This window comes from Ornithinibacillus californiensis, from assembly GCF_001038485.1.
GTDB classification, from domain to species: Bacteria; Bacillota; Bacilli; order Bacillales; family Amphibacillaceae; genus Ornithinibacillus; species Ornithinibacillus californiensis.
This window is the reverse complement of the sequence record NZ_LDUE01000014.1, coordinates 1-57,671: the sequence shown is the minus strand read 5'-3', so window position 1 is coordinate 57,671 and position 57,671 is coordinate 1. Positions and strand designations below refer to the sequence as shown.

Sequence of the window (57,671 nt, the reverse complement as noted above, 5' to 3'; positions counted from 1 at the left end):
ATCAAGCTGTTTTCTTAAGTATAGAAGATAATGGAAAAGGCATGGATATAGAGCAGATTAAAGCGATTCAGAACGAGGAAATGAACGATTTGATTTCTTCACAAGGAAATGGTATCAGCTTAATGAACGTGTATATGAGATTGAAAAATAGATATGATGTGAAGTTGAACTTTGATACAACTGGTAGTGGAACGAAAGTGCATTGTACGATTCCAATACAGGAGCGCTATGATAAGGAGGAGGACCATGATTAAGGCAGTGTTAGTCGATGATGAAATTCTAGCATTGGATTTATTGAACAAAGTTCTTAGCGAAAGGCAAGATATACAAATCATTGCAATGTTTACAGACCCTGAAGAGGCCTTGGTTGAAATTCCAATCCTTCAGCCAAATGTCTTATTTTTAGATGTCGATTTGCCTGTATTAAATGGGATTGAGCTTGGTACAAGGTTAATAGAGTTAGATGGTAACGATAATATGTCGATTGTCTTTGTTACAGCTTATGAACAGTATGCCATCCATGCGTTTAAGCTTAATGCAATTCATTATATTTTAAAACCTGTTACCCCCCATTCTGTCGATGAAGTCATGAGTCGGATACACCTGAAAAGGGGAGTGGAGGAAAAAGCGAGCAGTGACGGTGGAGAGATTTGTCTATTTGGTCCAATGCATTTAAAAGTGAATGGTGGCAAGGTTGATTTTTTGACAGCAAAAATGGAAGAGCTTTTAGCACTATTAATCATGCATAGAGAAAAAGGGATTAGCAAGTGGCGAATTATCGATGTATTATGGGAGGATTCCACCCCGGATAAATCACAGCAGAACTTATATACGATGATTTTTCGACTAAAAAAGAAGTTGAAAAGTGCAGGGGTAAATGCCAAAATCATTTACAAAAATAGTATGTACACAATGGATCTTAAGGAAGTTTATTGTGATATAGTCGAATTCGATCAACTTATGGAGCAAGAGTTATCTGTAAGTGAACAAAATATTGCTGAGTTCGAAAAGATTATTTCATTGTATAAAGGAGATTTACTAGAAGAAAAAGACTATTTATGGTGTGTGCATGATAGAGAAAAGTATTATCAGCATTTTGTGGATGTTTTAATGTCTATGGTGAACTATTATGTGAAGGGAAATCAGCGAAACCGTCTAGAAAAGCTATATCATCATGCTCAACCTATCCTTATAGAAGAGGATTATAGTCTATTAAAGTCTGTTAATCCCATTTAATAAATTCTTATTCTTAAACTTAAATTATATATACTATTTTAATAAGCGCGTTTTATACTTGAATTTGTAAAAACGTGCTTATTTTGTGTCGAAATATGTAAGAAAAATGTAATATCACTCTAGTATACTAGGAGATGCGTGTTTTGAAAGGATTAAAACAAGACGACTTAACATAATGACAAAGGGTTTCTATCTCACCTTCTAGGTCATATTACTTCCACACACGCAAATTATTATTACCCATATAGATTATAAATGGACAAACGGAGGGCATGTATGCAGAAGCGACGTAAATGGCAACTGTTTTTCATCGGAATATTAATTGCTTTTTTAGTTGTCAGGTTGTTTATTGAAACAAATCAAGAGCAATCCAAACGTGCAATTTTTTCGTGGTCAAGTGAGGAAGTAATAAACAATCGTACACAATTACTAAATGATTTAAACAATTATAATTTTGACCGTGTTTTTCAATCATTTTCGAGTGACTTAACCAATGAGGAAGTCAGCTTATTTGTTGAGGATATAACCAATCAGAACATTGACGTATACGGCTTGTCTGGAACGCCAGAATGGGCGCTTGATCCAACGGGTAAAGGTATGCTAGAACAATTGGATCAAATTGTAGAAGTTAATCATCTGTTACCTGAAGATCAGCAGATTAAAGGATTGGTTATCGATGTTGAACCGTATTTATTGGATGATTTTAATTGGGAGGATCAGTCTGTTCAACAATCGTATATCTCAGGTATCAAACAGTTGTATCAAGCGGCCGAACGTGAAGGTTTAGAATTGCTTGTCGTCGTGCCATATTTTTATGATACGAAAGGCTATCAGGAGGTTGTACGGACAATTATTCGTGAAGCGTCAAGTGAAGTGGTAGTGATGAATTATTATCGTGATCATGAAATTGAACATCTCACGTTTGAAGCACAAGAAGCCAGAAATGCTAATAAACCGTTAACAACGATATACGAGTTTAAACGTCCAGGTGACTATGATTTGACGGAGAAAAATACATACTATTATGAAGGACTATCTGCGGCGCGTGAAAATGCGGATCGGTTAAAGCAACATTATAAAGATCAGAACATTCATATTGCATACCATGATTATCATGCATTTCGAGAGGTGATAGAAAATGAATAATGTATATCGTGAGGAAAAGAAGTATGTCATCACAAAAGATACTTTTTATAGATTGCGTCACTATATTGCACAAGTAATGCACCGAGATTATCATAGTGAGAAAAATCATTATCGTTATCGTAAGGGGGATGGATATACCATTCGCTCGCTTTACTTTGACTCATTAGACGATCGCGACTTTCATGAAAAATTGGATGGTATTGAGCTGCGCCGTAAATGCCGTTTACGCACGTATATGCATGATCCGAATTTTTGCCTGCTTGAATTAAAGAAGAAACAAGGTCATATTCAAAAGAAATCATCCTATCGATTAACAAGAGAACAAGGGGAGCGATTAATTCGTGGTGATTATCAGCTCTTGTTAGAGTTAAATCATCCGTTTTTACTCGAGTGCTATTATATGATGATGCAACATGTGTATCGACCCAGGTCAGTTGTGACCTATGAACGGGATGCGTTTGTCGCAAAAGAAAATAAAATTCGTGTGACATTTGATCAGGCGATTCGTGGAACGGAGAGCAACTTTGATATATTTTCGGAGCGATTACAAGAAAATGAATTTATGGATGCAAATCATGTCGTACTAGAAGTGAAATATAACGGTTTTCTCCTTCAATATATTAAGGATTTATTAGATGAGGTAGAGAAGGAACAACTATCTGTAAGTAAGTATTGTTTAAGTAGAAAAATTAGTAAGCATTATGTACTTTAAGGGGGATATACGATGCGTGAGTTATTAAATCAACTATCTGAACAATCACCTAACCTGACGTTGCCTGATATTTTAACCAATCTCTTAGCAGCTACTGTCATTGCTTTTGCCATCTTTATTTCTTATTGGTATACCCATGTTGGCACTGCTTATAGTCGCAAATTTAATGTATCACTTATTACACTAACGATTTTAACCGCAACGGTCATGATGGTTATTGGTAATAATATTGCATTATCACTTGGGATGGTCGGGGCCTTGTCAATTGTGCGTTTTCGTACTGCGATTAAAGATTCTCGGGATACAACATATATTTTCTGGACGATTATCGCTGGAATTGGTTGTGGTGCGGGGTTTTACCTTGTCGCTACAGTAGGTACGATTGTTGTATTTATTATTTTATTATTCCTAGGTCGAGTATCTAATAATCAACGGTTAATCATAGTCATTAAAGCCAAGCGGACAATCGAGATGGATATCGAAAGTACGGTTTTTCAACATTTTAATAAGCGGGCGTTATTAAGGGTGAAAAACACAACAGAAGAAAGCATTGAATGGATTTATGAGTTATCGCGAAAAGCTTATGAAATAGGAGAGAAAAAAGATCAAACCATTACGGAGGCCCTCTATCTAGTAGGAGGTATTGATTATGTCAATATTGTTACACAAAGCGATGAAATTAGTGGATAGACGATGAAAGGACGGTTGCTTTTTATTTTAACTATCTTTGGCATGATTGGTTTTGTTTTGGTCGTAACAGTAACTGACAAAGCCGACTTTAAAAAACGCTATCATCAACACGAAGAATGGAATTCAGAGGTTCAGATAGAACTTGAAATTTCAGATATTAAGACACATTTACCTGTCATTCAGATTGATACAGCAGGACAGCAGATTCCAGGTGAACGGATCATAGGGACAGATGCTTATCAATTAACGGAAGACGGTGAAAGTGAAATTGAAACCACTTTTAAACTTTACCAAGATGAATCAGCACCATTAACACTGGTCTCAACGATACATTACCGCGGAAACTCTTCCCGGTTATTTAGAAAAAAGTCGTATTCTCTGGGATTTATTGATCAGAACAAAAATGAAAAAGCTGTCTCTTTACTTGGGATGGAGGCGGATAATAATTGGGCGCTTCATGGACCTTATTTAGATCGTAGTCTAATACGTAATTACTTGGCGATGAATGTTGCGGGCGAAATTATGCCTTATGCACCAGATGTACGATTTGTCGAAGTGTTTATCGATGAAAACTATGAAGGACTGTATCTGTTAATGGAAAAGGTAACAAAAGGAGATGGACGCGTTTCGCTTACAACTCCTGAAAACAATAGTCGGCAAACGAGTTACATCGTAGTAGTCGATCGTCTTAATAAAATGAATTTTAGTTTGAATGAATTTTTAAGATATACAGATAAATCCTATCCTTCAGGTACGGAGTTAATATATCCAACCGGGAGAAAGTATACGGAGGAAAGGCAGCAATATGTTGAACGTGACTTTTCTTATATTGCTCATTCCATTTATCAAATTCCGTATGGCCAAGAAGATGATCACTATCAGGACCTGCTAGATGTACAAGCTTTCTATGATTATTTTATATTAAATGAACTCTTTCGTAATGTTGATGCAGGGCGTTATTCCACTTACTTTTATCGTGATATGAGAGGTAAATTAACACCAGTTGTTTGGGATTTTAACAATTCATTAAATAACTATCAATCAACCACATTTGATGAGACAGGTTTTTCAATGACGCAAAGCATTTTTTACGAACAGCTCTTAAAGGATGATGATTTTGTTGACGGCTTAATCCAACGTTATTATGAGTTGCGCAAGACAAAATTAAAGACTCAACGTCTTCATCAATATATTGATGAAACGGTCAATTTTTTGGGCGACTCAATTACACGTAATAATGAGCGTTGGAGTGATATGTATGATTTAACGCAGTATGATACCGATAATTATCTTCAGCCGATTGAACGTAATGTTACTAGTTACCATGAAGCGATCCAGCAACTAAAGCAGTATCTTGAGAAACGTGCGGAATGGCTTGATGACTATATCGAAACGCTCCATCAGTATGACCATCCATCTCGTCATAGTCATGAGTCCATTAAATGAAGAATGATTGAATGTTTAGTTACGATTGGGTGTTAGCATTGATCAGGTATAATTGAAATTGAAACGAAAGGTGGGGTGAGATGAAGCGGTTTTTAATCACCATGGTAGCTTTATTATTGAGTATTGTGGCGGGATATTATCTTTATTACGTAGAAGGCTATTACATTAACTTCGATAATCATGCCACGGTTTCAACCCCTTTCTATATTGAAAACGACACAATCTACCACAAGAATGGTGAAGATGTTACCCCTTTTATCATCAAAGGGGTTGAAGTAGATGGCGCATATGGTCCGAAGAGAGGAACCGACTTTACCGTTGATGAGCAAACGTGGCTGCGATGGTTTAATATGATTCAAGAAATGGGAGCAAATACGATTCGTGTTTCAACCATATTAGATGACCAATTTTATAATGCCTTTTATCAATATAATAAGGATCGTGAAAACCCGCTTTATCTGCTTCAAGGCATGCGTGCCGCTACAGATGAGTGGAAAACAAATAAAGTGAAGGAAAATCTACCATTCTATCAAACATTAAGAAAAGACGGAAGAGAGCTCGTTGATATTATTCATGGTAGAAAGGTGATGCTTGTTAATGATCATCAAGGCACTGGAATTTATCGCCATGATATATCCCAATGGGTGATAGGTTTTTTAATTGGAGATCATTGGAATCAAGATATGGTTGCCTATATCAACCAAACGTTAAATACAGAGGAAGACTTTATTGGGGACTATGTAACAACATCACAAGAGGCGACGGCGTTTGAAGTAATGATGGCTAAAACGATAGAGTATATCGTGAGTTACGAATCAGAGAAATACGATAGCCAACATCTTGTATCAGTTAACAGCTCATTTATCATGGATCCTTTTCAATATAAAGAAGAGTATGCTTTACAGTTTGGTAAATATAATACTTTTTTGATCGATCATATCAATCCAACAAAGAAAATGAAATCAGGTTTGTTTGCTAGTTACGCATATGAAGATCAGACAGATCCGATTTTGACAATGATTGAGGATGAAGAAATTGCACAGTATCCGAATGCCTCAAGCTATCTTGACTTGATACAACAGACGCACGATGTACCTGTTGTAATCAGTAGTTTTGGCTATCCAAGTGCTAGTTACCTTAATCACACAGGACAACAAGAAAGTGAGATTATAGACGATCTGAAAAGCTTTAATACAAACGGATTTAACGGAGCAATCATCCGTTCTTGGCAAGATGTGTGGGATCGCCGTGTAATTGAAACATCGTATGCGGTGGATCTTCAGCAAGTTAGCAAATGGCATGACCCTCTGACATGGACACAACACTTTGGGTTACTTGGATTTAAACCTTATCGTGATGATGTGCTAATGAAGGTAGATGGCAAAAGTGACGATTGGCAGGATGTACCTGTTAATTATCAAGATGGAGCGACAAAGGTAACGATGACTCGAGATCATGCGTATTTATATTTTTGGATAGAGGATCCAAGTATTACTGTTGAGAAACCATTTTATTTAGGATTGGATTTACATCCTGAGTTAGGAAGTCAAACACCAGATACTGTAGCTACAACATTTGATCGGGAAGTTGAGTTTTTAATTGAAGTGAGCCCTGAAGAGGGTGCACTCGTCTATGTCCAAGATCGTTATCAAAGTGTGAGACAAAATTTTTTAGAACTAGTAACTGGTGAAAATCCATATGTGTCTTATCCAGAGCAAAGTTCGAATACATTTGAAGTTGTTAAGTACTTGCAAAAAGAAAAAAAGGTCTTAACAAAAGAGGAAATAGAGCAAGAAACAAAAGTCTATCACTATACGTTTGCAGAGATGAATCCATTGAGGATGTTAAATGGAAAAAATGTAAAAGAAGCGGATGTTGCGATTGAAGATGGGCGTTTGGAGATTCGATTGCCATATCAATTGCTTCATGTATATGATCCTTTGAAATTTACGATACATGATGATTATTACCAGCATTATGGGGTCGTACCTCTTAAAATAGACGCTTTTTATGTGAGTCTTGTCCGCGATGAAAACAGACCATCACAAAGTGTGGAAATTCCAATACAACAGCTGGAGTCATTAAATCGTGTTAAAGAATATGTGAAACCATCTTATGAAAAGGTTAAAGCGTATTGGAGAGGAGAGGATTAGCAATGTATATGATAATCATTATTGTCTATTTTATCATTTGCTTGTTGATTCTCTTCTATACGATTAGTTATATTTTCTATCAATCGTACTATGACTTTCGTGAAGCACACCATATCCGGAAATTTACCAGTATGATTTCGGATCAACATCGGTTAGTTCGGGACAGTGGTTATATTGATCGTAATCATCGCAACTTACTTAGTAAGCGGCTCAAGAAAACCAATCAATTAATTGCTTTTGAGAAAGCGTTGAATCAATTAGAAAAGGGAGACACTACCACAAATACGCTTTATTTAAAACAACTAGAACCCGTCATACTTGAATTAGTAATCCATTATCGATTTCATGATCAAATGATACGGGCGTATCTTGCCTATTTTATCGCAACGTATGCCAAGGATAATTGGCGTGATCCGTTTATTTTTCGTACACTTTTTTCCTATATGGATGACGCGACAATATATCTTCGACAAAATGTATTATTGGCGATGTATCAACAACCTGATCCGAAGTTGATTAGCAAAGCATTTCATTACTTAACAGAAAATAATCTGTTTCATCATGCTAAACTCATCCAAGACGGATTGCTAAAGTATCCCTACGACTATGAGACGTTGATAGACACATTATGGAAAGAGAGCAAGACATTTCATCTTTCCATTGTTTTAGGCTTGATTGGTTTTATCACGTATCGGAGTGATCGCTATAAAGATACTTTTTATCGCATGTTACAAGAGAAACAGGTAGATCTAGAGATTAAAACACGGCTAATGCGTTATTTTAAAAAACATCACGATGTAAGAGTGGAGCCCTTATTAGTATCTATGGCATCAGATATTAATCCCCCCATCAGAATTGTGGCAGTCAATGTGTTAAGTGAGTATCCTTCTGAAAAGGTTATTGCCACTTTAAATGAAGCACTGACAGATGACGATTGGTATGTACGACGTAATGCCAGTCAGTCATTGTTAGCAATGAACGTTTCTAATCTCGACGATTCAGACGTTTTAGTAAGCCGCGTTAACGATTTGGAAGAGGTTCCTCATTACCATCTTTCCGTAGAAGGGGGAGTGAACCGATGAACCTATTAATTGAGAGATTAATGGAAATCATAGCCCTTTTCTTTGTTGGGTATATGATCATGTATACTACCTTTTTGTTTTTCTCGGTGTTATTTGGTGCTATCCGAACTTATGAAAAGGATCGGATGATGAGGTTAAGTAATGAAATAAAACATGACTATTATATGCCAATATCTATTTTAATGCCTGCTTTTAATGAAGAAGTAACCATTGTTGAGAACGTCAGACGATTACTGCACTTAGACTATAACTTATATGAGGTTATTATTATTGATGACGGTTCAACAGACGAGACAATCGAACGATTAATGGAAGCCTTTCCTTTTCAATCAACAAGTAGCCCGATTCATCGTAGACTTCCTTGTGAAGAGGAAGAGGCAATCTATGAAGCTATGATGAACAATGTTAATTTAACGTTGATTCGAAAGGCAAGAGGAGGAAAAGGTGATGCGTTAAATATGGGCATAAATGCATCCCAATATCCTTATTTTGTTACCTTAGATGCCGACTCACTTCTGCAAAGCAATGCATTAGAAAAAATCATCCAGCCTGTGTTTGCGGATGAACAAGTTATTGCTGTTGGTGGAATGGTTCAAGTGTCACAATGTGTTGAATTGAAGGCCGGGTACGTGCGTAAATATCGGATACCTTGGCAGCCCATTGTCGGCATGCAAGTGATGGAATATGACCGTTCCTTTCTAGCGTCACGCATTTTACTTGATCAATTTAGTGGGAACTTGATTATTTCAGGTGCTTTTGGTTTATACAAAAAAGATATTGTGATTGCTGCCGGTGGGTATAAAACGGATACAATTGGGGAAGATATGGAGCTTGTGATGCGACTTCATTCCTTTATGTTGAATAGTAAAGGTTCCTATAAGATTCGTTATCAACCAGAAGCGGTTTGTTGGAGTCAAGCCCCAGAGACGCTTCGTGATATTGTTAAACAAAGAAGGCGCTGGCATATCGGATTATTTCAATCGTTAATTGGTTATCCAGAGATGCTCCTGCGTTTTCGCTATAAACCTGTGGGCTTTATTTCATATTTGTATTATTGGGTGTTTGAATTACTAGGGCCGTTCATCGAAGTCTTTGGTATCTTTACCATTCTACTATCCTTACAATTTAATATACTGAATGTCCCATTTATGATTAATTTATTTTTAATATACATAGGTTACGGCATTTTATTATCCTTAACCGCATTTTTCCAACGGGTCTATTTTCAAGGTATAAAGTTGAATATTATAGATATGATAAAAGCGATTCTTTTTGTTGTATTAGAAAATACTATCTTTCGCTACTTTCTATCATTTGTACGAGTCACGTCTTTTATTGGGTACAAAAAGAAACGTAACAGCTGGGGCTCCATTAAACGGTGGAAACATAATAATGGTTCTCGTGCATGATGGTTCAAAAAAAACGTATTCTAAAACCTCGATTCGTTGTTCAATAGATTGTCGCAAGTCTACACCAAATAAAAGGGGCAGTTCCCATCCTTCACCTACAATCGTGAACCAGGAGAACTGCCCCTTTTTATCATTAGTGATTAACTTGTGGTTCAGGAGATTTATCTACCATTTTAGATACTATTAAGACCTTGTAATACAAAATCAAGTATACGGTTCAAGCTTCAAAGATATGGAAATTAGAACCGTCATTGTGACTCCTAATACATGACTCTGGCGGGGTCTACAGCTAAAACATCTTGTCCATCCAGTTCAACCCAGATATAAAAATGATCTACTTCTAATCCTGTTAGTCCTGTTAATCTATTATGTATACCTTCTTGTAGATTATAAGTTAGTTTAGCTGTTTTAAACGGAATAGATAAATTCAGCCCTGTATTAAGCGAAATTTTCTTGTCCGCCTCTTTTACATGTTCTGCACCTACTATGCCTGCGTTCATGGAGAAAAATAATAATGTAAGTGTAAGAATGATTACTAGTTTTTTCATGGAATCACCTCCTTTCTTCTACTTTACTTCTTAATGAAATAAAAGTATCTACTACTTTTGGGTGGAACATGGTCCCTTTACATGCATTTAATTCAGCGAATGCATCGTCAATATCCATTCCTTTTCGATATACTCGATCAGTAGTCATTGCATCAAAAGCATCAACGACAGTGATTATAGCTGCTTCAATTCGGATTTCATCTGCCTTTAAATGAGAAGGATATCCTTTACCATCATATCTTTCATGGTGTTGTTCTATAATTTCACCAGCTTTAATTAAATCTACTAATCCAGTTTTCTCTAAGGTTTCTTTTCCCCATGTAGTATGTTTTTTCATTAATTCAAATTCACTATCAGTCAGTTTACCTGGTTTGTTTAAGATCTCACGAGGTACTTTAACCTTTCCAATGTCATGAAGGAAAGCAGCTAAATTTAAGATATATTTTTCATCAGAGGCTAATCCCATTTTTTCGCCAACCATCATTGCAAATTCTTTGATTCTATCGCAATGTTCAGCTGTATACCCATCCTTTTGTTCTACCTGAATGGCAAGTTCCATCATATCTTTTACTGCATTACTATAGTAGTGGAATTGTGGTTGAGAGGTAACATATAAAAATTCAACTTCTGTTTTTGCTAAAAATATGGCATGTTCATCTACGGGGCATGCACTAACAGAGTCGCCTGGCAATAATAAAGTTTCTCCACTTGGTGAATTATAGATTAGTTCGCCGGATAATATTGTAATATGCTCTAGTGCTGTCCAAGCATCTTCAGGTACCATTGCCCATCTAGAGCCTTTATATAATTTGTGATGAATAACTTCTGTCCCATCACCGGAGGCAACTAATGAAACTTCTGTGTTTTTCATCATAATTTTATTAGTATGATCGCCTTTTAATATATCCATATTTCCCTCCCTTTAGAGCTTATGTATAAAAGGTTCTATTATAATATTTATACACTAAAAGGGTAGATAGGTAAATAGTATTAGGACCTGGATATACATTTTTTTGTAACTTGCCTGTCCCTTCCTGAATTTTTTCGACATTCGACATATATCGGTGAGGGACAGGCATCTTTAAACAATCTTATGCAAATGTTCCATTTCGGGTATATTATTATCATAGCATCAAGAAAACTCTAGAAGGAGTAACAGTTATGAGACCAACTAAATTAACCATTTATATTCTAATTATCTTAGGTATTATAGGAGTTATTCTATTAGCTAATTCTCTCTTAAAGTATGATGATAGCAACTCTTCTAATGATGGAGACGATAGTAGTAAAGATGTGGGTCAGTCTGCATACCCTGGTGTGGATATTATTACCGAAGTAACAGACGAGGCGACTTACATTATGGCTATCCATTACCCGGAATTTAAAAATTCGTCGATCAATAAGGAAATTGAGGAATATGTATCTAAATCCAAACAGGAATTCTTAGATGAGGTAGAGGTAAATAAGGAGCAACTACAGGAGATGCCTGCTTCGTTGTATATTTTGTTAGATATCTACCCTGTGGGTGAAGATGTATATTCATTTGTTCTTAATAGGGAAAGTTATATTGTAGGAGCAAATGGTTATCAAAGTTCAACTATTCTTATGGTCGATATTGATAAGGAAAGATTTATTCCGCAAACAGGGATATTATAATATATCCGGGTTTTATCCTCTCTTTTCTCTATTAATTTGAAAGATCTTCACTTATTCATTTCGATTCCAATTTCCTACACGAGCTCCATGGCCCCAACATACTTAAACCTGATTCAAAAATGAAAGTGAAGAAGCTCGGTTTTTGATACGGATTCATTGATCCCTGAGATTGGTCGAGCTTTCTTTCACTTCTCACTATAACTTTAAAAAGAAAAATAGTGGGTTTTTAATATGCTACGTCTTTTGATTTCTACCACTTCGAATTAGCCATTGGTGTTGAACAAGTTCCGTTATCGTTAAAAGTATTCCTGTAAGAATGGCACCAAGAACAGTTACTGTTGCATCTTGGAAAAGTGAAACAACATATACAATTAATGCTGCGGCAATAAAATCAACTATGGTGCTAATCCAAAATCTACCTTCTTTTAATAAAACCACTTCCATCATATGAGCGGATATAGCGAGTATGAAACCTACTATTATAGGTTGATAAAAAACCGTATAATTTACATTTGGAAAAATTACAGAAGCAAGAAATACGGTAAGCGGACACACTATAAGTTTGACTATCAAACCCATCATAAAATGACCCCTCCTTTTTTATTAGTTTTTACCAAGGAAGTCACATTATGAAAAAATATAGTTTAATATCTTGACCATCATAAAGTAATAAGCCCCTTTAGAGTAATATTTCAGCAAAAGAAGTATGCGACACCTATAGGGTCATCTTTATAATCGGAAAGATAAAACGAAAAGAAGAAAACAAAGAATCATCTGCCACCTGATCCTCCTTTACATCGATTATATAGGTGAAAGGAGGTAATAAGCATGGCAGTAGCAGATATGATAAGCTCACAGCTTCGTCTAATTCTTTTTGATGGAAATGATCCCGTCTCTGGTGACCCAGTCTATAAAGCGAAAAGCTTTAATAACGTGAAGACGGATGCAACGGCAGATCAGCTGTATGCAATTGCAAATGCTTTTGCGGGATTGCAAGAGCGCTCATTATTTAACATCGAGCGAAAAGACAGTTCTGACATTCGTTCAGGACAGTAGGTTTTTTAAAAATTGGTGAAAGGAGGTCCGTTTATGAAAACGTTAGAGTTGAAGTTCGAAAACGCCGATGGCAAAACCGTAACGTATTCACTGGAGAAACCAATTGAACCTGTTGACCCAGCTGCTGTAGCTGCAGCGATGGATACAATCATTGAGCAAAATACTTTTACGTCAAGCGGTGGTAATTTAGTCGCTAAGAAAAGTGCTCGTATCGTTGAGCGTAATGTCCAGGATGTAGAACTAGTTTAATTATTAATGGAGGAAGTTGCCTCGGGGAGTTCCCCTTGGTGACTTCCTTTTTTATAACTAGGATCACGCGCCACGCGAAGGAAACTTCAAAATGAGGAGGTGAATGAAGTTGGACAATTGGGTATCGCTCATAACAGAAGTTGGATTTCCGATAGCGGTGACATTTTACTTATTGCACCGGATTGAAGGTAAGCTCAATATGTTGATTGAGACGATTCATGCGCTACCGGAGAGGATGAAGTAGGAAAGCAGGCCCCGTGGGGACAGGAAACCTGGTCCAAAATTGATTCTGATAAGGAAGCAATTGATTGTTGAATAACCTTCCGAAGCTCTTCCTCTGAGAAGTCACGAATATTGACCATCCCTTTTTTATGTATTGGATAGTCCTTTTCTTCAATCATTTCTGAGAACGATACGTGGAATGTATACGCAGGGGAATAACTCGATACCTCCCACGCAACATACAATGCTGCCGTTGACTACCTTCAACAAGAAGGCTTCAAACAATCTGAATAATAAGGGTTCCTGGCAGAGAGAATTGGTACAAGTCTTAAATCCGAAAAGCTATCAACTTTTTAAAGGAATTTTCATACTCTAATTTAGAGGTGATGATCGTGACACGAGTCAAACATACGGACAAAGACATCGATTTGATCGCTCGAATGATTAGGGCAGAGGCCGAGGGTGAAGGAAAACTAGGCATGCTTATGGTTGGGAATGTCATCGTCAATCGTGCGGTAGCTGATTGTTTAGATTTTAAGGATGTAAGGACGATACGAGATGTAATTTTCCAAGTTCAAGGTGGAAATTATTCGTTTGAAGCCGTACAAAAAGGGAATATGTTTTATATGCCAGCAAGAGAAGCAGAGAGGAAATTAGCACGAGACGTTGTGAAATTTTGGAGGCAACATCCAGCGAAGTTTTCGCTTTGGTACTTTAATCCATATGCGCCATGTCCTCCTACATGGTATGGTCAACCCTTTGCCGGACAATTTAAACAGCATTGTTATTATGAACCACAGGCGAATACATGTGATAGTGCGTATCGATAGATAAAGTCTATAGTGGTAGGTTAGCTTGATAGCTGGTATCTAGGCAAAAAACTAGGGACGGTAGCTTCATTTATCATGAGCAACCGTCCCTTTATTTCATGATGACGCGTCGCACTTTCCTTGATTTCTAAATAACTCCTTCGTTAGAATGATTGTATGAACGGGAGAGGTGACCAAAGTGAATACAGTAATCGATACTATTTTATCGCATCGGTCCGTTAGAAAATTTGAGGATAAAAAACTATCACAGGAACAAATTGAAACGATTGTCAGAAGCGCTCAAGCAGCTTCAACATCCAGTTATATCCAAGCATATTCCATCATTGGCGTGACCGATCAAACGAAGAAAGAACAGCTAGCGGAAGTTGCTGCCAATCAGGAATATGTTGCCAAGAATGGCCATTTATTCGTATTTTGTGCAGATCTTCACCGGCATGAAGTGATCGGTGAAATGGAGAATGCAGATGTCCTTTCTTCCATCGAATCCACGGAAAAATTTATGGTAGCAACCATTGACGCAAGCTTGGCCGCTCAGAATGCGAGTATTGCTGCAGAATCCATGGGGCTCGGGATATGTTATATCGGTGGTCTACGGAATGACCTGGTAAAGGTGAGTGAAATCTTAGGTACACCAGATCGCGTCATCCCGCTATTTGGACTAGTTGTCGGCCATCCAGCGAAAATCAATGACCTGAAGCCACGACTTCCATTAGAACATGTTTATCATGAGAACCAATATAATACGGACGAAGTATCTTACAAAGAGCAACTGGAATCCTATAACCAGACAGTCCAAGAGTATTATCAAGACCGAACAAAAGGGACTCGGACAGATACTTGGACGGGGCAGTTGGCGAAGATGTTAGGAAATAAAGCCCGTATGTATATGAAGGATTTTGTGAATGGGAAGGGTATGAATCGGAGATAGTTAAACTATAATTATTCTTTTGGCTAAAAAAGGTTGCTAATCACATTGATTAGCAACCTTTAATTATCTCCTTCTAATCTGATTCAAGACGTCTGAAAAGTTATATTACTTTCCGATTTCCAATATACCATTTTAAAAACAGGATACTTCCTGTAATAAATAGCATAGTGACTAGGACGGCAAGGTAAGGTCCAATAACTACTCATCGTGAAGCGGGAAAAGCGTCCCTGCGCATTATTTCTGTATAAAAACTCATTAACACTGAAAGCGTTTTAATTCCTTGGTTTTAGATTATTTGTTGATTCTATTAGCTTTTTCTGATAATATTAAATTGTTATTTACTTTTTATGGGAGTAATTTTTATACAATACAATTTATAATTATACATTCTCTTTAAATCAAATTTATTAGAGGAGCTAAAATATATGACTTATTATACAGATTTAAATGTCCCACTTCGAACCATTATGACGCCTGGGCCGGTCGAAGTTGATCCTCGAGTATTAAGAGCGATGTCGACCCCCATTCTTGGACAATTTGATCCTGCATTTACGAATATCATGAATGAAACGATGGAAATGCTACGAGCGGTATTTCAAACAGATAATCAATGGGCATTCCCGATTGATGGATCTTCCAGAGCAGGTCTCGAGGCAGTTCTGTGCAGTATTATTGAACCTGGTGATAAGGTTCTCGTTCCGATATACGGTCGGTTCGGATATCTGTTAACGGAAATCTGCCAGCGCTATGGAGCAGAGGTTACAACCATGGAGGTTCCTTGGGGAGAGGTTTTTGACCCGGAAGTCATCATTAATAAGATTCATGAGATCTCTCCAAAAATGGTTGCCATCGTCCATGGCGAAACATCTACTAGCTGTGTGCAGCCGTTAAAGGAAATAGGGGAAGCATGCCGAAATGCAGATGTTCTGTTAGTTGTCGATGCGGTAGCAACATTGGGTGGAGTTGACCTTAAGGTGGATGAACTCAAACTGGATGCGGTGATTGGCGGTACGCAAAAATGCCTATCTGTGCCATCTGGATTAGCTCCGGTTACGTATAACCATCGAATAGAAGAAGTAATCAATAAAAGAAAAAGTATAGAACTAGGCTTGAAAACGTCCGAGAGCGATATAGCGAACAATCGAATCATGAGTAATTACTTTGATTTAGCACAGCTTCAGGATTATTGGAGCCCTGTCCGTCTGAACCACCATACGGAAGCAACCAGTATGCAGTATGCTTTACGAGAAGGGCTTCGTATTATTTTGGAAGAGGGACTAGAAAACCGATTTGCACGCCATAAGCTAAATGAAAGAGCATTAGTTGCAGGGGTTAAAGCGATGGGCTTAGAGTTGTTTGGTGATGAAAAGCACAAGCTCCCTGTTGTTACCGCAGTTAAGATCCCTGAGGGTATTAACGGTGATGAGGTACGTGCTATGATGCTAGAGGACTTTGGGGTTGAAATTGCCAGTTCGTTTGGACCGCTTCATGGTAAGATTTGGAGGATTGGGACAATGGGATATAGCTCCCGCAAGAAAAATATTCTTCATGTTCTTTCTGCATTAGAAGCGACACTTATTCGGAAAGGCTATCCTGTGAATAAGGGCGAAAGTTTACAGGAGGCTTTAAACGTATATGACCAACATAAAAAGTCGAATATGGAAATGGTCGCAGCGCATTAATCTATATAGAGACATCATACTGTTAAAATAATAAAAACACGTCGTGCGATTCCCTGTGATTCGCACGACGTGTTTTATTGATTAAACCGTTAATGGTACATCCAATAACAGGTTCTTCTCAACCTTCCCATTCTTAATAACCACTTGAATGTTATCATTATTAGCAAGAGAGTAAATATCCTCTAATGGATTTCCTTTTACAACGACGATATCCGCTAGTTTCCCTTGTTCCAGTGTTCCGACTTTATCTTCCCAACCTAGACATTCTGCAGCGGTTTTGGTGGATGCGACAATCGTATCCATCGGTGACATTCCCGCATCTTTCATTAAGCCAAGCTCGCGAAGGTTGGTCCCGTGCTTCATCACGCCGGCATCGGTTCCCATCGCAATTTTTACACCAGCTTTATAAGCTTTAGTAAAGCTTGCTTTATGGTGTTCGATGACTTCCTTGGATTTGGCTACAGCACTATCTGGCATCCCAACCTCGGCTGCATTTTCCAATACGGCGACAGGAGCTAATAACGTTGGTACTAAATAGGTACCATTCTCTAGCATCAGCTCAATGGCCTCATCGTCTAAGAAGATACCGTGCTCGATGGAATGGATTCCTGCTCTTACTGCATTCTTAATTCCTTCTGCGCCTTGTGCGTGGGCCATCACTTTTACCCCTTTACGGAAACGCCCTTCTTCTACGATTGCTTTTAATTCCTCTAGGGAAAACTGGGTGAACTCTGGATGGTCGGTTGCACTTAGAACGCCTCCAGTTGCATGCACTTTAATGACTTCAGCACCGGCACGCAACATTTCCCGTGTTTTTTTGCGAACTTCTTCAACTCCATCACATTTGCCACTTGGCATACCTGGGTAGTCAGAAGGAAGAAGGTCAAGTGTATTTCCTGATACGGTATAACCATCGCCGTGACCACCTGTAATAGTAAGTGCATTGATGCTAAGCTGAAGACGTGGGCCGGGAATTAGACCATCTTCTACTGCTTTTTTTACCCCGAGATCCGTGCCAAGTGCATCGCGAACGGACGTGATACCCGCATGTAAGGTGTTTTTTAAGTATTCCGCTGCTTGGTAATACATGAATGAAAATGGTGTAGCAAGCCGCTCGGAAAGTGGAGAGTATTCCATCATCATATGGACATGTGTATCGATTAGTCCTGGAAGAATGGTACCACCTGCCGCATCAACTACTGTTTCGTCCCCAGTTGGTGTGTAGCCAGTTTCTGGCCCGACATATACAATGCGCTCGTTCTCTGTGACGACAACGTGGTCTTTCTTTGCTTCTCCGCCATTTCCATCAATTAATAGTCCGTTTTTAATCAATTGTTTACCCATCATTCATTCCCCCATGTGTTCTATTGTAGTATGGTATATTTCATTTGATTACAAAGTCTGTACTAAAACTCCCGCAATGATTACTGATACGATGGTTACCGTAGTAAAACCGCCGATGAGCATCGGTGCTAGTAATTCATTGAAAATTAATTTTTCCTCTTGTTTATTTCGACCAATACTTCTGGAAACTTCCTCACAAAGAATATAATCTCCAGGGAAACCGAATAATGCAGTTAGTGCAACAGGCATACCTTTATATGGATGCCACTTTACTAATTTGGATGTGATATATCCACCAATAGAAAGTCCAATGGTACCAATGGCTAGAATCGCTACTACACTAGGTAAGTTATTTAATACATCCTGTGGGGTTACTCCTGCCATCGTTCCCATCACAACAAAGATTATGCCAATCATGGTTAAGGTAAATGAGTTTGATTTATCAAGTACTTTCGGTTCGAATAGTCGAAGCTTCAGGCCAGCGATTCCGATTGCTAAACACCATAGACTATAATGGACTCCTGTTAACTCTCCTAGGACAATCCCGACAGCGGCACCAGCAAATACAAAGAATAACTTCAAAGTCATACTAGCTTTAACTGGGTTCGACTCGGTTTCATCTGTGGCCTTCCCGTTGATTTCTTCATCCGTTGCCATCGGTACAAAGGATCCGTTGTCCATATCTTTTTGTAGTTTTAAAGCATATCTTCTCATGAAATTTAACGCTAGCGGCATCCCTACCACACCTTGAAATGCCACAACTAGTGCTGGGACGACAATCAGACTCGATAGACCGATTTCGGTCAACTTTTCTGATGTGACCAATAACGCAATGATTCCACCACTTATCGGACCTACACCTGCAACAGCTGTTGGGTAGTCAAAGATAAGCGTGATAACCGTTAAAATTAGGAGGCACGATATAAGCAAGCCACCTAGAGAGATTAGTACGGCCTTGATTTGGCTTTTGAGTAAAGAAAAAGGAATCATGGTACCCATATGTAGAATAGCGGGCCCAATAAGTATTGCTCCTAGTGCTGCAAATTGGGATTTTTCTAAGATGTCTTCTGGCAAAATTCCTGTCCAGCCAACAATTAGAAACCCTACCATTGCAGTGAGTAGCATTGGGATTCTTGCTCTGGATTTAATCGAAAGCCATTCCCCGAATGCAATAAATGCAAAAATAATAACGGTTGCGATAAGCGGATTACTTAACATGTGATTCCTCCTCTTTTTGTATGTTTATAAGTAAATTTTCATTACTATAACATGTTAAAAAATGCGTGTCTACATACTTTTCGTAATTGTCTAATAAATTACATTAATATGAAAACGCATTCTTTACTGGTGTAGAGCCATTAGGATTAATTGAAAAAATATTTTTCTGAAGATGATAAGTGGGGATGTCCTGGTGAAGCAATTGTGAAGACTCAGTTATCAAGTTTAACTTGACAACCGCTAAAGGCATTAAGAAATATAGTTGAGTTGGGAAGGAAGGAGGAATATCCCGAAGATGCCCTAGCTCCCAAGTAGTCCTGATTATATTTATTCACCACGCAAATAATATGGGCGAGAAGGGAGGGTTTAAACATGGAGTTAAAGGGTGCAGGAAACAAGATTGAGCAAACTGCGAAAGAGCTTGTAAGTAAGGGAGTCCCCGAGAGAGCAGCTGCATTTGCCTCGTCAATGGGGTATTTGAGAGAGTTGAAAAAGAAGAAATGATAGAAGCGAGGGAGTTACTCTCACCCTCGTCAAATGGCCACACCCAGAGCTAGTAACCAAACGCACCTACCAGTTACCGAATGATGAAGAGCTTTAATATGAAATGAGAAACAGCACGCTCGTATATAGAGCGTGCTGCTTGTTAATGGGGAACATGCCTATGTCTAGTTTTACATTTTTCCCAAAACCTTCTCCACCGTATTGCGATTCCGAGCAGTAGAATGAATCTGAAGCTTTCTCTCAAAGAAGGCATTGTTATACTTCGTTTGATGAAAACTTTTGGAAAGATGAATGATAATATTCTTTTGATCGATCACATCGAATTCTTCATCAACCGTGTCTTTAAGAATGCCCAGCTGCTCGTCTGAAATTGGATGTTTTAAAAAAAGTATGTAGACATTGTCTTTGGTAAATAGGGGATGTTGCTGAACCTTTTCAAGCTCTCCCTTAGAACGAATCGTGACCGGAATATCGAATCCGTAAGATTTCTTTAGTTGTAATTCAGTCTCTTCTTCATTACATGCCAGTTCATCAAAAAGTACATTACCCGTTTGAATATAAGTTCGTACGTTTTGGTAGCCCATTTCCTCAAAGAGAGCCCTTAATGATTTCATTTCAACTTTATTTCTTTTGCCTAAGTTGATACCTCTAAGTAATGCGACATAAGTCAATCTTCATTCCCCCCTTAGAAAAAATATCTACATCTATTCTAGCTATTACGGATAGACACTATAATCTTCCCTTTCGCTTTTCCTTCACCAAGATGTTGAAGGGCTTGCGGAAGTGCGTCTAGTGAAAAGCATCGCTCGATCATTGGTTTTACTTGTCCATCTTCAACAAGTTTTTGAATCGTATGTTGGTCATCTTGATTAGGCTTGTGAATTAGAATAGACATCTGCTTACCATGTCTGGATAGCCATGATCCTACTAGCAAGGTCTGGAGGATTCGTGTTAGGGAACCTCCGATCATGACATACGTACCATTACGATTCAAAGCCCGCTTGTAATCAAAAGGAGACCGATTACCAACAACATCTAGAATAAGGTCATACTTTTGCCCTGTGTTAGTAAAGTCTTCCTGGGTATAGTCCACAACATGATCAGCACCAATCGACTGTAGGAAATCTAATTTCTCTGTGTGGTCTACACATGTAACTTCTGCCCCTTGTAACTTTGCAAGCTGCAGGGCGAATGTACCGACACCGCCTCCTGCACCATTTAATAACACTTTCTCTCCTGCTTGTAGCATTGGCCGCTTACGAAGTGCCTGCAGGGCTAGCACGGAAGCTTGTGGTAACGATGCAGCCTCTTCAAACGTCATGCTGGCTGGTTTGAGTGTTAACGTACTCTCTTTTACACAAACATATTCGGCAAACCCTCCCCAACCACTCCCAGAAATGTCCCCGAATACTTCATTCCCTGGTTGAAGGGAATGGACGCCTGTGCCAATTGCTTCAACTTGGCCAGCGATGTCAGCTCCGAGTATTTTATACGGCGGTTTGAATGGAGCGCCTAGACGAACGATAAATGGTTTTCCTCTTAGAAGGTCCCAATCCCATGAGTTGACTGCAGCATGATGTACCTTAACGAGTACCTCACCTTCCTTTGGAGACGGCTTTACAACTTCTTTTAATTGAAGTACATCACTTACCCCATATTTCGTGTAAACCCAAGCTTTCATAATGCCCCTCCTTTCCCATTACTTTCTTCCGATATGCTCCGTTACTTGTATCATTATACGAATCAGGCTTAATAGAAGTTTCAATCCGTAAAAAATAGTTTGCGCACACCAAAAGGTCATAAAAGAATTAACCTCAATATTCACGAGTGCTTATTGACAATGCATATAATTATTATATAATTCAAACTAGGATAAATATGGAAGGTGGAATTGGATTTGCCAAATTACTTGTAATGGTTAAGCAATTAAATAGTGCGCTTCTTTTTGAACAGGGTGTTCAAACGACGGGAGAAGTGTGCCTATTTTTAGCCATTACAGGGAACGCGGGATAATCTGTTGTGTACATTCCGAGCGGGATACCTATGTGGTGTTCCGCTTTTTTATATTGGCTGTTAGGAAAGTGTAGAAACTTTCCGCCGGCATAAGAAAAGCTAACGCATTCTCAAAAATACGAGCGAATGCGAGTTTTTCTAAGGAAAATTTTCTCCCTTCAGCTATTATTAGCGTTCCTCTGGATAAATAGGAGGAGCGAAAATGAGTGTAAATCAAGTTGTAAATTATGAGGTTATTGCTTTAGAAACACCTAAGATCATAAGAAATTGTAGGAACTGTAAAAGGAGCACGGAATACTATTGTAGTGATAAATTTAGGGTGAATGCGAATCAAAAGTTAGTTGATATTTGGCTCATTTATAATTGTGTACATTGTGAAAACACGTGGAATTACCCTATTTTATCTCGAGTGCATGTCAGTCGAGTGGATCCCATACTACATCAAAAGTATATGAATAATGATCAAGAGACCATTTGGTATCACGCGTTTGAGATTAACAAGCTCCGGAAACTGTGTGATGCAGTAAATAAAGATATCGATTATGCGTTGAAAAAGGATAAGGTTGATTCCAATTCATCGGAAGCGAAGATAAGAATAAGTTGTAAATATGACTTTGGCCTCCGAATCGATAAATTTTTGGCACAGATATTGGATACTTCAAGATCATAAGTAAATACGATGGCAAAGGCGGAAATGATCGTATTAAACCGGAATGTTTCTTTGAAAGATAAAGTTGTGGATGATTTGGAGATAACCGTAAGAGGGAATGAGCAGAAAGAGGCTGCCTCAACTTTAAAATAAGGGTTATTGGGTTTTTAAATGGATGGCATTGGAGATTATTCCAATGCCTTTTTTGTATTTTAAACAACAGTGATGACGGTTCTATATTCTAAAACAGCACAGTTGGTATATTTTATCTGCAATTGAAGAAATTAGAAAGGTATAGACTCTTGATTTCTAGGCATAGTTGGTGAGTGTAGATGAGCGCGTGGAGACGTAGAAGAAGGCAATCCAAGGGAATAGAAAAAGAGAATGATAAGAACAAGGACGAATCGATAGAGAGTCTGTTTCAGCAGCTAAATGCATCAAATGATTTTACTCACTTTACATTCCAGTATGAGAAGTGTTCGCTCGTAATAGGTTATTATTCGACCCTAATTGATTCGGAAATCTTACATCGTGATGTCTTCCCTTTCCTTAAAGACTTGGATGTGATTTCCTCATTACCAACATTGCTGCCTATTGAAGAGGTTATTCTAACATCCGATACATCCGTTATTAAAAACAATCTATTAAAGGGATATATCTTACTATTTGATGTTAATAACATGGACCAGGTTGGGCTTGTGAAATCAGATGTGGATAGAACACGTCAGGTTTCACTGCCAGAGGTAGAATTCAGTGTGGTAGGGCCAAAAGAGTCATTTGTAGAATCCTTGGATACGAATATTAACCTTGTTCGAAAAAGACTTCCGATTCCTGAGTTTGTCATCAAGGAACTAACGGTTGGAAGGTTATCAAAAACAAGAATCTCGGTCCTTTACATTGAAGGAATTGCTAATAAAGAGAATGTTAATACTGTTATTCAAAGGTTATCTAACTTGGATTTTGATCAAATAACGGATAGTTCGATTATCACGCAATTAATCCAGGATAATCAGAATTCACCTTTTCCACAGTTAATCGACACGGAAAGACCGGATAGGATTGCTTCGGCTGTAGGGGAGGGAAAGGTTGCAATTTTAGTAGATGGTGCACCACATGGATTGATCGGTCCAACTACTATTTTTGAATTTTTTTCTGCTTTTGAGGACTACTATTTAAATTGGGTAGTTGCTTCCTTTTTCCGATTGGTTCGTTTTTTTGCTGTATTATTTTCTATTTTAGCGACACCAATTTATGTGGCAGTTCTTACGTATCACTTCGAATTAATTCCAAAGGATATGGTGGCTACCTTGGTTACTTCGAGAAGTGCCATTCCTTTACCTCCCATACTGGAAGCATTTGTTTTAGAATTAGCCATTGAGCTTTTAAGAGAAGCGGGTGCAAGACTGCCGACAAAGGTTGGTCAAACGATTGGTATCGTGGGTGGTATTGTCATTGGAACGGCTTCGGTTGAGGCGGGATTAACGAGTAATGTCTTGTTAATTATCGTTGCTCTAGCGGCACTGGCTTCCTTTACAACTCCCGTCTATCAAATGGGTAATACAATTCGATTAATACGATTCCCGTTTTTATTAATGGCTCATTATATGGGATTTCTAGGAGTGGCCATCAGCTTTTGTTACTTACTTATTCATTTATTAAAGTTAACTTCATTAGGCAGACCGTTTCTTGAACCGTTTTATCCACCAAGAGTACAAGATTTTAAAGATTCATTAGTACGTTTACCATTTTCTCTTCAATCCAAGCGCCCAATACAAGAGCAAACGCAGGATACCATGCGTTTTAAGGCTGGTAAAGCAAAGAAAAATGATGATCCAAAACGGAGTTGAGAAATTAAGGAGGTGTTGATATGGAAGAGAAACAGAAGCAAATATCTCCTTTTCTCGTATTCTTTTTAGTGCATGCTGTTCAAATGGGAGTGGGCGTGTTAGGGTTTCAGCGTACGATTATGAAGTCGGCAGGAAATGATGCTTGGATGGCTGTTATTGCTGCAGGTATATTGATCAACGTCATCATTATGGTCATGTACCTGCTTTTAAACAAGCAGCAAAAGGACCTTATCGATATACATAAAGATTTGTTTGGGAAATGGATTGGAGGATTTTTTAGCCTGATATGGATTATCTATTGGTTAATGATTGGGCTTGTCGTACTAAGGAGCTATATCGAAATCGTTCAAGTATGGGTATTTCCGTTAATCAATATAATCATGTTCAGCATTATCATATTAATTCTTGTCTATTCCACGGTTACTGGTGGTTTCCGAATTGTTACAGGCATTAGCTTTTTAGGCGTTGTTATCCCTTTCTACATATTTCTAACCTTCTTCTTTCCAATAGAGTACGCCAACTTTCGTAATCTACTGCCCATATGGAATCATTCTGTACAAGAACTTTCTGTTGCTACCAAGGATATGATGTTAGGCTATTTAGGATTTTCCACGTTGCTTATGTACTATCCGTATATTAAAAATCCAAAGAAATCCCAAAAGTGGGCACACTTAGGGAATGTATTAACGTTAGGAATATATTTATTCATACTCATCATTACCATTGCTTTTTTTAGTGAAAAACAAGTGGGCAAACAAATTTGGGCTACTTTATCCATGTGGAAAATTGTGGAACTCCCATTTATTGAAAGGATTGAGTATATCGGAATTACATCGTGGATATTAATTATTCTACCAAATATTTGTTTGGCGGTTTGGGCTGGATCGAAGGGCATTCAGAAGATTTTCAACCTTAATCACAAAAAAGTGATCCTGTTCATTTTAATAATTTTACTATGCTCAACTGCAGTGATACAAGGTAGAGAAGATATTGAGAAAATCAATCAATATATTTCCCTTCTGGGGTTAGTATTAGTCTTTATCTATATACCTCTTCTTACTATACTAGCTTTCTTGATAACTAAAATTAGAAAGGGGAAAGCCAGTAATGGTTAACAGATTTTTAGCCTATTTATGCTTACTGTTTCCTTTTTTCCTTACAGGATGTATGAATATCGATCAACGAATAATAGACGATATTCAATTATCAAGTGCTGGAGGCTATGAGTATACAGAGGACGGCATGATAGAAGTTACCTCTGTTTATCCCAGCTTCCAGCCCGATAAGTCGGTCATAAGTAAAACGATAACGGATACTGCCAAATTAAGCAAAGAAGTTCGAGATAAGCATAGTTTACAATCAGAAAAACCTGTTGTTAGTGGAAAAGTGGAAGTAACGTTATATGAATGGAAAACTGCAGAAAAGGGGATTCATGATCTTTTGGATACATTACAGCGAGACCCATCCATTGGCTCTAATATCTATTTGGTTGTGGTAGATGGAAGTCCAAAAGAATTATTGAGCAAACAGTATGGAAACACGGACACTGGCATTTACCTCTCCAATTTAATTGAGCAAAACATCGAAGCGGGTCAGATCCATAAAACGAATCTTCATCAATTCTTATATAAACTTTATGCGGAAGGGATGGATCCTGTCCTTCCCATAATTAAACATGAGGAAGATCAAGTGAAATTAAAAGCAGTCGGTCTGTTTGATGATGATAAAATGGTTGGCCAAATAGAGGAAGAGCAATTCTTTATCTTTAAGATATTATTGGAACGGAAAGGCCAAAAGGGTTCGTACTCACTTCAGGTGAATGAAGATAAAGACATATCTATCTATAATATAAGCTCAGAAAGGAAATACGACATAAAGAAGCCGATGACCAATTCCGAAATAATCATCAATGTTGAATTAAAGGCAACTATTTCGGAATATCAAGATGGTAGCCTAAATACTGGGAAAATTACGAAGCTAGAAAAGGAAATTAAAGAATCGGTAGAAAAAGAGTCACAGGAAATGATCCAGCAATTTCAGGAAAAAGGAATTGATCCGCTAGGAATTGGTGAAGAGGTTCGAACCCGAACTCGAAAATGGGATCAAAAGAAATGGAAGGAGCTTTACCCTGATCTTAAAATATCCGTGAATGTCAATGTAAAGCTTTTGGAGTCAGGGGTAGTAGAATAAGGGGATGAGGCTGTTTATTTACCTTTGATTTGGGACACCTTGGTATAGAAAATATAGCGGTCACTGAAAAAATAATATGGTTAGCAAAAAAGGCTTTCTCATAAGGTAAAAGATACCTATTGAGAAAGCCTTTTTGCTATTGCATCTAATGGTAAAACATAATTATATTTAACCATTCCTAAATTAATTTCTAAATATTATAATAATATAAAACAACTATGGATTTCTCCTCCAATAAAACCCAACGCCATTTCCCAACCCAATGGGATTCTCTCCTCTACCTGTGGGAATCGACCTCCCATAAAATGAGGGTAAAGCGGCAAGGATGTCGCCAAACCTATTAGGAGGTCGATGGATATGTTAAACAATTGGTCAAGGTGGTTAGCTCCCTTTGCAATTTTAGCTGGGGTGCCTTATGTACTGAAACCGTTGTGGGGACTGATCTGCAATACGGGGGATGCCCATTCCCATGGTGGGGTTTGCAACCTCACATTGCCATCTGAAATATTTGCAGAGATAATGACTTTGCTTGCCTTAGTTGCTGTTTTTGCTGTGCAGGCTCACGTGGTAAAACGATTTGGCTTTTTTAGTTTCGTTTCTAACTTTATCTTCACAACGATGATGATTGGCGTGAACTCTTTTGCCTTTCTTTATGAGGATATGATCCTCGGAGGGAGATTTGATCCGCCGCCAGTGATGATGATTATTTTCATGGTTGCACTATTCGGGTGGATTTTAACATCCGTCCTATTTGGAATCTCTATCATGCGCGCACGAGTCATGCCTCGTTGGGCAGCAATAGCATTTATGATTGCGCCTCTCTTGAACCTTGCACCGAATCCATTCTATTTGATTGGAGCAGTCCTTCTTGGTGCAAGTCTAATTGGTATGGGAATGGTGCTTTGGCGCCTCACACCGGATGGAGGTACACCTGTTTCGGAAGAAGAAAGTAAACCGGCCTAGAATTGATGATATAAGGGGGGGAGAGTATGCGCTTGTTTGGTCATCGACTTATCATTGCAAGGATTTTGTTCGGCGTGGTCGCCTTGCTTTCTGCTACCGTGTGGGTGGTGGAATTGCAGGGCAAATACGAGATTCTTCATACTGTTTGTCAGGATAGCGCCAATTGCCTCTCTCCTTCTCAGCTCACTCACTCATCCGCCCAGGCGTTGGAAGCAGCCGGCTTTTCCGTTTCCTTCTATGCAGTATTTATCGTTTTACTAACTAGTGTATCCTTTCTCATCTTTCAAGGGGTTGCATGGCTTATCGCATGGCGAAAGTCTAATGAGTGGTTTCCACTTTTTGTATCCATCTTCTTAGTAACAGTCCTTACCGGTGGGGAAACGCTGGTGGTGGCGAATCCAGCTTGGGCACTGCCTGTAGATCTGCTTCGCTGGATTGGTGCGATTTTTCTCACGCCGTTTCTTTGTCTTTTCCCTGATGGTAGGTTCATTCCTCGTTGGACGATTCCTGTTGTCTTTATTTCCATTTTGCCCTACACAGGGAGCATGTTGTTGGAAGGAACACTGCTGGATCCACATACGTGGCCAGTTTGGATGAATTTAGTGTTCTGGGCTGCTCTGCATGTGGCTGTACTGTGGGCTCAAATTTATAGGTACCGAAAAATAGCAGGACCAGTGGAACGTAGTCAGATCAAGTGGTTCCTCTATGCAATTGGAATCAATCTACTTTTTATGAGTATTTTCTTGGTGTGGCAAGCGGTCGACTCAGCTTCAGCAACTGGTCAGAACAGTGCAGCAACTTTGCTTATTCGACGTTCGGTGGAGGAGTTGGGCTTTGCCTTATTACCGATTGCAGTCGGTATTGCCATTTTAAGGCATAGGCTCTGGCAGATTGATATTCTAATAAACCGTACCATTGTTTTCGGTTCCTTGACTGTGTGTGTTGTGGCAGTCTATATCTTGGTTGTCGGCTACTTGGGGGCGCTCTTTCAGACTAGGGGGAATCTACTATTCTCTTTAATCGGTACGGGAATTGTTGCCGTTCTTTTTCAACCGTTGCGAGATTGGTTACAACGGAAGGCGGATCGGTTGGTATATGGGGACCGCAGTGACCCGTATGGGGTTATCTCATTATTGGGTAAGCGGTTATCCGCAGTTTCTCCACCAGAAGCGTTACTGCAGACGGTAGCTACTACAGTGCGGGAAGCTCTTAAACTTCCATATGCCGCTATTGCACTATGGAATGGGAAAAAACAAACCATCGTTGCTTCAGACGGTGAGGTGGTTAAGAATGTACACGCATTGCCGTTAGCGTTTCAGCAGGAAGTAGTGGGTGAGTTGTTACTTGGAAGAAGATCCAACGCCGAGGAATTCACACCACGGGACCTTCAGCTTTTAGAGAATATTGCCCGTCATGCTGGTGTGGTGGCGCAAACCGTACAACTGACACAGCAGCTGCAGCGTTCAAGGGAGGAGATTGTAACTGCTCGTGAGGAGGAACGTCTTCGGTTGCGGCGGGATTTGCATGATGGCATGGGTTCAACACTTGCTGCGCTTCATCTTCAAGCTGGTCAAGTGCGGGAGCGAATGCGGCGTGACCCGGACACGGCGGAGGAGCTATTAGAAGAAATTCGTACGGAGCTTCGTGGCGCGATGGGCGAGGTCCGTCGCGTGGTGTATAATCTACGGCCACCTAGTCTAGATGAATTAGGACTGATCGGAGCGCTCAGAAACAGAGCGGTTCAGCTTTCGGAAGGGAGTCTGCCACCACGAAAAATCTGGGTGGAGGCGCCTAGTAATCTACCAACTTTATCTGCAGCGGTTGAAGTGGCTGCTTTTCGGATTGCTCAGGAGGCTATGAATAATGTCGTACAGCATAGCGGAGCAAGTAGTTGTCGTCTTCGGTTTACCCTCGGGCAAGATCATCTTGTGCTAGAGGTCGAGGACAACGGGGTTGGTATACAAACGGACTACACGGCGGGTGTTGGTATGCGATCAATGAAAGAACGGGCAGAGGAACTAGGTGGATCCTGTCTGATAGAGACTGCGAGAGGTGGAGGTACGCACTTAACGGTGAAACTTCCGATAAGGAGGGGAAAAGGGTGAGTCAAGTACATGTACTAATTGCGGATGATCATCCATTGTTTCGCAAAGGGCTACGCACGATGTTGGAGTCGATGTCAGAGATTAATGTTGTTGGGGAAGCTGCTACTGGTGATGAAGCTGTTGAACAAGCAGCTGATCTTCAGCCAGACCTGGTGTTAATGGATTTACAGATGCCTGGAGGTGGTGGGATTGCCGCGACGAGGGAAATTCGGCATGCGAGCCCAAATATTCGGGTGCTGGTGATTACACTCCATGAGGACGACGACTCTGTCTTTGCCGCTCTCCGGGCAGGAGCGAGTGGGTATGTACTGAAGGATACCCACGAGGAGGATATCAAGCGTGCACTATTAGCGGTGGCTGCCGGTCAAGCTATCTTCAGTCCAGCGGTTGCCGCACGGGTGCTGAAGTTTTTTGAGTCGCCAATTGCCTATGTACCTAAGGATGTCCTACCAGAACTGACAGACAGAGAGCGAACCATTCTCCACCTGATGGCACAGGGAAAGAACAACCAAGAGATAGCAAGGGAACTAAACTTGAGATTGAAGACAGTTGCGAACTATTCCTCCAATATCTTTGCAAAGTTGCAGGTTGCGGATCGGGTTCAGGCAATCCTATTGGCTAGGGATGCTGGGCTTGGGCAAGGGGGATGAACAAGGCGGAAGGTTAGCCAAGTTACGGTGAGAAACGACGAACAAGTATATTTATCAAAATTAAAAATGAAATTAGGTTTTCTGTAAGACTCGGCAGTACATGAGGCTTTAACACGTTGTATATCGTGTCCTGATTCAAATGAAAAGTGTATTGTGGGAGCGAATATGAAAAGCGTATTATTTACAATTTTCTTAGGTGCGGAAGAACATTTGGGTGAATATTTAAAGAACTATACCATGAAAGAAGTTGTCGATCTTGTAAATCAAGAACAAAATAGCTGCTATGACTGATGGCCGGGCCGTAGACATCTTTTTATTAAGATTAGGTAAGAAAACGTTAAAGCGATTAAAAGATAATATGACATTAGTAAAAAAATAAAACAGGTGATGAAGTCTATTTAATTCAGACATACGAGAGAATCCTGATTTTAATCACAACGTTGATCGTTTCATTCAACTAATAAGTTATAAAGTATCGAAGGCACATGATGTCCCAAAAGATATGAACTATCATACTTACAGGGTAATAAATATGTAACTGCAACACATAAACGTTTAGAGTCTAACATTCATCAAAATTTATGATTATATAGATGAAAAATGGTTGGCAGAAAATCCATATACCTTTGCAGGCTACGATTTTGAAATTTGGGATGAGCGGTATAAGCCTGATTAGTTGGATAATGAAATAGATGTATATGTTGCTTTGAAGTAAAAGACTAATAGTTATTAATTGGCTCTTAAGGATCCATATAGTCTTTTAAGTTCGAAGTAATCTAATTGGTTAGTTTTTAATTTGGGATAAATAGCAAAAGGATGTACATCATTTATTTAGCACACTCTTTTCAAAATCCTATTTAACTATTTATGGTTTTCGGTACTAACCAATCAATAATTAACATCCTGTTTGTATATAAATATAAATAAGAATCATGTTAACACCTGCCTAATCAGATCGTTTTAGCCTACCAAATCACGCCTTCTCAATGTATACACAAATTACTGTTTTACTATTATGTGCAGGATAGCAATCCATCGCTGGATTAAGATAAATCTCTCGGTGGGGCAGTATCATTTGATAGCCTTGCTGTTTCAGTTCCTGATCAAGCACAACTAAACTTTCCTTCGTATCACGGTAATGGCCGACGTGCAATTTGAGTGCTGCTAACGTTGATGGTTCCCGCCTCAAGTTGATTGCTGGCAATTCATGGACACCTAGGTTTTTCTTTACCTTTTCTAATGCTCTTGTATAGATGTCTTCCGTGATAAAATCTGGAACGTACATCATTCTTTCGACGAGCCACTTTTCATCATCTTCTTGATGCAACCAGACCATTTCATGAGGCATAAGCTTGAAGCGGTAGTCCATCTCCGTTTTTGTTATTTGCTTAATTTGATTTACGACTTTAAAGGCAATCCACTTATCATCTTTGGGCTCTGGGTGACCGTTCCATTCCATATAAAAAGATGTATGCATCCCTTGGGAGACGTAACACCTCTCAGGCAATGTTTCAATCGTTGCTGCGCCTTCCTTAATTTCATAAATTTGTTTTAATAGTTTACGATGGTTAATCGTCTTTGGTTTGACTGTGTTTACCACCATGACCATCTCCTTTTTTGCCGGAATTTCCCATGAAACAAGAATTCCAAAACAAATCATTTTCTATCCCTTAATAAATGACTATTCTTAAGGCGGTATAACTTTCTATTTATCGGAATTCAGTCTGGGTCAACGAATACTACCGCAAGAAATATTTGCCAATATTATACTATAAATTCCAAATGTTTTTACACTCCTATTAGCCCTCTCCGCTCTTTTGATAGAATTACTCATGCTTGAGGCGACACATCTTACCTAAAGATAAAGGTATAGGTTAAAAAATTCGACGATAAACCGCTAGAGTCTCTTGGCGTTTTTTTGGGGTTCTTGTGTCATATCTTATGGTGTAAATTGTCAAAATCTGAACATAATAACAAAGGTGTATATACATTATCTTATTAGGAGATTGATGTTTATGTTTAGGAAGAGGAAGAGAAAGAGTACAGGGGTAGGAGATCGAATGAAAAATAGCACAGGGAAAGCCCAAAATACTCCTATCACAATAGAGGTTCTCCGTGAACGAGTAGACAATATGGAAGACGCTGAAATAATCGAACATCAAACTCATAATAATTCGACAATTATAATGGTATACATAAGAACATTGATTGATATAGCAAGGTTGAATGAATCTGTAATTCAACCATTACGGAGCTGCCGCAATAAAAATCTTTCGGAATGTATTTCTGCCTCCAAAATTACAGAAATTTTAATGGTGGAAGAGGCCGAAAAGCAATTGATGCGGGGTGCCATCCTTATATTTGACACCGATGAAAATCAATGTTGTTCAGTCAATCTTAAAGATTCATTAGGACGTGGGATAGAAACCTCTGAAACAGAAACAATTCTTTATGGAGCCAAAGACAGTTTCACTGAAAACTTAGAACAGAATATAACATTAATCCGCAGAAGGCTGCCAATAACAGCCTTGAAAACAGAAAAATTCACAGTAGGATCACTAACTGAAACAAATGTAGTCATAATGTATATTGAAGGTTTGACGAATCCCAAATTCATTACGATTGCCAGGGAGAAAATCCAAAATATCAATTATGATCAAATCCTTGACTCCTCTCAATTAGCAGCTTTCATGGAAGATCACAAACATAGTGTATTTCCACAATTTCAACAAACTGACCGTCCTGATGTGTGTGTTTATTCACTAGGCGTCGGCAAACTTACCATTCTAGTAGATAATACACCGTTTGCCTTGAATGCACCAATCAACTTTTTCCATTTATTCCAATCACCTGAGGATTATATTAATCGATGGATCGTTGCAAGCTTCTTACGGATCATAAGATATATAAGTTTCACGCTCTCCTTGCTGATGATTCCACTGTATGTTGCTTTAACGACACATCATTATCAGATGATTCCATTGCAAATTCTATTCGTCCTTGTGGAAACGAGAAGTCAATTGCCACTAAGTCCGTTTTGGGAATCGCTCATTATGTTGGTGACACTTGAAGTCATTAAAGAAGCAAGTCTAAGAATGCCTACGAAATCTGGTCAAACGTTAGGCGTCATCGGTGGTATTGTCGTTGGACAAGCTGCTGTAGAAGCAGGGTTCGCTAGTCAAATTCTGATCGTTTTAGTTGGTATTTCTGCTATTGCTTCGTTTCTAGTGCCGAATTACTTGATGTCTAAAGCCAATACATTGATACAATTCATCATATTGATCCTTGCTTCTTTTCTCGGTGTAATAGGCATTTTTATGGGCATCATTTTACTAACTGTCCATTTGAATGCACTTACTTCCTTGAAACAACCATATTTTGCTCCTGTTGCGCCTTTTTATGGGAAGGATTGGCTTGATCTATTTATCCGAGGACCATTGCATTGGATGAAAACAAGGTCAGAATCTCTTCATCCTTTACAGAAATGGCGTTATAGCCGAAGGAGATGATCCCTTGAGTGAATTTTCATTATTCGATAAAACCTCTTCGTATGATGGTATTTATATGACTTTGATGGTCAATAGGATACAAATGTTGTATTTTGCGATTATCATGCCCGTTTTTCTGATAGATCCCTATATGATTTGGGTAATTATCATCGTAGGCGTACTATCACAGATTAGTATATTCATGTTATCGAAATGGTTTAATTCCAAATATGCATTCAAAGGCTACGGAGGTTTTGTAGAACTTTTCGGTGAGCGTATGGTACGGTTACTTTCTTTCATCGGAATCGGATTCATTTTATTAAAAGTAACAGTAATCACACTCGGATATATAGAAGTAGTACAACAATTCATCTTTCCTTCCGTGAATACGAATTGGATGCTTCTGTACATTTTGCTTATATGCTGGTATGTAGCTTCACTAGGGATGGCCAATACGATCCGTTTCATCGTCATCGCTTTTTTGTGTACAGCTTGGATGCTTTTGTTATTATTGAACTTCCTTTTTCAGCCTTTTGCTACGATACATGATCTATTTCCGTTAATACCATATGAATGGACGATGAAATCATGGAAAGGAGTGCTATTCATCTGGTCAGCCTTATCTGGGCCAGAATATTTGGTTTTACTTTCGCCTTGGTTCAATACGAGAGAAAAAATCCTTAAATACATGACTATCGGAAATGCATTTACCATTTTTGAATATGTTTTTATATTTATTGCATCTTTGTTTTTTTTCGGATCACATTATGTAGGAGAAAACAAATTCCCTTTGGTAGAAATGATACGTTACCTGGAATCTCCAGTGTTTGAGCGAATCGATATGATTTTAATCTCGGTATATTTATTTCAATTTGTTTTCGCCATATCAATCTTCCTGTTACTTTTTTATGGTGCAACTCGTATCACTCTAAAGAAATCAAAAGATCAAACGACTCGATCAGGGTTTGCATTATGTTGTGCTTTATTGTTCATTAGTTTAATGATTAGTAATGAATTGCTGTGGAAAAAGGCTACAAATCAAAATATTTTGTTAGAGCTAGAGATGTGGGCAGGATCACTCACTTACTTATTCGTACCATTAGTTCTTTTCATCTCTTTAAAGCGAAAGGGCCGTGTCTAGTATGAAATATAAACATTCCAAAATACTTTTCGTTATTTTTGTTAATTTGATCGTTATATCTGGTTGTTCGCCTATTGTAGAAAATAATCAGATTGAAGACATTGCACCTGTGACTTTTTGGTCGATTCAGAAAGGGGAGGATGAGAACTTCAGAATGAGCACTTTGATACCTCCCCTTGTAAAAGAAAAAAAACGGCTGTTGACTGTTCAAGTCGACTTGTTAAAAGAAGGTATGCAGGGTTTCAATTTAAAGTATTATAGAGAATTGAAAGTGGGACAACTCCGGATGTTGTTAATCAGTGAGGAAATTGCAAAAGAAGGGATCAGCCCATTGATTGATACGATTTTGACAGATCCTGATATTACTAAACGTTTGTATCTAGCCATTGTCAAAGGGGATTTTGATGAGTACATCAACAGTCAACTGGTAATGCAAGAAGACCTAGATTATTATCTCTATCAGATGTTCAAGCATTACGATACTCAGGGGAAGTTAACTGTAATAAATTTGCATCAATTCATGAGAACGCTTCATTCACCAGCGCATTCTCCTGTCGTGCCTGTATTTGAAGCGAGTAATGAAAATTTCCAATACCAAGGTACTGGCATTTTTAAAAATGACAAATTGATCGAAACCACGAACAACATGGAAGAGCAAATATATCAGCTTATCGACAACGATCACTTTTTAAAGTATTTTCCAATCCCTGACTTATCTTTTGTTCTAGGCCATGTGAAATCCAATGTGCAGTTGAATATGGATAAGGCATATTCTGAACTGAACCTCAACGTTCAATTGAACGGCCGGCTTGACGAGATTGCCCGGGAACATAAATTGCTCACCCGGGAAGAACTTTCAAGATTCGAGTCCGAAATTGAATTGTATTTAGAAGAACAGACTACCAAGTTTTTAAAAAAGCTTCAGGAGAATAAGGTGGACCCTTTACAATTAAGAAAGTATACCTTGAGACCTTTCTCAAAACCTCTTAATGAGAAAGAATGGTCAAATAGATGGGAGCGGATGGAGGTCAAAGTCGATTATGATGTAAAAATCCAACCGCTTACAGATATCAAAAACTGATCAATCCTCTGAAGAAAGCTCTTTTTTTACTTTGTCTGATAACTACCAATTATATGTTCCGGACATCTATAGGAAAGGTTTCGTAATCGATTCTCTTTCTTATATATCCAGAATAACAATACTTGATATGATGGTGGATATCTAAAAAGGTGGCAATTTTTGTTCATGCGAGTGAGAAGGAAATGGGGAGAGCTATTCATGGATTGGTATATGCACAAGAAATTCATGATGCCGGAAATAAAGTGAAATTAATCTTCGATGGTGAAGGTACATTGTGGATAGGTCGTTTTGAAGATTCTAGCCATCCAATGAACCCGCTGTTCAAGAAAGTAAAAGAATTAGGTTTAATAGAGGTTTGTGAATTTTGTGCAGAATCTTTTGGTGCTACAGATGATGTTAAAAAGGCAAACATTTCATCGTTGAATGGTAATGAAGGACATGCAAGTATTGCAAATCTAATTGAAGAGGAATACCAAATTATTACACTATAAAAAGAATCTCAACAGTTGAGCGCTATCCTAACAAGGATAAGCGCTCATTTTCATTTACTGGCCATATAGCGGAAGAGTTTCATATCATAATCAACTTACCTATTTTATCCCTATGGATTGATATCTTTTTATGTTAATGTGGAGGTGTAATATTTTGAATATTAATTTTTTAACTGTTGGGAATTGTAGTTGAATATCATATAAAAGTAAATTCCGTAAAAGGGGTTGATAAAATGAGTAAGAAAATTGGACTTACGATTACGATAATTGTTGGACTTTTGTTCTTAGCTTCTTGTGGTGTGCCAGAAAGGGTAGAGTATAGCGGAAGGTCTTATGAAGGACCTACTACGTATACTGTGAAGGAGTTCAATGAAAAGTTTGGGGAAGTACAAGCAGTAGGGGATAAGGTAGATGGTATGGAGGTAATGGATTCAAACGAATCACAAAAAGTATTGGAAGAACAAGGTACCGTCCCTACTCTATTGTTTCTTAAGAAAAGTGAAGAGGAATATATAGTTTATAGTTTACAAGGCGGAACTTGATATTTCATTTAAAGGTGAAATGGTTCAATTAGCGATCATAAACGGCTAATTAATGGAAAAAGTTGGTTTTATAATATTGGAGGTGTATTATGGAGAAACGAAACTTTGTCATCGTGACTCTTGTGATTTGCTTAATGGTAAGTACTTATTTTAATTATCAATCTTATAAAACTAAGTCAAATTATGAAAGTTACTTATCCCAAGTTCTATCAAATGAGGTTGCAATGCTCGCTTCAAATGTCTTTAATGCACGGGATATTTTAGACCAATCTATGGAAGACATGCAAATTTCAAAGGCTGAACTTGATTACCTCGCAGTGGTTTTAAATGGCATAGCAATGGGATTGCAAGAGATAGATCAAATTAACATTCACTTGAATTTCGTAGAGTTAAATAATAATGGAAAGACGTTTGTTAGAGTGAATTCTCAGTTCTCCCAATACATTACTAATGATTTAATTTCTAAACGTACGAATAACCCTCTTTCTGATAGTGAAGAAAAAATAAGACTCACTTCAGAAGAAATAAATAATCTTAGTAAAATATATGAATTATTAAATGAATACTCAATCATAATTGATGAAACGGTAGATGGTATAAATAATAAAGGTCAGTTAACGGACGACTACATACGAACCAATTTTGTTAAAAAAGACGATTGGATTCTGTTATTAGAGAGAATAAATGACGTATCAAACTCTACAGGGGGGGATTAATGTGACATTTCTAGAATTCTTTTCAGATTTACCGATAGCAATTGGATTGGCATTTATTTTAATTGGTTTGTTGATTCTTTTTATAATTATTTCACTATCAATTAGGGTAGGAATAGATAAATCAAAAACAAATAAAATGTTAAAAGAATTGGTAGAGTTACAACGGAAAAACAACCAATGAAGATGGAGCTTATTACGTTTACAGATCAGGATAATTAAAAAGGGGAGGCGAAATAGTTGGTTGGCGTATTATCTTTAATTCTAATAACTTCTTTGATTCTTATTCTAATATTTACCGATAAAAGAGATAAAAGAAAAGTATTATACGGTGGAATAGTGGGTTTAATGAATTTAGTAGTAGTAGCTTTTGTTTATTTAATAGGATCTGACCTAAATATTAACGATGCGGCAGCTTATAGTATGGCGATCATAGCATCAATAATATTTTTATCTGGAACTATTACCATTTGCACTTTAAAAATAATTGAAGTAGTCAGAGAAACAAAATGAGCGTGCGACGATATCGGCATAAGAAATTAATACACAATTGCAAGCTCTCCAAACTATGCTACCATTAACTTATAACTAATTCATAAGTTAAAATATACGACAATGGGGATGAGAAGGTATGGCATTAGAATTTCTACTATTAGCTTTAGGAATTGCAGCTGCGGGTTATTTCTTAGGAGAAGGATTAAAAAACTTTAAAAACCCAGGTGCGAAGTCATTATTAGATTCTCTGGATGACGATGTTGAACACGAGTTGATAAGTGCAAAGGAAGTACATAACTTTATGGGAATCGAGAAAGAAGATGCCAAGTCTTTAATAGAGGAGCATCCGGATATACCGCATAAAGTAATCAATGGAAAAGTGTACTATCCTAAACATAGTCTGCGAGAGTGGTTAGTAAACGCAGGAAAATAACGAGGGAAAATGGGGACGATATCTTACGCTGCATACGATTAAGGCAACGCGGGGGTCGTCCCCAGTCACTTCTCCGCGCTTCACACGATTTTTCCATCCATCATCCGAATAAACCGGTCGGTATAAACCAACATTTCTTCGTCATGTGTCACCATTAAAGTAGAGATATTTAGCCTTTTCGTTAAATCGTGTATTAACGCCATAACTTCTTTAGACTTTTTAGAATCCAAACTAGCTGTCGGTTCATCGGCAAACAAGACTTTCGGTTCGTGGATAATGGCACGGGCAATGGCTACGCGCTGCTTTTCTCCACCTGATAAAACAGATGGGTAGGCATGCTTTCGATGACCCATATCGATTAGCTGAAGAAGTTGATGTACTTTCTCCTTTTTCTCTGCTTTACGTAGCTTGAATTCTGCTACATCAAGCATGACGAGAAGTTGCTCTTCCACGGTTAAGAATGGGACAAGGTGTGCAAATTGAAATACAAAGCCGAATTGGCTAGCGCGTAATTTGCGAACTTGTTCGGGCTTCATGGCAGATAGATTCTCCCCATTAAATTGAACAACCCCTTCAGATGTAGATTGAAGGCCTGCCGCGATGGTTAGTAGAGTACTTTTGCCTGAACCAGACGCACCTACTAATGCGGTTACCTCCCCGGGCTGGAGTGATAAACTAATTCCTTTTAAAATCTCTTCCTCTAGCTCGCCATTATGAAATGTTTTTCTCACATCTTCGAGCACTAATAGTCCCATTTATTTTCCTCCTTGCTGAATAGCTTGTAGCGGTTCGATCCTCTTAATCTGCAAACCTGAGAGAGTAGCGCCAATCAACCCGATGACAACAAAAATAATAGCTAGCTTACCAACAGATGAGAGAGTCAGGTGAAATGGCATTCCTTCTGGTGCAAGAACCGCAAAAAGTTGGCTACACATAACGGAAATTGCCAAGGCAATACAGGTGATAACGAGCATTTGTGTCCACATCATCTGGAATAAGGTACTTGTTTTCACTCCGATTGCTTTTAAGATGCCATACATATCGATCTTTTGGACGTTCATCATGTAGAAAAAGATAGCAAATAGCATGCCACTGATGACAATGAGAAACCAAACAATCATATTTAGCGAAGTTTGTTCGGCACTGTAACTAGGGAGTGATTTTAGAAAATCATTTTTCGAGAAAGAATGTAGCCCTGCATACTCTTGTGAAATGTCATCACCTGGAATGAATACGAGTTGCATCGTATTTGTCTGATAGATTGCTTCATAATCTTCTAAACTGATATAAGCGACAGGGGCATGGCTATATTTCTTTTGGTCTACAAATCTTTTAACCCCCCATGTACCGGCAAATTGGCTGTTTGTTAACTTGTCACCAATTTTTATTTCTTTTTCCGTGAGTGATCGGTCTAGGATAATTTCCCCAGGGTTAACTTGTTTGAAAAGGGATGAATCGGTTGCGGCTACAAAGGCGATGCTTTGCTGCTGATCGGATTCATCATGAATAAATCCCATTTGGATAGAAAAAGCTACTGCCTCGGGATGCTCCTCTGTTATTTCTTTTAAAAGTGGCTTATCTATTCTCGATAAAGGAAAAGAATTATTCACCTCTTCCGCCATATAGAATGTGCCATTTGGGAGGTCTTTAATTAAAGAGGCATTATCCTGTGATAACCCATTTGCCAATCCAGATATGATAAACGTTAGTAAGCTCACTAGAAAAATGATCGATCCCAAAATAAGAAAGCGTACTTTATTTTTAACGATTTCCTTCCATGCCATGTTCATTGCATTCGCTCCAATCTATCTTGTGCAAACTATTTCTCGTCTCGGTAAAATACCGTAATAAGGAAAAATACGATAAAACTAACTAATAACAATGCTCCGCCGCCGATGTAAAAGGCAAGTGTAATTCCTTCTGGTAATTCAAATGGTTTTACCATATATAACCACATTCCTATGGTCAACCCAAGAGAACCGATAATAGCGGTAGAAATATGAATTTTCGTTAGTAATGATTCTGTTACGTGAAATACTTTATAGAATACAGCCCATCCGAATAGCGTTAACCAGCCAACAACTAAAATATGAGCATGAACCGCTCGGAATGCATAAGATCCTGCCCCTGCCATATGGGCACCTAAAAAGGCACCGACGACTCCGTAAAGTGCTGCAAGACGCAGTAGTGTGACACTATTTTTATTCATACGTGAATCCTCCTTGATAACTTTTGTTTACCCTCTTCTACTGTACGTTTGGAAAATGAACAGACGATGAACAAAAGATTACAAAAAAATGCCATGCTCAACTTTCGGAGGCATGGCATGTAAGGATTATGCGATTGGTAATTCAACTGTAAAGGTAGTTCCGCTGTCTGTGTTGCTTGCGACTTGAATGTTTCCATCATGAAGAGCAATAATACGGGCGGCAATCGAAAGGCCTAGTCCAGTTCCTTCTGTTGATCTGGAGCGTGCAGTATCTACCCGGAAAAAGCGGTCGAAAATCCGTTCCTGATCACTCTCCGAAATTCCAATTCCAGAGTCTTGAAAGGTTATGATGACGGACTGTTCGTTTTTTTCTAATGTTATTTCAATACGACCACCAGGCTTATTATACTTGATTGCATTGGATAATAAGTTATCCCATACGGTGTTTAATAAGGCGGTATCGCCCATTATCCTAATATCTGGAATGGAATAGTCGAGCATAATACCTTTTTCGTTCACTAACCACGAATAACTTCTGATGAGTTCTTTAAGCTGTTTTCCTACATCAAAGGTTTCTTTCGATAACCGCTCCTCATCTTTGTCTAAGGAGGCTAATAACAATAGTTGCTTCGTTAACGTAGATAGTCTTGTAATTTCATCATTAATGATCGTTATATAATGATTTTTTTCCGCTTGGCTCAGTGATGCGTCTTCTAGTAAGTTCGTGTACCCTTTAATATTCGAAAGGGGGGATTGGATATCGTGAGAAATGTTGGAGACAAATTCTTTCCTCATCTCATCCAACTGCTCCAACTTTCTTGCCATCGTTTGAAAGCTATGCGATAGCTCTCCTAGTTCATCGTGACGGGATGTGTTTACATCGACATCGAAATCCCCTTTTGCTAGTGATTTCGTAGCTGCGGTTAGCTGGGAAATCGGCTTCACCAAATACTTGGTGCTTATGAAGACGAGAAGGATACTTAAGCTTATCGTTAGTGCAAGCAACCAACCGAATAAAACATGCATTTCATTAAACAGTAGTTTGATGTCTGGTCTTAGGAAAAGTGCATAGTCTATCCCTTGGTGGGTAAAGGGTACCCCAATGGTATTCTCTAATTCATTCGCAAAAAATCCTGTAACAAAGGTTTCTTGGGGGAAGTGCAGCATTCCGTGGTACATTTCCCCATTCAACACTTGTTTTTTCGTTGAATCAGGTAGCTCCGACACTCGGTACGGTGCGCCAAAGAATGCTTCATTTCCTGAACGATCAACGAGATACAACTGATAGCCAATGGAAGAAAGATGGTCCAAGTATTCCTCTAAGTCTATGTTGGGATGCTTCTCTATAAATGTTGTGATATTTAATGCGATAAGTGTATTTTTTTCGTCGTTTTCAGGTTTTAATTTTTGTTGATAATATGTATTCGATAAAAGAAAGGCTAGGATACCACTTAAAATCATAATCCCGATGGTAATCACAACGAATTTGACGTAGAGGGACTTCATCTTTGTTTTGCCTCCAATAAATAGCCAACACCACGGATTGTTTTGATATGGAAGTCTTCTGTTAAGGTAGAAAACCGTTCCCGTAACCGTTTGATATGGACGTCCACCGTTCTTTCGTCACCTTCAAACTCTATTCCCCACACCTGGTCAATCAGTTGATGTCGTGTAAATACTTGCATGGGATGGGATGCTAAGAAATAGAGTAACTCAAATTCTTTTAAAGGCAAAAGGAAGGTACGCTCTCCGACTTGCACTTCGTAGTTATGGATATTTACTGTAGTATTGCCTAACTGGATGATTGTTTGGTCTGATTGCTTGTTGTAGCGTCTTAGCAATGCTTCGATACGAAACAGTAATTCTTTTGGCTCGAAAGGTTTGACGAGGTAATCATCTGTCCCTGATTGAAAGCCTTCCGCTTTGTCTTCAATTTGGTTTTTCGCTGTTAACAAGATAATCGGAATATCATACTTTGTTCGAATTTCCCTAGTTAACGTAAAGCCATCCATAAATGGCATCATCACATCAATCACAGCCAAATCACATGAGTTCTTGGAAAGAATATCTAACGCATCGGTACCATCTTTCGCCTGTAGCACACGGTATCCAGCTTGGGATAAATGGATAGATACGAGCTGTAGTATATGTTGATCATCATCAGCAATTAGGATAGTAGTCATTTTTTATCCTCCTGTTACTCGTCATCAATTCTACCAACATCTTACCATAGATTATTTGGACAGACATATTTTCGGAATGCGAGTGTTGAATGGAAACATTTATCTGAAACACGCTATAATGGGATAAAACAAAAGGCTTTCTCTATTTAGAGAAGGGAGGAATACAAATTACTATTGGTCTTAGAATGTTAAAAACAGGATTAGGTGTTACGTTATCCATTTATATTTGTTTGATCTTTGGATTGGAAAATACAGTCTTTGCTGGGGTAGCTGCTATATTGGCAATTCAGCCGTCTGTTTACCGTTCGTGGAAGCAATTATTTGATCAAATAATTACAAATACATTGGGTGCATCCATCTCGTTGTTCTTTATTTATTTTGTCGGGGATGGTCCCATCATCGTTGGGTTAATTATCGTGTTAATGATTGCATTAAGTATAAAGCTAAAGATGGAGACGACGATACCGCTAACGCTTGTTACGGTTCTAGCAATCATGAGTGCATCGGGTAGTGAAGACTTCTATTTTGCACTGGAACGATTTTTTGCTATTTTAATTGGAACGTCTACCGCAATCATGATTAATATTTTAATTTTCCCTCCAAGCTATAAAAAGAAGTTCATGCAGGATGTGGAAAGCACGTTTCAGGATTTGTCCTTATTAATGCGAACAGCGATTTCCGATGAAATGAAGGAAACATCTTATCAGGAAATCAATGAACGTTTAGAAAAGAATGTCTTAAAATTAGAGGAGACATTTAAACTCTTTGATGAGGAAAGAGAGAAGCTAGGAAAGGCAAATCAAATCAACACAAGAGAATTCATCCTTTTTAAACAGATGCTTAAGGTTATACAGGAAGGGCGTCATCTGTTAGTCAATATTGAGGAGCATTATGTTCAACGGTATACAGGACAGGAAGAAGATAAGCTGTATGATCAGCAGTTAGAGGAACTGATTAAATACCATGAATATTTGTTATTAAAGTACGCAGGCAAAATCAAAGCAGACTATCAAATAACAGAAAATGATTCCGTGATCGATAAAGATAAATTTTATGATCAGGTAATCGAATTTTATGAGGAAAACAAGGAGCAAAAGCTTCGTAATTTAATCATCGCTTCCTCCATTGTGGACTATTCCTATCATCTTGAGCGATTAGATAAGCTAATCAATCAGTATTTGCATTAGGGGTGTTGGTGGATACAAAAATATGCAGTTATTATCAAATCGAGTTTTCATCAGATAATGGGACATTTTAGTGGGGTTGTTATTGGTTATAACGGTGAAGGATACAGATAGAAAATATGTTTGGTTGGGCTGAGGATCATAAGGCACGGTGGTAAGGAATTAGTAGGTTAGGTTCACTTTACACAAGCGTGAAGTGAACCTTCTTTATATTATTTAGTAATCTTCTCCATATCGATAATCGTATTAGTCGCATCCAAATAAGTAAATCGATATTTCTCCCCGACTTGAATGAGTGAACTCTCCCAATGGAGTGACAGCTCTCCTTCAACCGTATCAATTAGGACACCTGGGCCATTGTGAAGCCCGCCACCTCGATATAAACCGGTCACGACCATTTCCTTCACTTGCCATTCTTCATTAGAATAAGCCTCTATATCGTGAAAAGCCTTAATCGATTCATTCACACTAACGTTTAAGAGAAATAGGCTCAAGACTAATGTGATTATCCCAACAATGGCAAAGTTGATAACAGATGACTTTTTAATCTTCTGCGGATTAAAAATGACAATCACAGAGCAAAGGTACAGGAAAAATGTACAAAGTATTAGGCCTGAAACATATAAAAAAGAGATTCCGATGAAACTAAGAACGAATGCAGTATACAGATCCGATACTAGCCAATTGCTGCTTGCTATGAAAATAGCTCCTAATAGTACGGTAATACAAAGAAGGATTAGAAGTAGGTAAATAACTCTTTTTCGTTTATTGTTCATTTTCTCGTTTGTTTTTAATGGCTTTTTCCTCATAAGCATCCTCCCTTAGGTGGTTCATTACCTCTTATTGTTTATACGAAATAAGTATATTCGAAGTTTCATAGATGATGTTCTTTTGCCGTGCATAGAAGTATAGTATATAAAATACCATGAAATTTCCCAGAGATGAAAAAAATATTGACGTTTTCCTTTGTATTTTATATGATATACAAATGTAACCCGAACAAATCGGGAGAGGTTCATAGCGATTAACCCTCTATAAAAAACTATGGATACATGACAAACAAGCCATGTCCATATTTGGATGTGGCTTTTCTTGTTTTATTCCTGTAAGTTTTATAGATGCTGTGGGAACCTCTCTTGAAATCAGTTTAATCATTTTCAAGGAGGTTTTTTTTATGTCTAGTCGTAAGATGGCAGAAGGTTTAGAGGATTTAACATTATTGGGTAATCAAAATACACAGTATTCATTTGAATATGCACCAGAGGTATTAGAGGCAGTAGATAGTCTTCATTCCAATCGTGATTATTTCGTGAAGTTTAATTGTCCTGAATTTACAAGTTTATGCCCGATTACAAAGCAACCGGATTTTGCAACGATGTACATTTCTTACATTCCGGATAAAAAACTAGTAGAAAGTAAATCGCTTAAACTCTATTTATTTAGTTTTCGTAACCATGGAGATTTTCATGAAGACTGTGTGAATATCATCATGAATGATTTAATTAAATTACTAGACCCAAGATATATTGAAGTGTGGGGTAAATTCACACCACGTGGAGGTATTTCGATTGATCCTTGGTGTAATTATGGAAGACCTGGAACGAAGTATGAAGAAATGGCGATGCATCGTTTGATGAACCATGATCTCTATCCAGAAAAGGTAGACAATCGATAAGTCAAACGATAGGTAGTTTGCGATCAAAAATCTATTATTAAGGAGAAACATCATGAGAATAGTATACTATTTAATATCAATAGTAATTGCCAATGTTGTAACGGCGAGGTTTGCGCCATTAAGCTTTGGTATGTTTATTGTACCGATGGGGACGCTCTTTGTCGGAGCTACTTTTATCTTCCGAGATCTGGTACAAAATAAATATGGTAGAAAGAAGACGTATGGCTTTATTTTTACTGCACTAATTTTATCTGCAGTGGTTTCCTTTTCTCTAGGGGATACACTGATGATTGTTGCCGCGTCTGCTTTATCTTTTCTTCTTGCTGAAACAGCGGATACAGAGATTTATACACGCTTAAAGTTACCAATGGCATGGCGCGTGTTTTACAGTGGAATTGTTGGAGGTATTTTGGATTCGGTCGTATTCGTAATTGTTGGTCTTAGTCCAATAGGAGCAGGGATATTACCTTGGGAAGCGGTGCCTTTCGCAATCATGGGGCAAGTAATCGTGAAGACGATCGTCCAACTGGTAGGTGCTTTGGTTTTGAATCAAGCGTATATAATAAAAGGCAAACAATTGCTTGCGGAATAAAAACAAACTTAATAGAAAAACCGTTGATTAGATGATTAATCAACGTTTTTTTTGTGTAGTGTCGCATGAGTATTTTATATCAATTAAAGGTCAGAAATCATTCCGCCATCTACGACAAATTGTGCTCCAGTAGAATAGCTTGAATCATCAGATGCAAGGTATACTACTAAGTTAGATACTTCTTCTACGTCTGCTCTTCTTCTTAATGGAATATCTTGTTCTAGTTGCTTTAGATATTCTTCCACATCTGGCTGGTCAGCCATCGGTGTTTTGATAATTCCTGGATGTACAGAGTTTACTCTAATGTTATGTTGGCCAAGCTCAGCCGCTGCACCCTTAGTCATACCAGTTACAGCATGTTTGGAAGCACTATATGCAATAGCCGTTGGCGCACTTACTAAACCATCTACAGATGAGATGTTCACAATAGAACCGACTCCAGCTTTTTTCATCGAAGGAAGTACTTTTTGCATTCCTAAGAATACGCCAAGCTCGTCCACTTTAAATGTTAATTCAAAATCTTTTACAGTTAGTTCTTCTAGTGTTTTGAAAATACCAATTCCGGCATTGTTCACTAATACGTTAATTGGACCAAAAGCTTCTTCTGTTTTTGCGACAACTTCTACCCAATTCTCTTCACTAGCAACATCTAGTTTCAGTGCGATTGCACTTTCTCCTAATTCATCAGCTAGTGATTGTGCACCTTCTAAGTTAAGGTCTGTAATCGCTACTTTCGCGCCTTCTTCTACGAACTTACGAGCATGCATAGCACCCATACCCTGTGCAGCACCTGTAATGATTGCTACTTTTCCGTCTAATTTACCCATGATGCATTCCTCCAATTGTTTTTTAGAATTTAAAAAATGTAAGATGAAACAACTTGATCATCTATCCCGCAATTAGTATTTATCAATAATGTACTCTTATTTAAAATATTACTAATTAGAGATATTTGATTTAAATATATTTTACCATTCAATGAATTATAATCAAGTTTTATGCTCTTATTAGTTATTTAGTCCGATTCTGTTCTTTTCCTCATTCAGAAGTCCCTACCTATAATTAGACCATTTGACGAATATCAACTTGCTTCCATGCATGTTAATCTATCCGTAGACAACTAGAATCGTACAATTCAAACTATTCAGATGATGGGAGGGGAGTGTTTCGCGGCGAATTTCATTAGTTCTTGTTTCTGTTATGTACGGTACGATCTTTAATGGGACAAGCGTTAGTGAAAGTAGTTAGCCTATCAGGAGGTAACGACAAATTAAAAATGAGGAGGAATGTAAATTGAAAAAGGTAATGAAGAAGTTGATTATGATCACTGGTTTTACATTACTATTTATACTTGCCATGTCCGTTGTAAGTACGGATGAAGCGTCCGCTTATACTTGGACTCGTACATTACAAGAAGGATCTAGTGGATCGGATGTACGAGAGTTACAAATAAGAGTTGCTGGCTGGGCAGCTGATTCCCCGTCAAAAACATACGTTGCTGTCGATGGTCAGTTTGGTCCAGGGACTAAAGCGGCTGTGATGCGTTTCCAACGAGCATATGGATTAGCGGTTGACGGAATTGTTGGTCCTGCTACACAAGCGAAATTAAACGAATTAGAACGTTCAAATGGAACAGCGCACTTTAGTTATAGTGAGTTCTATTCCAAGGATGGCAGTGGCTTTAGTGGCGGAAGAGTCTCATCGACTACCGTTAGAGAAAATGTGCGTAGGATGATGTATAAGCTGGAAGCGGTTCGCGTTAAGATAGGAAACAAACCAATTACCATCAACTCTGGCTTCAGAAGCGTTTCCCACAATAATAGCATCCCGGGTTCTTCATCCAACAGCCAACACACATACGGAATTGCAGCAGATATTAAAGCTTCTGGTGTTTCATTAACAACGGTTATCAATGCAGTCAAGTCATCGGGATTTAGTGGCGCTTATAACGGAAGTACGTATACTCACTTAGATAGCAGAATAGAATATCCATACGGAGCACAGTATTGGTATTGGCCTTGATGATATTAGGGCAGGATTAACAATAAAGAGATGTTGAACAGAAAGAGTTCAACGTCTCTTTTTGATGATGTTACTAACGTTCATTTGGAATGGTAAAGCGTGTATCGTTATTTGGTAATTCGTGTTTGCTTATTTCTACTATAGCTAGTTTAACAAATCCAAGGCTATATCGGAGAGTCTATGTCTTATTACTAACTGAACTTTGCTAGCTTTTTCATCTAGATGTCCTAAATCCTCTGCTTGTTTTTCCCATGGTAGTTCGGTTTCTTTTTCTAACTTAATAACTTCCTTTTCAATGAAAGAGGCATGATTTTCATATAGCTTAATCGCAAATTCATCATCTTTAAATTCATCTGGTAGCCGATAATGTAATTCATAAAACCATTCTTGAAATTTTCTCTCGCTATTATTATTAACCCTTATTGCCAATGGTTTTATTATTTCTCCCACAAACGCTTTATCGAATCCTATTTCATACATTGCTCGTTGGATATTATCCAACGTGATAGGAGCTAATGAATTTTTATCCTTAAAACCAGCTATTTTCTTAAGCATTTTTCTCCTCCTAAAAATCGTTAACTTAATAGTATCTATATAAAATAGTAACATAATCCTCTTGGGAAATTGATAACAAAAAAGGCGGTCATAGATGACCACCCTTACGATTAATGTTCCCTATTCGAATTGGTGGAAGTTTCCCCAGTTCTCTTGTCTTGCAAACTGCGGGAAGACAGACATAAAGTTAACCAGGATTGGTGCTTGGTCAAGTTCAGGATACCTGGCGAATAGAGCTCTGTCTCCGTATCGAATCGCTTCCAACGCAAGTGGTAATTCCCTTCTAAATACTTCATTCCGCCGTGCGGATACGGCTTGGTTATATGGTTCTTGATCGATTTGTAGATAAACACAATAATAGAGAGAACCACCATCTGTTTTCCATTCCCCTAATACTTCATCTCTCATCAGATTGAGTTTGTTCCACGCATAGTGAATTCCAATTGTTAAAAATAAATCACCTGTTGCATCGGAATGCGTTAAGGTATACCGTCTTGGAATAACTGCCCCTACAGCAGTAACACCATCCAAAAATTCCGTTGTGAGTTTTTCTGGATTAAATTTGCTCAAATCATCAGCCCCAATTGGTTTTTATCATCATATTATTGTATGAAAAGAACGGTTCCCATTCATAACAATAAAGGAAATTGTTAAGTCCTCTCTAAAAATTTTGAAATGTATTATAATAGTGAGTAATAGATTAATTTTCTACAGGTATTGGAGAGAATATATAAAAACAAAGGGGATATAATACATGAGCGAATTCACATTTGGTTTCGTAGTAACTAATTCGGAGCAAAACTATCAATTTGTAAAGGAAACGGTAAATAATGCACTAATTAAACCATTAAACGATGAATGGTTCGTATTTATCGCAGATGCAGACATGTACGAGGTTCCGACAACTATTTTAGATTTATCGACTAAGTGTCCGGTGATGAACTTCCAGAACGCAGAAGATCATAACTGGGGATTTACTATTTTTCATAACGGGAAAGAAGTATCCGCTTTTGACTATTCGTATGAGTTGGAAGAATCAATCATACAGAAGGAGATTGAGTTAAGGTATCCCGATATGGAGAATTACATCGAATTTGTCTATATCGATCCGGTCGGCCAACAGGTAGCTTCCGAGATAAGAGAAGGTATTACGGAAACAGATACATATAAACAAGCGATAATGGACCAATTTAACTCGTTAGACATAAGTCAATTTAGCCTATTTAACTTCAGCCAAGATAGAATAGAGGAAATAAGCAACATTCTAAACCCAACGTATGTGTCCGGCCTTAAAAATCCATTTGAATTGGTTGAAAAATTCAAGGTGATTGCCAACTTAGAAAAGATGAGCTGGATTAGACCAGATCGAAGGGAAGAATTCCTAGAAGATTTAATATTATAACGTCAAAGGCGGGAACTGAAATTGAAAAAATTCAAGAAGGTTTACTTTGAAATTACTAGCGTATGTAATCTTGCATGTACCTTTTGTCCACCAACATTACGGCCGAAGCAATTCATTGCATTGGAGGATTTCTCGAAACGATTAGATCAAATTAAACCTCACACCGACTATATATATTTACATGTGAAGGGGGAGCCGCTTCTCCATCCGAAAATCGGTGAATTATTGGATCTAAGTCATGAAAAAGGCTTTAAAGTACATATCACAACGAACGGAACATTAATTACGAAGAAAAAAGAACAGCTCTTAAATAAGCCTGCATTAAGACAATTGAATTTTTCCCTTCATAGCTTTGATGGCAATCCTGCACTAAAGGATAGAGATAAGGAAGCATATGTGAGAACAGTCCTTGCCTTTGTGAAAGAAGCAACGAGCCAATCGGAATTGATTGTTTCGTTACGATTATGGAATTTATCTGAGGATAATAAGACGAATGCGGAAAGACAGCGAAACAGAGACCTGCTAAATATTATCGAAAAAGAATTTAATTTAGATTACAACATAGAAGAACGGGTCAAACCAGGAGGCGGCATCAAAATCGCTGAACGTGTATACATTAATCAAGATTATGAGTTCACGTGGCCTTCGTTAGATGAAGAGGAAGACGATGGAAAGGGCTTCTGCTATGGCTTGAGAAATCAGGCAGGTATTTTGGCAGACGGAACGGTTATTCCTTGCTGTCTGGATGGTGAGGGCGTCATCGATTTAGGGAATATTAATGATCATTCTTTCTCTGATATTATCGAGATGGACCGAGCGAGAAATCTTGTTGATGGTTTTTCGAGGAGAGAGGCTGTTGAGGAATTGTGTAGGAAATGCGGTTATCGGAAGAGGTTTGGAGCATAGTTAGTTACAATAAAGAGGTCGCGCCAGATGTCGTACTAAGGCGCGGCCTCTTTATATCTAAGTATTAGCGTTCTTACCACCTCGAAATAGCAACCACAATCCAAAGCCAAGTTCCCCTACAATCATTGGTACAGTAAAAACAATTTCAAGCACATGAATAATACCATCTAAAAAAGGAAGAAAGGACTGGAATAGATGTATGACGATATAACCTATGGATGCAAGAAACAAAAAGATACTAATGAGCTTCGGGACAGAATCGGTATGAAAAGCCAAATAACTAATCATCATTAGATGTCCACCAAAAATGACCAAACCGATTGACCAGATAACGTGAAATGCATCCAAAAATAGCATGATCAAGGCATGAAGCTGGTTCTCGTTAACAAGTAATAAAAAGTCCGTGCCACCGGAGAGCAGGGATACAAATACCAAATTGAGAAGGGCAACCCCAAATATGGACGCGTAGATTAGACGTAACCATGCCCCAAGTAATGAAAGGTTTTTGCTAATTGGATGAAAGAAGACATACAGTGCCCAGGCCACTACGACATCACAGACAAGGATAATAAGCCACCCTAAAATCCCAGCATTGTAAAGCTGAATAGACGTTGCGATGTTCGTAAATGTGTTTCCGATATCGCTAGGGATTACAAGAGTACCTTGAACATAGCCATAGGAAAACGCTGCAACTAGCGCCATAAGTAGAAGCGCTACACCCGCGGTTAAAGCAGATTTTCGTTGAGAAGATAATGTTGTAGCCAATGAAAAACCCCCTTTTTAAGTTTAATTCCATTGTAAAAGGAGTGTCCTCGCTAGTCATTGACTTAAGTCAATGAAGTATATCGTTTAGAGATAATAATTTCGGTAAGCGATATTTGAAGGGCACAAAAAAAGCTGGAGTCACAAGTCTTTATGTGCTCCAGCTTCTTTTACTTTTAGAAAAATCGAATGTCCCGGAGTTAACCGTTGCTCCGTTTGAAAATATTCCTCTTAATAATTAAGTAATTCTTAATCTCAAAATTTAAATAGAATAGATTCGCTCGTATCTCAAATTCTTCCCTTGATTGGGGTAACTCCGTTTCGCGTATGGATTCTTCATATGCTTCTAACTGCTGTAATGCAATGGTGGTGTCGCCGGATTCCACATGTTGACTAATATTCAAGAAGACATCAGCAAGCATACCCTTTTGTTTGATATGTAACTTGGATGAAGACATAATGCCAATAATGGTTACCATCTTTTTTAGGATTTTAAGTTGATCCTCGCGCATTTCTAGATAATAATAATCGTCGCTTTCTTTTCGCAGCAGATGATTCTCGACATCTTGGATGGCAATGTTTTTCGCTTGGTTAATGAGGTTTTCGACTTCAACGATTTCTTTTCCGTCCCAGTTGCGTTCACTATCTTTTAAGAACATCGCAAATTCGTAGAGGATAATGCTAAATTTATCTTCAATTTGCTTCTTATAGTTTTCAATATCTTTTTTAAAGCTTGGCATGATACTGTTTACTAGTAAGGCAATGACGATACCGATGAGGATAATATAGAGTTCATTTAATACGTTTTCCAGACTGACTTCCTTCACGGTATATATATGTAAAACAACCACAATACTGGTGACGAAACCATCCATAATACGTCCTTTTAATAGGATAGGAACGAGTATTAAGATAAATATCGTTAGGATGATTGGGTGATAGCCTAGCAGTTCAAACGTAAAGGAACCTAGGATTAACGCTAGAAGAGATGCAATAAACTTTTTCTGAATGGAATGTAGCGTCTTTTTCTTTGTCTGTTCAATACACATGATAGCGATAATCGCTGCAAATGATGCGAATTCCAAGTCGAGCAAACTCGCAATCCAAATAGCTAGCCCTGCCCCTATAGCAGTCTTAATCGTTCGATATCCCAATCCAAACATAAGCACCATCCTGTTGATTTTATAGAAGCGTGAGTTTCAGCTTCCCTCCAGATATAAATATATGTTTAATATAACACAGATTGTCGTCGATTTAGCTCTATACTGGGTGGATGTAAGGATATTTGTTAGTCTACCATTTATAATTTTCTCTAATTCTTATTAATTTACAGTTGTATGAAAACGCTGTTAAGCTATAATAAATTAAAGATGAAAAACTATTGATTCTATAATTATCTAACCACACATCCTAAGACAGAACAGGAAGATTATGATGATGTCGAGTAATAAAATAATCCATCGTAGAAACACAATATTATTTTCAATAATTACTGCCTATTATCTTACACAAGTAATCATTAATATTTTCATAGAAGGATTTGCAAGTGTATTTCCGCCAGCTTATTTATTTATGGTATTTGGACTCACAATACTAGTCTTACTTAACAAAAAGGTAAACCCAACGATTACCATGTACGTGATTGTTAGCTGTATGTATATCTATTTCTTTTACCTACTAACGGACTCACCGTACTTAGTGAATTATCTATTCATGTGGTTAGCTCTACCTTTAAGTGCCATTTATCAAAACTTCCAGGTAGTTTTATTAGCAGGATTTGCTTCTGTTATTCTTAATTTTTACGCGTTTTTCTACTTTGAAAAAGAGATTTTCCCGAATGTTGGTATGGAGGATTTTGTCTATTTAGTCTTGTTTGGCGTATTTGTTACGGTGTTTCTATTAATCTTCATTTACAAGGTGAATAATACAAATGGTAAGCTGCAAGACATGGCGTATCGTGATCCACTGACTGGGGCTGCGAATCGATTGATGCTGAAGGAGAAGTTCGAGCAGTTAAAGGATGCTAATTCGCCATCGATTGCTTTATTATTTATTGATATGAACGGATTTAAGCGCATTAATGATACATATGGACATGAAGTTGGCGATCAATTACTAGAGGAAGTTGCGTCACGGTTAAACGGTGTGCTTAGAGAGAGTGATTTACTATGTCGTTTAGGTGGGGATGAATTTGTAACCCTCTTATCCAATATCGACCATGACGTACCGGAAAGTATTTCACAACGCATTCAACAGGCTTTGGACAGGCCGATTATCAAGAATGAACAAAAGGTAGAAGTCTCTGCTAGTATTGGCTGGTCCTATACTACGGATGTAGCGCAAGTCGATTTAGATCAGATGATCAATGAAGCGGATAGAGCGATGTATCATGCAAAGGGTAGTGATTTAGCTTAACCTCAACATGCCTGGAAGAATGGTTGGAATTAATAGAGTAATATAAAGTGTGAAGAGGACATCTGGACTGGATGTCCTTTTTCTTATCTCTATGTATTCCTTGTTTAAGAGTACTGAGAAAAAAATTCATCTTAGTGCTACCTATTAATTGGGTGATAAGTAATGATAGAATAGTACTATAATATAGCATGTTCAGCATGTACGGTTAGTAATTGTTGTGGCGAATCACTTGTTTCATGTTTTACTTGGGATAACTTACTATCTAGGAGTACTGATAAAGGTTAAATTTCTCTACCTTTCAAACGTAAAGCGAGCAACTTGTTCCCCATCAATGATTAATCCTTCCAATTCTTGAAAGCCCATTTTTTCATAGATGCGTTTGGCATGTTCATTTACTGGTTCATAGGACAGTGTAATCGTTTGATGGCGTTCGTCTTTCATTAATCTAATATCGTCAATCACCAGTTTAACTGCTTGTTTTCCGTATCCTTTACCTTGGTGCTTCTGGTCAATCATCATACGGTAAATCCAGTACTCATGGTCGTCTTCGTCAATTCCAAAAAGGGTGAAGCCAACCATTTCCTCGTCATCGAAGATTCCCTTCGCATGGAAGTTTTCTAAGAAATTCAATTGGGCTAGGGAAACTGCATTGGATGCGATAAAATTCACTTGGTCTTCTCGGACACGTAGTGAGATCGCCTTCGTCCAGTTTTCCTTCGTAATCGGTTGTAAATGTAACACGCTCATCTATCCTCTCATCATGAAAAGTCTTGTTTAATTAAGATTGATAATTAATTATAAGTGGTAATAATTAGAAAATAAAGAGAAAAATAAAAAACACGATAAGCATACCAATAGCATCTTTAATAAGGATACAAAGTTGCTTAGAATTACTTATTTGCCAATCAAAACCACGCTAGGCAGCTTGGAAATTTAATAGCAATTTTATGTTAGAATATGAATAATTGATAACAAGAAATATAGTAAGATAAACTAAATAAATTTGAGGGATATTATGCAAAACTTTTTAAATCGATTTGATCAAGCTTTTAACTATTCGCCTATTGGAATGGCGTTAGTTTCATTAGATGGAGAATGGATGAAGGTGAATCCAGCTTTATCCAAGATAACCGGCTATACTGGAGAAGAACTTTTATCCATTAAATTTCAAGATACTACCCATCCAGATGATGTGGAAGCAGATGTGAATTTCGTTCGTGAATTGGTGGAGGAAAAAAGAGAGTCCTATGAAATGGAGAAAAGGTATATTCACAAAGAAGGTAAGCATGTGTGGGTTTTACTCTCCGTTTCGATTGTTCGGGAAGAAGATAAATCCGTATATCTTATTGCACAAATCCAAGATATTACAGAAAGAAAGCAACTGGAGATTAATCTAACCGAGAGTGAGCAAAGACTGCTTTCCATTTTAAATTACATACCTGATCCAATCTTGGTACATGATGGAGAAATAACCATGTACGCCAATCAACCCGCTGCGGATCTATTTGGAATTACTTTAGAAGAAATTGAAGGGCAGTCTATTCAGGAGTTTATTGATCCATCCAAGTTAAATAAAGCAATCCAACTTTCACAGGAAGTTCTATACCATAATAAACCCATTTATGATTTTGATCTTACTATTCGGAGTAGAAACAGAAAAAGCATAGAAGCGGTTCTTTCTGCCATCCCTATTACGTATATGGGGAAAAAGGCAATCCTCGTAAGTTATCGAAATATAACGGAGCGCAAGAAAGTGGAACAAGCTTTAAAGGAAAGTGAGGAACGTTATCGAATCTTAGTTGAAAATTCGCCGATAGGAATCTTGATACATCAGAAAGGTATTATTCAATATGCCAACTCAAGAGCATTACGAATCCTCGGAACGGAAAATTCTGAGGATGTCATTGGATTAAACATTCTTAATATCATCCACCCAGACTTTAGAATGATTGTTAAAAGAAGAATTAATAACATAGAAAGTACTGGACAGTTTGCTCCATCGATTTATGAGAAGTTTCTTCGTTTGGATGGTCAAGAAATAGACGTTGATGTGTATGGAATACCAACCAAGTTACAAGGCGAATCAGCTGTTCAAGTAGTATTCTGGGATATAACGGATAAAAAGAAGGAAGAAGATTTAATACGATATCGTGCTTACCATGATACATTAACAGATTTACCGAACCGTCTAAATTTCCAATTAGACATAGAGGAGCAAATCAACCAAGACAAACAATTTACGATTATGTATATGGATTTACATGGACTCAAACCAATTAACGATACACATGGCCATCAGGCCGGTGATATGGCGTTAATCAAAGTCACAGCACGATTAACAGGTGCACTTGGTTCAGTTGGTCTGATATATCGATTGGGGGGAGATGAGTTCGCAATTGTTCTTCCCGGACAAAAAAACGAAAAAGAAATTAATGATATTGCTAACAATATCATTGAAGTCATCAAACAGCCTATCTATATCGGTAATACTATTGTGCAGCTTACTACGAGTATAGGAGTTGTCTATTATCCGATTCATGGCGTAGACTTGGAGTTACTTCTTCGCCATGCAGACTTGGCAATGTATCATGCCAAGAAGACCAATACTCTATATAAAATATATGATAATTAAGCGAAATTGGTTGACTCCCTTTTTCTATCTATTGAGACTGGGACATAACTATTTTATCAAAAAGTAAAACCGAACTATCTGTTTATGGGTGCATATACCACGCTCCGGAAATATACTTCGCTTTCCGCGGGCGGCTGGTGAGCCTCCTCGCTCGTTCCGAGCTGCGGGGTCTCACCTATGCCTATCCTCCCGCAGGAGTCTCCGTATATTTCCGGAGCTGAA

General features: G+C 38.1%; 62 protein-coding genes, 1 pseudogene and 1 riboswitch (1 of these 64 running past the window's edge). Of the genes and pseudogenes, 43 read left to right on the top strand and 20 right to left on the bottom strand.

Annotated features, from left to right (window positions below; all coding sequences use genetic code 11):
- From TE34_RS03280 to TE34_RS03240, 9 genes are all read left to right on the top strand, one after another.
- Window positions 1–254, top strand: the end of a protein-coding gene (locus TE34_RS03280) for a histidine kinase (protein ID WP_047983398.1). The gene continues 1,723 nt to the left of window position 1, outside the view; 254 of the gene's 1,977 nt are visible here — the last part of the coding sequence; its start codon lies off the left edge, out of view; its stop codon occupies window positions 252–254.
- Window positions 247–1,236 (top strand): response regulator, encoded by a 990-nt coding sequence (locus TE34_RS03275; RefSeq protein ID WP_047983397.1) that lies wholly within the window; start codon window positions 247–249, stop codon window positions 1,234–1,236. Before TE34_RS03280 ends, TE34_RS03275 begins: the two co-directional genes overlap by 8 nt.
- Before the next feature lie 276 nt (window positions 1,237–1,512).
- Window positions 1,513–2,382, top strand: a complete 870-nt coding sequence (locus tag TE34_RS03270) for a hypothetical protein (protein WP_047983396.1) — start codon at window positions 1,513–1,515, stop codon at window positions 2,380–2,382.
- A complete protein-coding gene (locus TE34_RS03265; RefSeq protein WP_047983395.1) occupies window positions 2,375–3,094 on the top strand; it encodes a polyphosphate polymerase domain-containing protein in 720 nt (239 codons plus the stop codon). Before TE34_RS03270 ends, TE34_RS03265 begins: the two co-directional genes overlap by 8 nt.
- 12 nt (window positions 3,095–3,106) lie before the next feature.
- Window positions 3,107–3,784, top strand: coding sequence for a DUF4956 domain-containing protein (locus TE34_RS03260; protein WP_047983394.1), 678 nt, complete (start codon window positions 3,107–3,109; stop codon window positions 3,782–3,784).
- 3 nt (window positions 3,785–3,787) lie between these two features.
- On the top strand, window positions 3,788–5,230 hold the full coding sequence (locus TE34_RS03255) for a CotH kinase family protein (RefSeq protein WP_047983393.1): 1,443 nt from the start codon (window positions 3,788–3,790) through the stop codon (window positions 5,228–5,230).
- 80 nt (window positions 5,231–5,310) lie between these two features.
- Complete coding sequence (locus tag TE34_RS03250; RefSeq protein WP_047983392.1) at window positions 5,311–7,383, top strand: hypothetical protein; 2,073 nt, start codon at window positions 5,311–5,313, stop codon at window positions 7,381–7,383.
- A 2-nt stretch (window positions 7,384–7,385) separates the two neighbouring features.
- Entirely contained in the window at window positions 7,386–8,465 is a 1,080-nt protein-coding gene (locus TE34_RS03245) for a HEAT repeat domain-containing protein (protein ID WP_047983391.1), read from the top strand.
- On the top strand, window positions 8,462–9,874 hold the full coding sequence (locus TE34_RS03240; protein WP_047983390.1) for a glycosyltransferase family 2 protein: 1,413 nt from the start codon (window positions 8,462–8,464) through the stop codon (window positions 9,872–9,874). Before TE34_RS03245 ends, TE34_RS03240 begins: the two co-directional genes overlap by 4 nt.
- 260 nt (window positions 9,875–10,134) lie before the next feature.
- Here TE34_RS03240 and TE34_RS03235 read toward each other — a convergent pair whose 3' ends face one another.
- Window positions 10,135–10,422, bottom strand: coding sequence for a hypothetical protein (locus TE34_RS03235; RefSeq protein WP_047983389.1), 288 nt, complete (start codon window positions 10,420–10,422; stop codon window positions 10,135–10,137).
- 4 nt (window positions 10,423–10,426) lie between these two features.
- Window positions 10,427–11,332, bottom strand: coding sequence for an HD-GYP domain-containing protein (locus tag TE34_RS03230; protein ID WP_047983388.1), 906 nt, complete (start codon window positions 11,330–11,332; stop codon window positions 10,427–10,429).
- Window positions 11,333–11,583: 251 nt separating this feature from the next.
- Between TE34_RS03230 and TE34_RS03225 the strand changes: the two genes are divergently transcribed.
- On the top strand, window positions 11,584–12,078 hold the full coding sequence (locus TE34_RS03225; RefSeq protein ID WP_047983387.1) for a hypothetical protein: 495 nt from the start codon (window positions 11,584–11,586) through the stop codon (window positions 12,076–12,078).
- A 234-nt stretch (window positions 12,079–12,312) separates the two neighbouring features.
- Here the strand turns inward: TE34_RS03225 and TE34_RS03220 are convergent, their stop codons facing one another.
- Complete coding sequence (locus TE34_RS03220; RefSeq protein ID WP_047983386.1) at window positions 12,313–12,660, bottom strand: DUF2512 family protein; 348 nt, start codon at window positions 12,658–12,660, stop codon at window positions 12,313–12,315.
- 246 nt (window positions 12,661–12,906) lie between these two features.
- Here TE34_RS03220 and TE34_RS03215 point away from each other — a divergent pair, with 246 nt between their 5' ends.
- The 6 genes from TE34_RS03215 (at window position 12,907) to TE34_RS03195 (ending at window position 17,045) form a co-directional block, all read left to right on the top strand.
- Window positions 12,907–13,134, top strand: a complete 228-nt coding sequence (locus TE34_RS03215) for a DUF1659 domain-containing protein (protein ID WP_047983385.1) — start codon at window positions 12,907–12,909, stop codon at window positions 13,132–13,134.
- A gap of 33 nt (window positions 13,135–13,167) precedes the next feature.
- Entirely contained in the window at window positions 13,168–13,383 is a 216-nt protein-coding gene (locus TE34_RS03210; protein ID WP_047983384.1) for a DUF2922 domain-containing protein, read from the top strand.
- A 109-nt stretch (window positions 13,384–13,492) separates the two neighbouring features.
- The gene (locus TE34_RS20540) at window positions 13,493–13,627 is read left to right on the top strand and encodes a YvrJ family protein (RefSeq protein ID WP_084710609.1); all 135 of its coding nucleotides are present in this window, start codon (window positions 13,493–13,495) and stop codon (window positions 13,625–13,627) included.
- A gap of 370 nt (window positions 13,628–13,997) precedes the next feature.
- Window positions 13,998–14,435, top strand: coding sequence for a cell wall hydrolase (locus TE34_RS03205; protein WP_047983383.1), 438 nt, complete (start codon window positions 13,998–14,000; stop codon window positions 14,433–14,435).
- 178 nt (window positions 14,436–14,613) lie between these two features.
- Window positions 14,614–15,363: an oxygen-insensitive NADPH nitroreductase gene (gene nfsA, locus TE34_RS03200; protein ID WP_047983382.1), complete on the top strand. Its 750-nt coding sequence runs from the start codon at window positions 14,614–14,616 to the stop codon at window positions 15,361–15,363.
- A 425-nt stretch (window positions 15,364–15,788) separates the two neighbouring features.
- The gene (locus TE34_RS03195; protein ID WP_047983381.1) at window positions 15,789–17,045 is read left to right on the top strand and encodes a pyridoxal-phosphate-dependent aminotransferase family protein; all 1,257 of its coding nucleotides are present in this window, start codon (window positions 15,789–15,791) and stop codon (window positions 17,043–17,045) included.
- An 81-nt stretch (window positions 17,046–17,126) separates the two neighbouring features.
- On the opposite strand, the gene TE34_RS03190 is transcribed toward TE34_RS03195, so the two are convergent.
- The gene (locus TE34_RS03190) at window positions 17,127–18,389 is read right to left on the bottom strand and encodes a metal-dependent hydrolase family protein (RefSeq protein WP_047983380.1); all 1,263 of its coding nucleotides are present in this window, start codon (window positions 18,387–18,389) and stop codon (window positions 17,127–17,129) included.
- A 48-nt stretch (window positions 18,390–18,437) separates the two neighbouring features.
- Complete coding sequence (locus TE34_RS03185) at window positions 18,438–19,607, bottom strand: hypothetical protein (RefSeq protein ID WP_047983379.1); 1,170 nt, start codon at window positions 19,605–19,607, stop codon at window positions 18,438–18,440.
- A gap of 372 nt (window positions 19,608–19,979) precedes the next feature.
- On the opposite strand from TE34_RS03185, the gene TE34_RS21580 reads away from it, so the two are divergent.
- A complete protein-coding gene (locus tag TE34_RS21580; RefSeq protein ID WP_269083145.1) occupies window positions 19,980–20,111 on the top strand; it encodes a hypothetical protein in 132 nt (43 codons plus the stop codon).
- Between the two features lie 170 nt (window positions 20,112–20,281).
- On the opposite strand, the gene TE34_RS03180 is transcribed toward TE34_RS21580, so the two are convergent.
- Both TE34_RS03180 and TE34_RS03175 read right to left on the bottom strand, forming a co-directional pair.
- Entirely contained in the window at window positions 20,282–20,782 is a 501-nt protein-coding gene (locus TE34_RS03180; RefSeq protein ID WP_053074951.1) for a DUF1697 domain-containing protein, read from the bottom strand.
- Window positions 20,783–20,820: 38 nt separating this feature from the next.
- Window positions 20,821–21,792: an NAD(P)-dependent alcohol dehydrogenase gene (locus TE34_RS03175; RefSeq protein WP_047983378.1), complete on the bottom strand. Its 972-nt coding sequence runs from the start codon at window positions 21,790–21,792 to the stop codon at window positions 20,821–20,823.
- A 534-nt stretch (window positions 21,793–22,326) separates the two neighbouring features.
- On the opposite strand from TE34_RS03175, the gene TE34_RS03170 reads away from it, so the two are divergent.
- The 9 genes and pseudogenes from TE34_RS03170 to TE34_RS03135 all read left to right on the top strand — a co-directional run.
- A complete protein-coding gene (locus tag TE34_RS03170; protein ID WP_053074950.1) occupies window positions 22,327–22,794 on the top strand; it encodes a DUF1062 domain-containing protein in 468 nt (155 codons plus the stop codon).
- 9 nt (window positions 22,795–22,803) lie between these two features.
- Complete coding sequence (locus TE34_RS21575; RefSeq protein ID WP_269083144.1) at window positions 22,804–22,926, top strand: hypothetical protein; 123 nt, start codon at window positions 22,804–22,806, stop codon at window positions 22,924–22,926.
- 179 nt (window positions 22,927–23,105) lie between these two features.
- A complete protein-coding gene (locus TE34_RS03165; RefSeq protein WP_047983377.1) occupies window positions 23,106–24,620 on the top strand; it encodes a spore germination protein in 1,515 nt (504 codons plus the stop codon).
- A gap of 20 nt (window positions 24,621–24,640) precedes the next feature.
- The gene (locus TE34_RS03160; RefSeq protein ID WP_047983376.1) at window positions 24,641–25,735 is read left to right on the top strand and encodes a GerAB/ArcD/ProY family transporter; all 1,095 of its coding nucleotides are present in this window, start codon (window positions 24,641–24,643) and stop codon (window positions 25,733–25,735) included.
- A complete protein-coding gene (locus TE34_RS03155; RefSeq protein WP_047983375.1) occupies window positions 25,728–26,810 on the top strand; it encodes a Ger(x)C family spore germination protein in 1,083 nt (360 codons plus the stop codon). Before TE34_RS03160 ends, TE34_RS03155 begins: the two co-directional genes overlap by 8 nt.
- A 492-nt stretch (window positions 26,811–27,302) precedes the next feature.
- On the top strand, window positions 27,303–27,773 hold the full coding sequence (locus TE34_RS03150) for a hypothetical protein (RefSeq protein WP_157037570.1): 471 nt from the start codon (window positions 27,303–27,305) through the stop codon (window positions 27,771–27,773).
- 959 nt (window positions 27,774–28,732) lie between these two features.
- Complete coding sequence (locus TE34_RS21155; protein ID WP_162200012.1) at window positions 28,733–29,878, top strand: sensor histidine kinase; 1,146 nt, start codon at window positions 28,733–28,735, stop codon at window positions 29,876–29,878.
- Window positions 29,875–30,528, top strand: a complete 654-nt coding sequence (locus TE34_RS03140; protein WP_084710608.1) for a response regulator — start codon at window positions 29,875–29,877, stop codon at window positions 30,526–30,528. Before TE34_RS21155 ends, TE34_RS03140 begins: the two co-directional genes overlap by 4 nt.
- Window positions 30,529–30,654: 126 nt before the next feature.
- Window positions 30,655–30,819 (top strand): annotated as a pseudogene (locus TE34_RS03135) (transcriptional regulator); the annotation flags it as partial.
- A 682-nt stretch (window positions 30,820–31,501) separates the two neighbouring features.
- Here the strand turns inward: TE34_RS03135 and TE34_RS03130 are convergent.
- Window positions 31,502–32,131, bottom strand: coding sequence for a hypothetical protein (locus TE34_RS03130; RefSeq protein ID WP_157037569.1), 630 nt, complete (start codon window positions 32,129–32,131; stop codon window positions 31,502–31,504).
- A gap of 457 nt (window positions 32,132–32,588) precedes the next feature.
- Here TE34_RS03130 and TE34_RS03125 point away from each other — a divergent pair, with 457 nt between their 5' ends.
- The 9 genes from TE34_RS03125 (at window position 32,589) to TE34_RS03085 (ending at window position 38,912) form a co-directional block, all read left to right on the top strand.
- Window positions 32,589–34,037, top strand: a complete 1,449-nt coding sequence (locus TE34_RS03125) for a spore germination protein (protein ID WP_236687094.1) — start codon at window positions 32,589–32,591, stop codon at window positions 34,035–34,037.
- 4 nt (window positions 34,038–34,041) lie between these two features.
- Window positions 34,042–35,157 carry a GerAB/ArcD/ProY family transporter gene (locus tag TE34_RS03120; protein ID WP_157037568.1) on the top strand — a complete coding sequence of 372 codons (1,116 nt, stop codon included), beginning with the start codon at window positions 34,042–34,044 and terminating at the stop codon, window positions 35,155–35,157.
- 1 nt (window position 35,158) lies between these two features.
- Window positions 35,159–36,238, top strand: coding sequence for a Ger(x)C family spore germination protein (locus TE34_RS03115; RefSeq protein WP_047983371.1), 1,080 nt, complete (start codon window positions 35,159–35,161; stop codon window positions 36,236–36,238).
- 149 nt (window positions 36,239–36,387) lie between these two features.
- Window positions 36,388–36,729, top strand: a complete 342-nt coding sequence (locus TE34_RS03110; protein ID WP_053074948.1) for a DsrE family protein — start codon at window positions 36,388–36,390, stop codon at window positions 36,727–36,729.
- A gap of 233 nt (window positions 36,730–36,962) precedes the next feature.
- Complete coding sequence (locus TE34_RS03105; RefSeq protein ID WP_157037567.1) at window positions 36,963–37,271, top strand: hypothetical protein; 309 nt, start codon at window positions 36,963–36,965, stop codon at window positions 37,269–37,271.
- An 89-nt stretch (window positions 37,272–37,360) separates the two neighbouring features.
- Complete coding sequence (locus TE34_RS03100) at window positions 37,361–37,987, top strand: hypothetical protein (protein WP_047983369.1); 627 nt, start codon at window positions 37,361–37,363, stop codon at window positions 37,985–37,987.
- A gap of 1 nt (window position 37,988) precedes the next feature.
- Window positions 37,989–38,168: a hypothetical protein gene (locus TE34_RS03095; RefSeq protein ID WP_047983368.1), complete on the top strand. Its 180-nt coding sequence runs from the start codon at window positions 37,989–37,991 to the stop codon at window positions 38,166–38,168.
- 56 nt (window positions 38,169–38,224) lie between these two features.
- Window positions 38,225–38,497 (top strand): hypothetical protein, encoded by a 273-nt coding sequence (locus TE34_RS03090; RefSeq protein WP_047983367.1) that lies wholly within the window; start codon window positions 38,225–38,227, stop codon window positions 38,495–38,497.
- Between the two features lie 118 nt (window positions 38,498–38,615).
- On the top strand, window positions 38,616–38,912 hold the full coding sequence (locus TE34_RS03085) for a hypothetical protein (RefSeq protein ID WP_047983366.1): 297 nt from the start codon (window positions 38,616–38,618) through the stop codon (window positions 38,910–38,912).
- A gap of 80 nt (window positions 38,913–38,992) precedes the next feature.
- Here the strand turns inward: TE34_RS03085 and TE34_RS03080 are convergent, their stop codons facing one another.
- The 5 genes from TE34_RS03080 to TE34_RS03060 all read right to left on the bottom strand — a co-directional run bounded on the left by TE34_RS03080 (window position 38,993) and on the right by TE34_RS03060 (window position 43,304).
- On the bottom strand, window positions 38,993–39,667 hold the full coding sequence (locus TE34_RS03080; RefSeq protein WP_047983365.1) for an ABC transporter ATP-binding protein: 675 nt from the start codon (window positions 39,665–39,667) through the stop codon (window positions 38,993–38,995).
- Window positions 39,668–40,702 carry an ABC transporter permease gene (locus TE34_RS03075; protein WP_047983364.1) on the bottom strand — a complete coding sequence of 345 codons (1,035 nt, stop codon included), beginning with the start codon at window positions 40,700–40,702 and terminating at the stop codon, window positions 39,668–39,670.
- A gap of 29 nt (window positions 40,703–40,731) precedes the next feature.
- Window positions 40,732–41,121 carry a hypothetical protein gene (locus TE34_RS03070; protein WP_047983363.1) on the bottom strand — a complete coding sequence of 130 codons (390 nt, stop codon included), beginning with the start codon at window positions 41,119–41,121 and terminating at the stop codon, window positions 40,732–40,734.
- 126 nt (window positions 41,122–41,247) lie between these two features.
- Window positions 41,248–42,627, bottom strand: a complete 1,380-nt coding sequence (locus tag TE34_RS03065; RefSeq protein ID WP_047983362.1) for a sensor histidine kinase — start codon at window positions 42,625–42,627, stop codon at window positions 41,248–41,250.
- On the bottom strand, window positions 42,624–43,304 hold the full coding sequence (locus TE34_RS03060) for a response regulator transcription factor (RefSeq protein ID WP_047983361.1): 681 nt from the start codon (window positions 43,302–43,304) through the stop codon (window positions 42,624–42,626). The genes TE34_RS03065 and TE34_RS03060 overlap by 4 nt, the downstream gene beginning before the upstream one ends.
- 161 nt (window positions 43,305–43,465) lie before the next feature.
- Between TE34_RS03060 and TE34_RS03055 the strand changes: the two genes are divergently transcribed.
- The gene (locus TE34_RS03055; protein WP_330218300.1) at window positions 43,466–44,491 is read left to right on the top strand and encodes an FUSC family protein; all 1,026 of its coding nucleotides are present in this window, start codon (window positions 43,466–43,468) and stop codon (window positions 44,489–44,491) included.
- A 209-nt stretch (window positions 44,492–44,700) separates the two neighbouring features.
- Here the strand turns inward: TE34_RS03055 and TE34_RS03050 are convergent, their stop codons facing one another.
- Complete coding sequence (locus TE34_RS03050) at window positions 44,701–45,297, bottom strand: hypothetical protein (protein ID WP_047983359.1); 597 nt, start codon at window positions 45,295–45,297, stop codon at window positions 44,701–44,703.
- 195 nt (window positions 45,298–45,492) lie between these two features.
- Window positions 45,493–45,540, top strand: a riboswitch (PreQ1 riboswitch).
- Window positions 45,541–45,662: 122 nt separating this feature from the next.
- On the opposite strand from TE34_RS03050, the gene queF reads away from it, so the two are divergent.
- A complete protein-coding gene (gene queF, locus TE34_RS03045; RefSeq protein WP_047983358.1) occupies window positions 45,663–46,163 on the top strand; it encodes a preQ(1) synthase in 501 nt (166 codons plus the stop codon).
- 52 nt (window positions 46,164–46,215) lie between these two features.
- Entirely contained in the window at window positions 46,216–46,755 is a 540-nt protein-coding gene (locus TE34_RS03040) for a VUT family protein (RefSeq protein ID WP_047983357.1), read from the top strand.
- A gap of 83 nt (window positions 46,756–46,838) precedes the next feature.
- Here the strand turns inward: TE34_RS03040 and TE34_RS03035 are convergent, their stop codons facing one another.
- On the bottom strand, window positions 46,839–47,582 hold the full coding sequence (locus tag TE34_RS03035) for an SDR family NAD(P)-dependent oxidoreductase (RefSeq protein ID WP_047983356.1): 744 nt from the start codon (window positions 47,580–47,582) through the stop codon (window positions 46,839–46,841).
- A gap of 466 nt (window positions 47,583–48,048) precedes the next feature.
- Here TE34_RS03035 and TE34_RS03030 point away from each other — a divergent pair, with 466 nt between their 5' ends.
- Window positions 48,049–48,777 (top strand): D-Ala-D-Ala carboxypeptidase family metallohydrolase, encoded by a 729-nt coding sequence (locus TE34_RS03030; RefSeq protein WP_236687093.1) that lies wholly within the window; start codon window positions 48,049–48,051, stop codon window positions 48,775–48,777.
- Between the two features lie 144 nt (window positions 48,778–48,921).
- Here TE34_RS03030 and TE34_RS03025 read toward each other — a convergent pair whose 3' ends face one another.
- Together TE34_RS03025 and TE34_RS03020 are read right to left on the bottom strand one after the other, a co-directional pair.
- On the bottom strand, window positions 48,922–49,332 hold the full coding sequence (locus TE34_RS03025; protein ID WP_047983355.1) for a hypothetical protein: 411 nt from the start codon (window positions 49,330–49,332) through the stop codon (window positions 48,922–48,924).
- Window positions 49,333–49,452: 120 nt separating this feature from the next.
- On the bottom strand, window positions 49,453–49,902 hold the full coding sequence (locus TE34_RS03020; protein ID WP_047983354.1) for a staygreen family protein: 450 nt from the start codon (window positions 49,900–49,902) through the stop codon (window positions 49,453–49,455).
- A gap of 184 nt (window positions 49,903–50,086) precedes the next feature.
- On the opposite strand from TE34_RS03020, the gene TE34_RS03015 reads away from it, so the two are divergent.
- Together TE34_RS03015 and TE34_RS03010 are read left to right on the top strand one after the other, a co-directional pair.
- Window positions 50,087–50,734 carry a hypothetical protein gene (locus TE34_RS03015; RefSeq protein WP_047983353.1) on the top strand — a complete coding sequence of 216 codons (648 nt, stop codon included), beginning with the start codon at window positions 50,087–50,089 and terminating at the stop codon, window positions 50,732–50,734.
- Between the two features lie 21 nt (window positions 50,735–50,755).
- Complete coding sequence (locus tag TE34_RS03010; RefSeq protein ID WP_047983352.1) at window positions 50,756–51,640, top strand: radical SAM/SPASM domain-containing protein; 885 nt, start codon at window positions 50,756–50,758, stop codon at window positions 51,638–51,640.
- A 57-nt stretch (window positions 51,641–51,697) separates the two neighbouring features.
- On the opposite strand, the gene TE34_RS03005 is transcribed toward TE34_RS03010, so the two are convergent.
- Both TE34_RS03005 and TE34_RS03000 read right to left on the bottom strand, forming a co-directional pair.
- A complete protein-coding gene (locus TE34_RS03005) occupies window positions 51,698–52,405 on the bottom strand; it encodes a DUF4386 domain-containing protein (protein WP_053074947.1) in 708 nt (235 codons plus the stop codon).
- A 197-nt stretch (window positions 52,406–52,602) separates the two neighbouring features.
- Window positions 52,603–53,565 carry an aromatic acid exporter family protein gene (locus tag TE34_RS03000; RefSeq protein WP_047983351.1) on the bottom strand — a complete coding sequence of 321 codons (963 nt, stop codon included), beginning with the start codon at window positions 53,563–53,565 and terminating at the stop codon, window positions 52,603–52,605.
- 274 nt (window positions 53,566–53,839) lie between these two features.
- On the opposite strand from TE34_RS03000, the gene TE34_RS02995 reads away from it, so the two are divergent.
- Entirely contained in the window at window positions 53,840–54,817 is a 978-nt protein-coding gene (locus tag TE34_RS02995) for a GGDEF domain-containing protein (RefSeq protein ID WP_047983403.1), read from the top strand.
- 291 nt (window positions 54,818–55,108) lie between these two features.
- Here TE34_RS02995 and TE34_RS02990 read toward each other — a convergent pair whose 3' ends face one another.
- Window positions 55,109–55,564, bottom strand: coding sequence for a GNAT family N-acetyltransferase (locus tag TE34_RS02990; RefSeq protein WP_047983350.1), 456 nt, complete (start codon window positions 55,562–55,564; stop codon window positions 55,109–55,111).
- A gap of 268 nt (window positions 55,565–55,832) precedes the next feature.
- Between TE34_RS02990 and TE34_RS02985 the strand changes: the two genes are divergently transcribed.
- Window positions 55,833–57,449, top strand: a complete 1,617-nt coding sequence (locus TE34_RS02985) for a PAS domain S-box protein (protein WP_047983349.1) — start codon at window positions 55,833–55,835, stop codon at window positions 57,447–57,449.
- Window positions 57,450–57,671: the final 222 nt, after the last annotated feature.

What these genes read in the sequence shown, in the direction of transcription:
- TE34_RS03275 (WP_047983397.1), top strand. Translation starts at nt 247, where the DNA reads ATGATTAAGGCAGTGTTAGTCGATGATGAAATTCTAGCATTGGATTTA.
- TE34_RS03270 (WP_047983396.1), top strand. Translation starts at nt 1,513, where the DNA reads ATGCAGAAGCGACGTAAATGGCAACTGTTTTTCATCGGAATATTAATT.
- TE34_RS03265 (WP_047983395.1), top strand. Translation starts at nt 2,375, where the DNA reads ATGAATAATGTATATCGTGAGGAAAAGAAGTATGTCATCACAAAAGAT.
- TE34_RS03260 (WP_047983394.1), top strand. Translation starts at nt 3,107, where the DNA reads ATGCGTGAGTTATTAAATCAACTATCTGAACAATCACCTAACCTGACG.
- TE34_RS03255 (WP_047983393.1), top strand. Translation starts at nt 3,788, where the DNA reads ATGAAAGGACGGTTGCTTTTTATTTTAACTATCTTTGGCATGATTGGT.
- TE34_RS03250 (WP_047983392.1), top strand. Translation starts at nt 5,311, where the DNA reads ATGAAGCGGTTTTTAATCACCATGGTAGCTTTATTATTGAGTATTGTG.
- TE34_RS03245 (WP_047983391.1), top strand. Translation starts at nt 7,386, where the DNA reads ATGTATATGATAATCATTATTGTCTATTTTATCATTTGCTTGTTGATT.
- TE34_RS03240 (WP_047983390.1), top strand. Translation starts at nt 8,462, where the DNA reads ATGAACCTATTAATTGAGAGATTAATGGAAATCATAGCCCTTTTCTTT.
- TE34_RS03235 (WP_047983389.1), bottom strand. Translation starts at nt 10,422, where the DNA reads ATGAAAAAACTAGTAATCATTCTTACACTTACATTATTATTTTTCTCC.
- TE34_RS03230 (WP_047983388.1), bottom strand. Translation starts at nt 11,332, where the DNA reads ATGGATATATTAAAAGGCGATCATACTAATAAAATTATGATGAAAAAC.
- TE34_RS03225 (WP_047983387.1), top strand. Translation starts at nt 11,584, where the DNA reads ATGAGACCAACTAAATTAACCATTTATATTCTAATTATCTTAGGTATT.
- TE34_RS03220 (WP_047983386.1), bottom strand. Translation starts at nt 12,660, where the DNA reads ATGATGGGTTTGATAGTCAAACTTATAGTGTGTCCGCTTACCGTATTT.
- TE34_RS03215 (WP_047983385.1), top strand. Translation starts at nt 12,907, where the DNA reads ATGGCAGTAGCAGATATGATAAGCTCACAGCTTCGTCTAATTCTTTTT.
- TE34_RS03210 (WP_047983384.1), top strand. Translation starts at nt 13,168, where the DNA reads ATGAAAACGTTAGAGTTGAAGTTCGAAAACGCCGATGGCAAAACCGTA.
- TE34_RS03195 (WP_047983381.1), top strand. Translation starts at nt 15,789, where the DNA reads ATGACTTATTATACAGATTTAAATGTCCCACTTCGAACCATTATGACG.
- TE34_RS03190 (WP_047983380.1), bottom strand. Translation starts at nt 18,389, where the DNA reads ATGGGTAAACAATTGATTAAAAACGGACTATTAATTGATGGAAATGGC.
- TE34_RS03185 (WP_047983379.1), bottom strand. Translation starts at nt 19,607, where the DNA reads ATGTTAAGTAATCCGCTTATCGCAACCGTTATTATTTTTGCATTTATT.
- TE34_RS21580 (WP_269083145.1), top strand. Translation starts at nt 19,980, where the DNA reads ATGGAGTTAAAGGGTGCAGGAAACAAGATTGAGCAAACTGCGAAAGAG.
- TE34_RS03175 (WP_047983378.1), bottom strand. Translation starts at nt 21,792, where the DNA reads ATGAAAGCTTGGGTTTACACGAAATATGGGGTAAGTGATGTACTTCAA.
- TE34_RS03170 (WP_053074950.1), top strand. Translation starts at nt 22,327, where the DNA reads ATGAGTGTAAATCAAGTTGTAAATTATGAGGTTATTGCTTTAGAAACA.
- TE34_RS21575 (WP_269083144.1), top strand. Translation starts at nt 22,804, where the DNA reads ATGGCAAAGGCGGAAATGATCGTATTAAACCGGAATGTTTCTTTGAAA.
- TE34_RS03165 (WP_047983377.1), top strand. Translation starts at nt 23,106, where the DNA reads ATGAGCGCGTGGAGACGTAGAAGAAGGCAATCCAAGGGAATAGAAAAA.
- TE34_RS03160 (WP_047983376.1), top strand. Translation starts at nt 24,641, where the DNA reads ATGGAAGAGAAACAGAAGCAAATATCTCCTTTTCTCGTATTCTTTTTA.
- TE34_RS03155 (WP_047983375.1), top strand. Translation starts at nt 25,728, where the DNA reads ATGGTTAACAGATTTTTAGCCTATTTATGCTTACTGTTTCCTTTTTTC.
- TE34_RS03130 (WP_157037569.1), bottom strand. Translation starts at nt 32,131, where the DNA reads ATGGTGGTAAACACAGTCAAACCAAAGACGATTAACCATCGTAAACTA.
- TE34_RS03125 (WP_236687094.1), top strand. Translation starts at nt 32,589, where the DNA reads ATGAAAAATAGCACAGGGAAAGCCCAAAATACTCCTATCACAATAGAG.
- TE34_RS03115 (WP_047983371.1), top strand. Translation starts at nt 35,159, where the DNA reads ATGAAATATAAACATTCCAAAATACTTTTCGTTATTTTTGTTAATTTG.
- TE34_RS03105 (WP_157037567.1), top strand. Translation starts at nt 36,963, where the DNA reads ATGAGTAAGAAAATTGGACTTACGATTACGATAATTGTTGGACTTTTG.
- TE34_RS03100 (WP_047983369.1), top strand. Translation starts at nt 37,361, where the DNA reads ATGGAGAAACGAAACTTTGTCATCGTGACTCTTGTGATTTGCTTAATG.
- TE34_RS03085 (WP_047983366.1), top strand. Translation starts at nt 38,616, where the DNA reads ATGGCATTAGAATTTCTACTATTAGCTTTAGGAATTGCAGCTGCGGGT.
- TE34_RS03080 (WP_047983365.1), bottom strand. Translation starts at nt 39,667, where the DNA reads ATGGGACTATTAGTGCTCGAAGATGTGAGAAAAACATTTCATAATGGC.
- TE34_RS03075 (WP_047983364.1), bottom strand. Translation starts at nt 40,702, where the DNA reads ATGAACATGGCATGGAAGGAAATCGTTAAAAATAAAGTACGCTTTCTT.
- TE34_RS03070 (WP_047983363.1), bottom strand. Translation starts at nt 41,121, where the DNA reads ATGAATAAAAATAGTGTCACACTACTGCGTCTTGCAGCACTTTACGGA.
- TE34_RS03065 (WP_047983362.1), bottom strand. Translation starts at nt 42,627, where the DNA reads ATGAAGTCCCTCTACGTCAAATTCGTTGTGATTACCATCGGGATTATG.
- TE34_RS03060 (WP_047983361.1), bottom strand. Translation starts at nt 43,304, where the DNA reads ATGACTACTATCCTAATTGCTGATGATGATCAACATATACTACAGCTC.
- TE34_RS03050 (WP_047983359.1), bottom strand. Translation starts at nt 45,297, where the DNA reads ATGAGGAAAAAGCCATTAAAAACAAACGAGAAAATGAACAATAAACGA.
- queF (WP_047983358.1), top strand. Translation starts at nt 45,663, where the DNA reads ATGTCTAGTCGTAAGATGGCAGAAGGTTTAGAGGATTTAACATTATTG.
- TE34_RS03040 (WP_047983357.1), top strand. Translation starts at nt 46,216, where the DNA reads ATGAGAATAGTATACTATTTAATATCAATAGTAATTGCCAATGTTGTA.
- TE34_RS03035 (WP_047983356.1), bottom strand. Translation starts at nt 47,582, where the DNA reads ATGGGTAAATTAGACGGAAAAGTAGCAATCATTACAGGTGCTGCACAG.
- TE34_RS03025 (WP_047983355.1), bottom strand. Translation starts at nt 49,332, where the DNA reads ATGCTTAAGAAAATAGCTGGTTTTAAGGATAAAAATTCATTAGCTCCT.
- TE34_RS03015 (WP_047983353.1), top strand. Translation starts at nt 50,087, where the DNA reads ATGAGCGAATTCACATTTGGTTTCGTAGTAACTAATTCGGAGCAAAAC.
- TE34_RS03000 (WP_047983351.1), bottom strand. Translation starts at nt 53,565, where the DNA reads ATGTTTGGATTGGGATATCGAACGATTAAGACTGCTATAGGGGCAGGG.
- TE34_RS02995 (WP_047983403.1), top strand. Translation starts at nt 53,840, where the DNA reads ATGTCGAGTAATAAAATAATCCATCGTAGAAACACAATATTATTTTCA.
- TE34_RS02990 (WP_047983350.1), bottom strand. Translation starts at nt 55,564, where the DNA reads ATGAGCGTGTTACATTTACAACCGATTACGAAGGAAAACTGGACGAAG.
- TE34_RS02985 (WP_047983349.1), top strand. Translation starts at nt 55,833, where the DNA reads ATGCAAAACTTTTTAAATCGATTTGATCAAGCTTTTAACTATTCGCCT.